The organism is Sphingomonas sp. DC1600-2 (assembly GCF_049897605.1).
Classification (GTDB): Bacteria; Pseudomonadota; Alphaproteobacteria; order Sphingomonadales; family Sphingomonadaceae; genus Sphingomonas.
Genome location: NZ_JAFCWO010000002.1, coordinates 96988 through 153039, shown reverse-complemented (window position 1 = coordinate 153039; position 56052 = coordinate 96988). Strand labels below are relative to the sequence as shown.

54 protein-coding genes and 2 tRNA genes (1 of these 56 only partly in view) are annotated in these 56052 nt (G+C 64.8%); 33 read left to right on the top strand and 23 right to left on the bottom strand.

Annotated features, from left to right (window positions below; all coding sequences use genetic code 11):
* Window positions 1–318: the start of a tRNA pseudouridine(38-40) synthase TruA gene (gene truA, locus ACP7BL_RS04195; RefSeq protein WP_426257701.1), read on the bottom strand. It extends 423 nt beyond the left edge of the window; 318 of the gene's 741 nt are visible here — the first part of the coding sequence; the start codon lies at window positions 316–318; its stop codon lies beyond the left edge, outside the window.
* On the bottom strand, window positions 315–1322 hold the full coding sequence (gene fmt / locus ACP7BL_RS04190; RefSeq protein WP_426257700.1) for a methionyl-tRNA formyltransferase: 1008 nt from the start codon (window positions 1320–1322) through the stop codon (window positions 315–317). Before fmt ends, truA begins: the two co-directional genes overlap by 4 nt.
* 160 nt (window positions 1323–1482) lie before the next feature.
* Here fmt and recR point away from each other — a divergent pair, with 160 nt between their 5' ends.
* Window positions 1483–2079: a recombination mediator RecR gene (gene recR, locus ACP7BL_RS04185; protein ID WP_426257930.1), complete on the top strand. Its 597-nt coding sequence runs from the start codon at window positions 1483–1485 to the stop codon at window positions 2077–2079.
* Window positions 2080–2240: 161 nt separating this feature from the next.
* The gene (def, locus tag ACP7BL_RS04180; RefSeq protein ID WP_209610943.1) at window positions 2241–2771 is read left to right on the top strand and encodes a peptide deformylase; all 531 of its coding nucleotides are present in this window, start codon (window positions 2241–2243) and stop codon (window positions 2769–2771) included.
* A gap of 134 nt (window positions 2772–2905) precedes the next feature.
* Here the strand turns inward: def and ACP7BL_RS04175 are convergent, their stop codons facing one another.
* Window positions 2906–4570, bottom strand: coding sequence for a formate--tetrahydrofolate ligase (locus ACP7BL_RS04175; protein ID WP_426257699.1), 1665 nt, complete (start codon window positions 4568–4570; stop codon window positions 2906–2908).
* A 95-nt stretch (window positions 4571–4665) separates the two neighbouring features.
* On the opposite strand from ACP7BL_RS04175, the gene rmuC reads away from it, so the two are divergent.
* Window positions 4666–6153 (top strand): DNA recombination protein RmuC, encoded by a 1488-nt coding sequence (rmuC, locus tag ACP7BL_RS04170; RefSeq protein WP_426257698.1) that lies wholly within the window; start codon window positions 4666–4668, stop codon window positions 6151–6153.
* Between the two features lie 235 nt (window positions 6154–6388).
* Here the strand turns inward: rmuC and ACP7BL_RS04165 are convergent, their stop codons facing one another.
* Both ACP7BL_RS04165 and ACP7BL_RS04160 read right to left on the bottom strand, forming a co-directional pair.
* Window positions 6389–6670 (bottom strand): SWIB/MDM2 domain-containing protein, encoded by a 282-nt coding sequence (locus ACP7BL_RS04165; RefSeq protein ID WP_010403256.1) that lies wholly within the window; start codon window positions 6668–6670, stop codon window positions 6389–6391.
* A 193-nt stretch (window positions 6671–6863) separates the two neighbouring features.
* Window positions 6864–9497: a TonB-dependent receptor gene (locus tag ACP7BL_RS04160; protein ID WP_033965010.1), complete on the bottom strand. Its 2634-nt coding sequence runs from the start codon at window positions 9495–9497 to the stop codon at window positions 6864–6866.
* Between the two features lie 239 nt (window positions 9498–9736).
* Here ACP7BL_RS04160 and folE point away from each other — a divergent pair, with 239 nt between their 5' ends.
* The 3 genes from folE to ACP7BL_RS04145 are packed head-to-tail and all read left to right on the top strand — an operon-like array spanning window position 9737 to window position 11462.
* The gene (gene folE, locus ACP7BL_RS04155) at window positions 9737–10357 is read left to right on the top strand and encodes a GTP cyclohydrolase I FolE (RefSeq protein WP_033965008.1); all 621 of its coding nucleotides are present in this window, start codon (window positions 9737–9739) and stop codon (window positions 10355–10357) included.
* A complete protein-coding gene (locus ACP7BL_RS04150; RefSeq protein ID WP_426257697.1) occupies window positions 10351–11109 on the top strand; it encodes an SDR family oxidoreductase in 759 nt (252 codons plus the stop codon). The genes folE and ACP7BL_RS04150 overlap by 7 nt, the downstream gene beginning before the upstream one ends.
* Window positions 11106–11462 carry a dihydroneopterin aldolase gene (locus tag ACP7BL_RS04145; protein WP_126845723.1) on the top strand — a complete coding sequence of 119 codons (357 nt, stop codon included), beginning with the start codon at window positions 11106–11108 and terminating at the stop codon, window positions 11460–11462. The genes ACP7BL_RS04150 and ACP7BL_RS04145 overlap by 4 nt, the downstream gene beginning before the upstream one ends.
* Before the next feature lie 128 nt (window positions 11463–11590).
* On the opposite strand, the gene leuA is transcribed toward ACP7BL_RS04145, so the two are convergent.
* The 7 genes from leuA to miaA all read right to left on the bottom strand — a co-directional run bounded on the left by leuA (window position 11591) and on the right by miaA (window position 19292).
* Window positions 11591–13249 carry a 2-isopropylmalate synthase gene (gene leuA, locus ACP7BL_RS04140; RefSeq protein ID WP_426257696.1) on the bottom strand — a complete coding sequence of 553 codons (1659 nt, stop codon included), beginning with the start codon at window positions 13247–13249 and terminating at the stop codon, window positions 11591–11593.
* A gap of 164 nt (window positions 13250–13413) precedes the next feature.
* The gene (locus ACP7BL_RS04135) at window positions 13414–14055 is read right to left on the bottom strand and encodes a TMEM175 family protein (protein ID WP_341203303.1); all 642 of its coding nucleotides are present in this window, start codon (window positions 14053–14055) and stop codon (window positions 13414–13416) included.
* Complete coding sequence (locus ACP7BL_RS04130) at window positions 14052–14681, bottom strand: YceI family protein (protein ID WP_137902578.1); 630 nt, start codon at window positions 14679–14681, stop codon at window positions 14052–14054. Before ACP7BL_RS04130 ends, ACP7BL_RS04135 begins: the two co-directional genes overlap by 4 nt.
* Window positions 14682–14810: 129 nt before the next feature.
* Window positions 14811–15830 carry a ketol-acid reductoisomerase gene (ilvC, locus tag ACP7BL_RS04125; RefSeq protein ID WP_426257695.1) on the bottom strand — a complete coding sequence of 340 codons (1020 nt, stop codon included), beginning with the start codon at window positions 15828–15830 and terminating at the stop codon, window positions 14811–14813.
* 181 nt (window positions 15831–16011) lie between these two features.
* The gene (gene ilvN, locus ACP7BL_RS04120; protein WP_426257694.1) at window positions 16012–16527 is read right to left on the bottom strand and encodes an acetolactate synthase small subunit; all 516 of its coding nucleotides are present in this window, start codon (window positions 16525–16527) and stop codon (window positions 16012–16014) included.
* A complete protein-coding gene (locus ACP7BL_RS04115) occupies window positions 16527–18284 on the bottom strand; it encodes an acetolactate synthase 3 large subunit (RefSeq protein ID WP_137902580.1) in 1758 nt (585 codons plus the stop codon). Before ACP7BL_RS04115 ends, ilvN begins: the two co-directional genes overlap by 1 nt.
* Before the next feature lie 78 nt (window positions 18285–18362).
* Entirely contained in the window at window positions 18363–19292 is a 930-nt protein-coding gene (gene miaA, locus ACP7BL_RS04110) for a tRNA (adenosine(37)-N6)-dimethylallyltransferase MiaA (RefSeq protein ID WP_426257693.1), read from the bottom strand.
* On the opposite strand from miaA, the gene serB reads away from it, so the two are divergent.
* Window positions 19285–20166 carry a phosphoserine phosphatase SerB gene (serB, locus tag ACP7BL_RS04105; RefSeq protein ID WP_426257692.1) on the top strand — a complete coding sequence of 294 codons (882 nt, stop codon included), beginning with the start codon at window positions 19285–19287 and terminating at the stop codon, window positions 20164–20166. The genes miaA and serB overlap by 8 nt on opposite strands.
* 4 nt (window positions 20167–20170) lie before the next feature.
* Here serB and ACP7BL_RS04100 read toward each other — a convergent pair whose 3' ends face one another.
* On the bottom strand, window positions 20171–21175 hold the full coding sequence (locus ACP7BL_RS04100) for an SPOR domain-containing protein (RefSeq protein ID WP_426257691.1): 1005 nt from the start codon (window positions 21173–21175) through the stop codon (window positions 20171–20173).
* Between the two features lie 172 nt (window positions 21176–21347).
* On the opposite strand from ACP7BL_RS04100, the gene ACP7BL_RS04095 reads away from it, so the two are divergent.
* The 3 genes from ACP7BL_RS04095 to ACP7BL_RS04085 are packed head-to-tail and all read left to right on the top strand — an operon-like array spanning window position 21348 to window position 23986.
* Window positions 21348–22064 (top strand): ParA family protein, encoded by a 717-nt coding sequence (locus ACP7BL_RS04095; protein WP_010403240.1) that lies wholly within the window; start codon window positions 21348–21350, stop codon window positions 22062–22064.
* A 1-nt stretch (window position 22065) separates the two neighbouring features.
* Window positions 22066–22617: a hypothetical protein gene (locus ACP7BL_RS04090; protein WP_341203310.1), complete on the top strand. Its 552-nt coding sequence runs from the start codon at window positions 22066–22068 to the stop codon at window positions 22615–22617.
* Between the two features lie 22 nt (window positions 22618–22639).
* Window positions 22640–23986, top strand: coding sequence for an SPOR domain-containing protein (locus ACP7BL_RS04085; RefSeq protein WP_426257690.1), 1347 nt, complete (start codon window positions 22640–22642; stop codon window positions 23984–23986).
* Window positions 23987–23989: 3 nt separating this feature from the next.
* Here the strand turns inward: ACP7BL_RS04085 and ACP7BL_RS04080 are convergent, their stop codons facing one another.
* On the bottom strand, window positions 23990–25225 hold the full coding sequence (locus ACP7BL_RS04080) for a dihydroorotase (protein WP_137902583.1): 1236 nt from the start codon (window positions 25223–25225) through the stop codon (window positions 23990–23992).
* On the bottom strand, window positions 25222–26208 hold the full coding sequence (locus tag ACP7BL_RS04075) for an aspartate carbamoyltransferase catalytic subunit (protein ID WP_209610928.1): 987 nt from the start codon (window positions 26206–26208) through the stop codon (window positions 25222–25224). Before ACP7BL_RS04075 ends, ACP7BL_RS04080 begins: the two co-directional genes overlap by 4 nt.
* 148 nt (window positions 26209–26356) lie before the next feature.
* Here ACP7BL_RS04075 and ACP7BL_RS04070 point away from each other — a divergent pair, with 148 nt between their 5' ends.
* Entirely contained in the window at window positions 26357–26770 is a 414-nt protein-coding gene (locus ACP7BL_RS04070) for a hemerythrin domain-containing protein (protein ID WP_171010478.1), read from the top strand.
* Here the strand turns inward: ACP7BL_RS04070 and ruvX are convergent.
* Window positions 26767–27231 carry a Holliday junction resolvase RuvX gene (ruvX, locus tag ACP7BL_RS04065; protein WP_033964111.1) on the bottom strand — a complete coding sequence of 155 codons (465 nt, stop codon included), beginning with the start codon at window positions 27229–27231 and terminating at the stop codon, window positions 26767–26769. The two genes, ACP7BL_RS04070 and ruvX, sit on opposite strands and share 4 nt — an antisense overlap.
* A gap of 115 nt (window positions 27232–27346) precedes the next feature.
* On the bottom strand, window positions 27347–28450 hold the full coding sequence (locus tag ACP7BL_RS04060) for a DUF3089 domain-containing protein (RefSeq protein WP_426257689.1): 1104 nt from the start codon (window positions 28448–28450) through the stop codon (window positions 27347–27349).
* 126 nt (window positions 28451–28576) lie between these two features.
* Between ACP7BL_RS04060 and ACP7BL_RS04055 the strand changes: the two genes are divergently transcribed.
* The 9 genes from ACP7BL_RS04055 to ACP7BL_RS04015 all read left to right on the top strand — a co-directional run bounded on the left by ACP7BL_RS04055 (window position 28577) and on the right by ACP7BL_RS04015 (window position 37136).
* On the top strand, window positions 28577–30364 hold the full coding sequence (locus tag ACP7BL_RS04055) for a DUF4153 domain-containing protein (protein WP_426257688.1): 1788 nt from the start codon (window positions 28577–28579) through the stop codon (window positions 30362–30364).
* 37 nt (window positions 30365–30401) lie between these two features.
* Complete coding sequence (gene gatC, locus ACP7BL_RS04050) at window positions 30402–30704, top strand: Asp-tRNA(Asn)/Glu-tRNA(Gln) amidotransferase subunit GatC (protein ID WP_426257687.1); 303 nt, start codon at window positions 30402–30404, stop codon at window positions 30702–30704.
* The gene (gene gatA / locus ACP7BL_RS04045; RefSeq protein ID WP_426257686.1) at window positions 30704–32188 is read left to right on the top strand and encodes an Asp-tRNA(Asn)/Glu-tRNA(Gln) amidotransferase subunit GatA; all 1485 of its coding nucleotides are present in this window, start codon (window positions 30704–30706) and stop codon (window positions 32186–32188) included. Before gatC ends, gatA begins: the two co-directional genes overlap by 1 nt.
* Window positions 32189–32277: 89 nt before the next feature.
* Window positions 32278–32565, top strand: a complete 288-nt coding sequence (locus tag ACP7BL_RS04040; protein ID WP_126845706.1) for an AbrB/MazE/SpoVT family DNA-binding domain-containing protein — start codon at window positions 32278–32280, stop codon at window positions 32563–32565.
* Entirely contained in the window at window positions 32562–32978 is a 417-nt protein-coding gene (locus ACP7BL_RS04035) for a type II toxin-antitoxin system VapC family toxin (protein WP_426257685.1), read from the top strand. The genes ACP7BL_RS04040 and ACP7BL_RS04035 overlap by 4 nt, the downstream gene beginning before the upstream one ends.
* Window positions 32975–34447 (top strand): Asp-tRNA(Asn)/Glu-tRNA(Gln) amidotransferase subunit GatB, encoded by a 1473-nt coding sequence (gatB, locus tag ACP7BL_RS04030; RefSeq protein WP_426257684.1) that lies wholly within the window; start codon window positions 32975–32977, stop codon window positions 34445–34447. Before ACP7BL_RS04035 ends, gatB begins: the two co-directional genes overlap by 4 nt.
* Before the next feature lie 126 nt (window positions 34448–34573).
* On the top strand, window positions 34574–35323 hold the full coding sequence (locus tag ACP7BL_RS04025; RefSeq protein WP_033964107.1) for a hypothetical protein: 750 nt from the start codon (window positions 34574–34576) through the stop codon (window positions 35321–35323).
* Window positions 35324–36526 (top strand): M48 family metallopeptidase, encoded by a 1203-nt coding sequence (locus ACP7BL_RS04020; RefSeq protein ID WP_137902586.1) that lies wholly within the window; start codon window positions 35324–35326, stop codon window positions 36524–36526.
* A 10-nt stretch (window positions 36527–36536) separates the two neighbouring features.
* Window positions 36537–37136 (top strand): hypothetical protein, encoded by a 600-nt coding sequence (locus tag ACP7BL_RS04015; protein ID WP_137902587.1) that lies wholly within the window; start codon window positions 36537–36539, stop codon window positions 37134–37136.
* Between the two features lie 12 nt (window positions 37137–37148).
* Here ACP7BL_RS04015 and ACP7BL_RS04010 read toward each other — a convergent pair whose 3' ends face one another.
* Both ACP7BL_RS04010 and ACP7BL_RS04005 read right to left on the bottom strand, forming a co-directional pair.
* On the bottom strand, window positions 37149–37361 hold the full coding sequence (locus ACP7BL_RS04010) for a hypothetical protein (RefSeq protein ID WP_426257683.1): 213 nt from the start codon (window positions 37359–37361) through the stop codon (window positions 37149–37151).
* Window positions 37358–37537 (bottom strand): hypothetical protein, encoded by a 180-nt coding sequence (locus tag ACP7BL_RS04005; protein ID WP_010403216.1) that lies wholly within the window; start codon window positions 37535–37537, stop codon window positions 37358–37360. The genes ACP7BL_RS04010 and ACP7BL_RS04005 overlap by 4 nt, the downstream gene beginning before the upstream one ends.
* Before the next feature lie 131 nt (window positions 37538–37668).
* On the opposite strand from ACP7BL_RS04005, the gene ACP7BL_RS04000 reads away from it, so the two are divergent.
* The 7 genes from ACP7BL_RS04000 (at window position 37669) to ACP7BL_RS03970 (ending at window position 44161) form a co-directional block, all read left to right on the top strand.
* Window positions 37669–37753, top strand: a tRNA-Leu gene (locus ACP7BL_RS04000).
* A 61-nt stretch (window positions 37754–37814) separates the two neighbouring features.
* The gene (gene tig, locus ACP7BL_RS03995) at window positions 37815–39461 is read left to right on the top strand and encodes a trigger factor (protein ID WP_426257929.1); all 1647 of its coding nucleotides are present in this window, start codon (window positions 37815–37817) and stop codon (window positions 39459–39461) included.
* A 180-nt stretch (window positions 39462–39641) separates the two neighbouring features.
* Window positions 39642–40607, top strand: coding sequence for a glycosyltransferase family 2 protein (locus tag ACP7BL_RS03990; protein WP_426257682.1), 966 nt, complete (start codon window positions 39642–39644; stop codon window positions 40605–40607).
* Between the two features lie 76 nt (window positions 40608–40683).
* Complete coding sequence (locus tag ACP7BL_RS03985) at window positions 40684–41358, top strand: ATP-dependent Clp protease proteolytic subunit (RefSeq protein ID WP_010403211.1); 675 nt, start codon at window positions 40684–40686, stop codon at window positions 41356–41358.
* Between the two features lie 145 nt (window positions 41359–41503).
* Entirely contained in the window at window positions 41504–42772 is a 1269-nt protein-coding gene (clpX, locus tag ACP7BL_RS03980; RefSeq protein WP_010403209.1) for an ATP-dependent Clp protease ATP-binding subunit ClpX, read from the top strand.
* Window positions 42769–43371, top strand: coding sequence for a GNAT family N-acetyltransferase (locus tag ACP7BL_RS03975; RefSeq protein WP_137902588.1), 603 nt, complete (start codon window positions 42769–42771; stop codon window positions 43369–43371). The genes clpX and ACP7BL_RS03975 overlap by 4 nt, the downstream gene beginning before the upstream one ends.
* Window positions 43372–43486: 115 nt before the next feature.
* Window positions 43487–44161, top strand: coding sequence for a DUF4893 domain-containing protein (locus tag ACP7BL_RS03970; RefSeq protein WP_126845699.1), 675 nt, complete (start codon window positions 43487–43489; stop codon window positions 44159–44161).
* Between the two features lie 6 nt (window positions 44162–44167).
* On the opposite strand, the gene ACP7BL_RS03965 is transcribed toward ACP7BL_RS03970, so the two are convergent.
* The 3 genes from ACP7BL_RS03965 to ACP7BL_RS03955 are packed head-to-tail and all read right to left on the bottom strand — an operon-like array spanning window position 44168 to window position 47197.
* On the bottom strand, window positions 44168–44764 hold the full coding sequence (locus ACP7BL_RS03965; RefSeq protein ID WP_185867562.1) for a methyltransferase family protein: 597 nt from the start codon (window positions 44762–44764) through the stop codon (window positions 44168–44170).
* Between the two features lie 46 nt (window positions 44765–44810).
* Window positions 44811–46541, bottom strand: a complete 1731-nt coding sequence (locus tag ACP7BL_RS03960) for a M1 family metallopeptidase (RefSeq protein ID WP_426257681.1) — start codon at window positions 46539–46541, stop codon at window positions 44811–44813.
* A complete protein-coding gene (locus ACP7BL_RS03955) occupies window positions 46538–47197 on the bottom strand; it encodes a hypothetical protein (RefSeq protein WP_426257680.1) in 660 nt (219 codons plus the stop codon). The genes ACP7BL_RS03960 and ACP7BL_RS03955 overlap by 4 nt, the downstream gene beginning before the upstream one ends.
* An 82-nt stretch (window positions 47198–47279) precedes the next feature.
* Here ACP7BL_RS03955 and lon point away from each other — a divergent pair, with 82 nt between their 5' ends.
* From lon to ACP7BL_RS03940, 3 genes are all read left to right on the top strand, one after another.
* Entirely contained in the window at window positions 47280–49733 is a 2454-nt protein-coding gene (gene lon / locus ACP7BL_RS03950; protein WP_341203323.1) for an endopeptidase La, read from the top strand.
* A gap of 152 nt (window positions 49734–49885) precedes the next feature.
* Entirely contained in the window at window positions 49886–50158 is a 273-nt protein-coding gene (locus ACP7BL_RS03945; RefSeq protein WP_010186832.1) for an HU family DNA-binding protein, read from the top strand.
* Window positions 50159–50294: 136 nt separating this feature from the next.
* A tRNA-Val gene (locus ACP7BL_RS03940) sits at window positions 50295–50369 on the top strand.
* A 41-nt stretch (window positions 50370–50410) separates the two neighbouring features.
* On the opposite strand, the gene ACP7BL_RS03935 is transcribed toward ACP7BL_RS03940, so the two are convergent.
* Window positions 50411–51067, bottom strand: a complete 657-nt coding sequence (locus ACP7BL_RS03935) for a prolyl hydroxylase family protein (RefSeq protein ID WP_426257679.1) — start codon at window positions 51065–51067, stop codon at window positions 50411–50413.
* A 124-nt stretch (window positions 51068–51191) separates the two neighbouring features.
* Between ACP7BL_RS03935 and ACP7BL_RS03930 the strand changes: the two genes are divergently transcribed.
* The 3 genes from ACP7BL_RS03930 (at window position 51192) to gspE (ending at window position 55896) form a co-directional block, all read left to right on the top strand.
* Entirely contained in the window at window positions 51192–52037 is an 846-nt protein-coding gene (locus ACP7BL_RS03930; RefSeq protein WP_426257678.1) for a type II secretion system protein N, read from the top strand.
* The gene (gene gspD / locus ACP7BL_RS03925; protein ID WP_426257677.1) at window positions 52034–54247 is read left to right on the top strand and encodes a type II secretion system secretin GspD; all 2214 of its coding nucleotides are present in this window, start codon (window positions 52034–52036) and stop codon (window positions 54245–54247) included. The genes ACP7BL_RS03930 and gspD overlap by 4 nt, the downstream gene beginning before the upstream one ends.
* Window positions 54248–54384: 137 nt before the next feature.
* On the top strand, window positions 54385–55896 hold the full coding sequence (gene gspE / locus ACP7BL_RS03920; protein ID WP_033964099.1) for a type II secretion system ATPase GspE: 1512 nt from the start codon (window positions 54385–54387) through the stop codon (window positions 55894–55896).
* Window positions 55897–56052 lie beyond the last annotated feature (156 nt).

Sequence of the window (56052 nt, the reverse complement as noted above, 5' to 3'; positions counted from 1 at the left end):
GCATGAAAAGCGCGCGTGCCAGTCATCGGGGACGATCTCGCAAGCGAGGATCGCAATCGGATCGGGCCGTAACTTGGCGTTGAGCGCCTCCATCAGCCGGAAGGGAGTGAAGATGCGGGTCAGGTCGAGATGCGCGCGCATACCGAGGCCGTGGACGCCAGCATCGGTGCGCCCGGCGGCGTGGACGGTGATCTCCTCCCCGGTGATCGCGTGCGCGGCGCGTTCGATGGCGGCCTGGACGCTCGCCCCGTGGCGCTGGCGTTGCCAGCCCATATAGGGGCGTCCGTCGAACTCGACCGTCAGCGCGAACCGCGTCAAAGCTGTGTGCCTGCAGGGATGGAGAAGCCGCGCAAGAGTTCGTCGGTGGTCATGACGCCACGCCCGGCGCGTTGCAGCAAGGTCGGGCGGATCGCGCCCCTGCCGCAGGCAATGGTGAGCAGCGCGTCGAGCACCACTCCCTCTCCCCGCTGGCGGGGAGAGGGCCGGGGAGAGGGGCTATGCGTATCGTCGGCGTTCTGCTGGACTGCCCCTCTCCCGACCTCGCTACGCTCGGCCACCCTCTCCCCGCTTGCGGGGAGAGCGAGAAGGTCTGCCGCCAGCACTTTGATGCGTTCGCCCTGAAATTCGACGAACGCGCCGGGCACCGGGTTGAAGGCGCGAATGTGCTGCTCGACCGCGTCGGCCGATTGGGTCCAGTCGATGCGCGCCTCAGCCTTGTCGATCTTGGCGGCATAGGTGACGCCGTCTTCGGGCTGCGCCTCGGGCGGATAGGCGTCGAAGTCGCCCAGCACCTGCACCATCAGCCGTGCGCCCATCGCGCTCAATTCGTCGGTCAGCGCGCCCGCGGTCTTGCCGTCGATCGCGGTCGTGTCACGCAGCAGCACCGGGCCGGTGTCGAGCCCGGCCTCCATCTGCATGATGCACACGCCGGTTTCGCCGTCGCCCGCGAGGATCGCGCGCTGGATAGGGGCCGCGCCGCGCCAACGCGGCAGCAGCGAGGCGTGGACGTTGAGGCACCCGCGTGCCGGCGCATCCAACACTGCGCGCGGCAGGATCAATCCATAAGCCGCAACCACCGCGACATCGGCTCCGAAGGCCGCGAACTCCGCCTGCGCCTCGGCGTCGCGCAGCGTGACCGGCGTGCGCACCGCAATGCCGAGCGCTTCGGCGCGGGCCTGCACCGGGGACGGGGTGAGCGCCTTGCCTCGCCCGGCGCGGCGCGGGGGTTGGCTGTACGACGCCACGACATCATGTCCGGCATCGACCAAGGCTTGCAGCACCGGCACCGAGAAGTCCGGGGTTCCCATGAAAATGATCCGCATGGCGGCGCTTTGCGATCGAGGGCCCGCAAACACAAGCCCCGTCACCCCGGCGCAGGCCGGGGCCGCTGGGACGGGTGCGCGGCGGTCGTTTTCAGCGCTACGGGACGGCCCCGGCCTGCGCCGGGGTGACGAACGCGGCGCAACCCCCTATCTGTTCTCCATGGCCTCTCCCGAAATCGAAGCGCTGACACAGGCCCTCGCCAAATTGCCGGGGCTGGGGCCGCGCTCCGCCCGACGTGCGGTGCTGCATTTGTTGAAGAAGCGTGAGGCGGCGCTGGGGCCGTTGCTGAGTGCCTTGATGGCGGTTGAGGAACGGCTCTCAACCTGTTCGATGTGCGGCAATATCGATACCACCAATCCGTGCGGCGTGTGCGCCGATCCGCGCCGCGATGCGCGCGCGCTGTGCGTGGTGGAGGAGGTGGCCGATCTGTGGGCGCTGGATCGATCGCGGCTGTTTCCGGGGCGGTTCCATGTGCTGGGCGGGCGGCTGTCGGCGCTGGAGGGCGTGCGGCCCGAGGATCTCGCGATCGATTCGCTGGTGCGCCGCATCGCCGAGGGCGGGATCGACGAAGTCGTGCTGGCGATGAACGCGACGCTGGAGGGGCAAACCACGGCGCATTACATCATCGAGCGGATCGAACGCTTTCCGGTGCGCATCACCCAATTGGCGCACGGCCTGCCGGTGGGCGGCGAGCTCGATTATCTCGATGAAGGCACGCTGGCCCAGGCACTGCGCGCGCGCCGACCGGTGGGGTAATTTAAGAAGATTGGGTTCGCGCAGAGGCGCAGAGGACGCAGAGATGGCCTTCTCCGCGTCCTCTGCGCCTCTGCGCGAACCACTCTTTCTTTTTCTTGAGCGCTGCCGCGCGGAGAAGAACGAAACTTGACGGACGCCTGTTGCTTTCCTAGCTCGCAGGAATGGCTGTCCTAGAAATTCTTGAAGTTCCGCATCCCGGTCTCCGCGCCGTCGCCAAGCCCGTCGAGACGGTGGACGATAGCGTTCGCAAGATCGTGTCCGACATGTTCGATACGATGTACGCTGCGCGGGGCATCGGCCTTGCCGCAACGCAGGTTGCGATCGAGCAGCGCATTGTCGTGATCGATCTGCAGGAGCCAGAAAGCGACGCGGAAGACGCCAAGCCGGTGCGCAAGCCGCTCGTCTATATCAACCCGGAATTGTTGTCGCTGAGCGAGGAAACCTCCTTCTATAACGAAGGCTGCCTGTCGATCCCCGAGCAATATGCCGAAGTGGAGCGCCCGACCCGGTGCCGCGCGAGCTGGCTCGACGAGCAGGGCGAGCGCCACGAGGCCGATTTTGACGGTTTGCTGGCGACGGCGTTGCAGCATGAGATCGACCATCTGAACGGCGTGCTGTTCATCGACCACATCTCCAAGCTGAAGCGCGATATGCTGCTCAAGAAGCTCGCGAAGCAACGCAAGGCGGCGTGACCTCTTCTCCCTCTCCCCTTCAGGGGAGAGGGTCGGGGAGAGGGGCAGTAACAACCATTGCGGTCAACACTGCCCCTCTCCCGCGCTTCGGCTTCGCCTCGCTTGCCCTCTCCCCTTCAGGGGAGAGGGAGCGGCTAGAACAGCCCCTCAATCTCACCCTCAGCCCCGAACCGGATCCCCTCCGCCGCCGGAACGCGCGGCAGGCCGGGCATCGTCATGATCTCCCCGCAGATCGCCACCACGAAGCCTGCCCCCGCGCTCAATCGCACCTCGCGCACCGGCACGACATGGCCGGTCGGCGCGCCGAGCTTGGCCGGGTCGGTCGAGAAGCTGTACTGCGTCTTCGCCATGCACACCGGCAAATGCCCGAAACCCGCGGCTTCCCACCGCGCGAGTTGCGCGTGGACCGAGGCATCGGCAATCGCTTCTTCCGCGCGGTAGATGCGGGTGGCGACGATGTTGATCTTGTCGAACAGCGATAGTTCGTCCGAATAGAGCGGCGCGAACTGACCGGCATTATGGTCGCACAGCGCCACCACCGCCTCGGCCAGCGCTTCGGCCCCGGCACCGCCCTCGGCCCAATGCGTGCACAGCACGGCTTCACAGCCCTGCTCGGCGGCGATCTGCTCGATCACCGCAAATTCATCGGGGGTATCGCCATTGAAGCGGTTGACCGCGACCACCACCGGCACCCCGAACGCACGGATATTCTCGATATGGCGGGCGAGATTGACGCCACCGCGCCGCACCGCTTCCGCATCGGGCGCGCCGAGATCGGCCTTGGCGACGCCGCCATGCATTTTCAGCGCCCGCACCGTCGCCACGATCACCGCGGCGGCGGGCTTCAAACCGGCCTGTCGGCATTTGATATCGAAGAATTTCTCGGCACCGAGATCGGCACCGAAGCCGGCCTCGGTGACCACATAATCGGCGAGACCCAGCGCGGTGCGCGTGGCGATCACCGAATTGCAGCCATGCGCGATATTGGCGAACGGGCCGCCGTGGATGAGGGCAGGGGTGCCCTCCAGCGTCTGGACGAGGTTGGGCTTGATCGCTTGCGCGAGCAACACCGCCATCGCGCCATCGGCCTTCAGATCGCGCGCGGTGACCGGCCGCCGGTCGCGGGTATAGGCGACGACGATTCGCCCGAGCCGCGCCTCCAGATCGTGCAAGTCACTCGCCAGGCACAGGATCGCCATCACTTCGGAGGCAACGGTAATGTCGAACCCGCTTTCGCGTGGGTAGCCATTGGCCGGGCCGCCGAGCGACTGGGCGATGTCGCGCAAGGCGCGGTCGTTCATGTCGAGCACGCGCCGCCACACGATCCGCCGCACATCGATATCGAGCGCATTGCCCCAATGGACATGGTTGTCGATCATCGCGGCCAGCAAATTGTGCGCGCTGGTGATCGCATGGAAATCGCCGGTGAAATGGAGGTTGATGTCCTCCATCGGCACCACTTGCGCATAACCGCCGCCGGTCGCGCCGCCCTTGGTGCCGAAACAGGGGCCGAGCGACGGTTCGCGCAGCGCCAGCATCGTCTTGCGCCCGGTGCGGTTCAGCGCATCGGCGAGGCCGACCGACGTTGTCGACTTGCCTTCGCCCGCTGGGGTCGGGCTAATGGCGGTGACCAGGATCAGGCGGCCTTGCGCGGTTGACGCGGGGAGGCGCGAAAGGTCGATCTTGGCCTTGAAATGACCATAGGGTTCAACCGCTTCGGACGGGATTCCGCCACGTTGGGCGATCTGCCCGATCGGTTGCAGGGTGGCGGCGCGCGAGATCGCAATGTCAGACAGCATGATACTGCCCTAACAAATCCATTCCCAAAGAGGGAGGATTTACGACACGGGGCCCCCAAGCTACAGGTTCGCAGAATGTTCCAGAGAGATTTCGTATGACCGGTGTGACGATGGCCTTGTTTGGAGTGGCGGCCCTGCTGGTTGGCCTGGCGATCGGTTTCCTGCTCGGGATTCGCGGTACGGCGCAGGCGCGCGCCGAGCGCGATGCCCGTAATGAGGATTTCAAGCGCGCGATCGTCGATTTGGCGAGCGCCGAGGAACGCGCGCGCGAAACCGCGCAATTGCGCACCGAGCTTGCCGCGATCCGCGATGAACGCGACGTCGCGCGGCTGGAAAATACTGCGCTCAAGACGCATAGCGCGGCGTTCGAAAGCCGCCTCGCCGAAATGCGCGAGGCCGATGAAGCGCGGCTCCAGATGGTGCGCGAAACGCATGAGGCGCGCATTGCCGAATTGCTCCACGCCAAAGAATTGCTCGCCACGCAATTTGCCGAGGTGTCGAACAAATTGCTCAACGAGGCGCAGGAGGTTTTCCTCAAGCGCGCCGACGAGCGGTTCCGTCAGTCGGAAGAAACCGCCGGGCAGAACCTCAAATCGATGCTCCAGCCGGTCAGCGAGCGGCTGCTCAAATATGAGGAAGCGGTAACCAAGGTCGAGAGCGAGCGGTTGAGCGCGTTCGACCAACTCAAAGGCCAGCTTGAGGGGCTGCGGATCGGCCAGGAAAAGGTATCGTCGGAAGCGGCCAAGCTGGTCAATTCGCTGCGCAACGCCCCCAAATCGCGCGGGCGCTGGGGTGAGCAGCAATTGAAGAACGTGCTCGAAAGCTGCGGCCTGTCCGAACATACCGATTTTCAGACCGAAGTGTCCGTTTCGGGCGGCGATGAGGGCGGGCGGTTGCGCCCCGATGCGATCGTCACCGTGCCGGGCGGACGCAGCCTGGTGATTGACGCCAAGGTGTCGCTCAACGCCTATCAGGATGCGTTCGGCGCGGTCGATGAGGCGGAGCGCGCGAAGGGCCTGGCGCTGCACGCTGCGGCGATGCGCGCGCACGTCAACGGGCTTGGCAACAAGGCCTATTGGAGCCAGTTCGCCGACGCGCCCGATTATGTCATCATGTTCGTCCCCGGCGAGCATTTCCTGTCGGCGGCGCTTGAACAAGACCCTACGCTGTGGGATTTCGCCTTTGAAAAGCGTGTGCTGCTGGCGACCCCGACCAATCTTATCGCGATCGCGCGCACGGTGGCGGCGGTGTGGCGGCAGGAGCGGTTGGCCAAGGAAGCCGCCGAGATTGGGCGGCTAGGCAAGGAAATGCACGACCGTTTGGCGAAGGTGGCCGACGACTTGCGCAAAGTTGGTGCGGGGTTGAACAGCGCGGTCAACAATTTCAACAGCTTCTCCAACTCGTTCAACGGCCGCCTGATGGTGACGGGGCGCAAGTTCCGCGATCTCAACATCGAAACCGGCGCGCGCGAGCTGGAGGATGTCGCCCCGGTCGAAGCGCTGGCGCGCTATAGTGACAGCGAACCGCTGCAACTGGCGGAGCCGAGTGTGGTGTCGGTGGGGGAGGCTGAGGCCAACACATAGGGGGGTGTACGCCCGCGCTGCGCGCTCTGCCTCCCCTCCCTGGAAGGGAGGGGATTGAGGGGTGGGTTGGCCCGTTATCGAGCGTGACACTCGCCATCAGCCGACCCACCCCCAACCCCTCCCTTCCAGGGAGGGGAGGAAGAAGGGGAGGAGCAAGCCCCCCACACACGCAAAACGCCGACACCCCTGCGGAGGTGCCGGCGTCCGACGTCTTTTAAAAGCGATCCAGGAGGGATCAGGCCTTCATGTGGCCTGCCAGGTGCTTGTTCATTTCGAACATCGTCACCTTGTCCTTGCCGAAAACCTTCTTCAGCTTTTCGTCGGCGACGATCTCGCGCTTGTTCTCCGGGTTCTGGAGATTGTGCGCCTTGATATAGGCCCACACCTTGCTGATGACTTCGCTACGCGGCAGCTTGTCGGTGCCGACGATCGCGCCGAGCTCGGCCGAGGGGGTGATGGGCGCGAAGATGCCGCCGGTCTTGGGCGCATCGCTCTTCGCGGTTGGGGTCTTGGCCATTATGTGTCCTTCCTGAGTGTCGTTACAACCGACATCGGTTTCACGCCTTGAATAGCGCTGCGCTCCTTGTGCGCTGCCTTTTTGCCCTTGTCACGCCTTACAATGCCCTGAAATGCGTCGGTTTCGGGGTTGTAACGCAAAAAGGCCCGCTCTCCGGTTCGGAAAGCGGGCCGTTACGCCACAAAAGCGTCGCTCAGAATTTGAAGCGGATCGTCCCGCCATAGGTAACGGGCTGGTTGGGATAGGCCGAAACGCTGCCCGATTGCGCCACCGACGAGAAGATCGTCGTGATATAGTGGTTGTTGGTGACGTTGCGGCCCCAGGCCGAAACTTCGAGCCCGTTCTCGAACTGCAGCGTCGCGGCAAGGTTGAGTTCCTTGACCTCGCGTTCGAGGGTGATGACGCCCTCGGCGATCTGCACCGGCGTTTGGTAATCAAAGTCGCCGCGCAGCAACAGCTTCATCCCGTGCGACAGCGGTTGGGTATAAGTGGCCCCCATCGATGCCGAGAATTCAGGGATGCCGGCCGGGCGTGTTCCGGACAGGTTGACCGGCCCGACCGTGTAGGTGCCCGCGACGATCGCGCCGCCATTGGGGAAGGAGTCGTATTTCGGGTCGAGATAGGTCACCGCGCCGTTGAGCGTCAGCCGCGGCACCGGGGTCACGCTGCCATCGAACTCGACCCCGAAGGTCGATTGCTTGGGCGCGTTGAGCAATGAGAAGCCAGTGCCGGTGAAGACGTTGCTCTGGAAACCGGTAATCTGCTGCTGGAACACCGCCATGTTGAAGGCGAAGTTGCGATATTGTCCCTTGATGCCGCCTTCGATCACGCGCGACTTTTCAGGGCCTGCAAAACGCGAGCCCGAGCTGAGATTGACGACGGCAAGCCCGGCAGTACGCAGCGCGACGAGATCCGCCGCAGTCGGGCGGCTGTCGCGCGAGAGGTTGACCGAGCTCGCCTTGAAACCCGTCGCATAGGTGACATAGGCGTTCAGGTGGTTGTCGAGCTTGTACGCCGCGCGCAACGTGTAGGAGAAGTTGCTGTCGCTGGTCTTGCCGGGTTCGACCGCGTTGGGCACGTTCTGGAACGGCGGCAGGAATTGCAGCGGGCGCAGCGCCGCGAGCGGGTTGGCCGCAGGGTTGTTCTGATTGGCGTTGGCGTTGGCCTGCGCACCTGCGTTGATCGCACTGAAGGCCGCCGGATTGGCACCTGCGAACGCCCCGATCTCGGCTGCGGTGGCCGAGCGACCAAGACCCAATTGCGTACCGATCAATTGGGCGAGGCCGCCCTGGTAGAGCAACTGGTTGCGGAACGGCGCATATTGCGGCGCATCGAAGTTGATGCCGGAAAATACGTCGGTGCTGACAACGTTGGTCGAGAAGTGCTTGCGGTCGTCGGTATAGTTGAACCCAGCGGTGAGCGTCAGCCGGTCGACCGGCTTGAAATCGGCGGTGCCGAAGATCGAGAAGGATTCGTCCTTCAGCGCATAGGATTCGTTCAGGCCGTCGCCGGTGCGGAAGAAGGTGCCGGTATATTTCGCCGGATTCCCTTCAAGCGCGCCAAAGGTCGTTTCCAGCGTGGCGACGCTCAATGCACCACCGGTCGCGCCCTGGATCAGCGCATTGCCATAGGGGCGGAATTGCGAACCGAACGTGATCTGGTTCTTCTGGTTGATCTTTTCGTTGAAATAAAAGCCGCCGAGCAGGAAGTTGAGCGGCCCCTCGAAATCGGTGGCGAGACGCAGTTCCTGCGTGAACGTATCGATCCCGACATTGGCCGAATTCCGCCCGATCAGATCGGCACCGGTGAAATCCGAATCCTGGTTGGTGGCACTCTTCACTTCGCGATAGGCGGTGATCGAGGTCAGTGCGACCTTTCCGAGGTTGTAATCGGCCTGAACCGATCCGCCGTAATTCTCGATTTTGTTGCTCGACAGGAAGTTGTTGTACACCTTGTACGAGAACACGTTCTGCGGATCGATCCCGTTGCCGCCGGCCAGCGCCTGGACGATCGCTCCGGTGGACCCATTGATGAGGTTGCCGGCCACGCAGCAGTTTTCGTCGATCTTGTCGTAATCGCCGATCACGCGGATCTTGAAATCGGCGCTCGGCTGGAACAGCAATTGCCCGCGAACGCCCCAGCGGTTGCGATCGTTGACGTTGGTCTTCTGCAAGGCGTCATAGGCGTACCCGTCGCGACGGTTGTAATTGCCGCCGATGCTGAAGGCGAGCGTATCGCTGATGGGACCGGTGACGGCCGCCTTCAGGACGACGGCGTTGTAATTGCCATAGGTCGCCTCGGCATTGCCCGCGAATTTGAAGGCGGGCTCGGCGGTGACGATGCTGATGATGCCCGCCGAGGCATTCTTGCCGAACAGCGTCGATTGCGGGCCGCGGAGCACTTCGATGCGCTTCAGGTTGGGCAAATCGGAAATCTGCGCGGCCGACCGCGAGCGGTACACGCCGTCGATGAATACGCCAACCGAAGGCTCGATCCCGGCATTGTTGGCACCGTTGCCAAAGCCGCGGATAATGAAGTTGGTGTTCGCCGAGCTCTGGAGCTGATTGACGCGCAGCGACGGCACGACGCTTTGCAAATCCTTCAGATCGCGAATTTGCGCTTGCTCGATCGTTGCGCCACTGGTTACCGACACTGCAACAGGCGTATCGAGCAACGTCTGCTCGCGCTTGGTTGCGGTGACGACGATGTCATCGCCATCGGGCGTGGTTTGGGGCGCAGGAGCCGGGGGAGGAGTGGTTTGCGACAGGGCGGGCGTGGCAGAAAGCATCGCCAAAGCCGACGCTGCAAGCAATTCGAACTTCTTCATGATGGCATCCCCTTGATGGTCAGCCCCAATCTCATGTCGGGTGCTGGTTTTCGAATGTACGGTTTGTGAAATAGCGTGTCGTTGAATCGCCCGTCAATGACATAATAATAGGGAAACTGCGGCATTCGCCCGCTGTGTTCAAAATAGAACAGTTTCCAGGGCGACTGGAATTCATGTTGCAGTACGGCGAAACGCATTTGCCGTAACGTCAATCGCACGGATCGGGGTAAGGGAAGATAATGAACGATAGTTCCGATGCAGGCGGCGACGGCGATCTGGTGGCCGGACCGGCGAAGATTCCGGTGCCGGAGGAGGTCGCGGCAGCTGTTCGCACGCTGATCCGCTGGGCCGGGGACGACCCCGCGCGCGAGGGTTTGCGGGAGACGCCGCAACGAGTCGCGCGGGCGTGGAAGGAATATTGTTCGGGCTATGCCGACGATCCGGCAGTCCATCTGGCGCGGATCTTCGAGGAAGTGGGCGGCTATGACGAGATTGTGCTGCTGAAGGACATTCCGTTCCAGTCGCATTGCGAACATCACATGGCCCCGATCATCGGCAAGGCGCACATCGCCTATCTTCCGGGCAATTACGTCGTCGGCATCTCGAAGCTGGCGCGCGTACTCCACGCCTTTGCCCGCCGCCTGCAAGTGCAGGAGCGGCTGACGGCGGAGGTCGCGGATTGCATCTGGGACAATCTCAAGCCGCTGGGTGTGGCGGTGGTGATCGAGGCGAGCCATGCCTGCATGACTGCGCGCGGGGTGCGGACGCCAGGCGTTGCGATGGTCACCAGCCGGATGATGGGTGTGTTCCGCGACGACGAACGCAGCCGCAAGGAAATCCTCGCCTTGATGGGATGCTGATCGCAATGCCGCGCACCGTGCTGGTGACTGGGGCGGCGCGTCGCCTTGGGGCGGTGATTGCGCGGCATCTGGCGGGCGAGGGCTGGCGCGTCGCAATCCATCATCTGCATTCGGCGGAAGATGCGGACCGGCTGTCGGCGGCCTTGCCCGGCTCAACGGTGCTGACCGGCGATCTGTCCGACGCGGAAGTGCCGGGGGCGTTGGTCGAGGCCGCGCGGGCGGCGTTTGGCGGGCCGCTCGCGGCGGTGGTGAACAGCGCGTCGCTCTTCGACTATGACACGCCGCCGCGCATCGGCCGGGCGTTGCTGCGCGACCATTATGCCGTCAATCTCGAGGCCCCGGTGCTGCTGGCCAACGCCCTGGCGGAGCAGCAGGATCTGATGGAGGGAGCGGTGGTCAATTTGCTCGACCAGAAGATCGCCAATCTCAACCCCGATTTCTTCTCTTATACCTGCGCCAAGCTCGCCCTTGCGGGCGCGACGACGATGCTGGCGCAGGCATTGGGGCCGCGCATCCGCGTCAATGCGGTGTCGCCCGGCCTGTCCTTGCCCAGCGCCGACCAGAGCGACGCCGAATTTGCCGCAGCGGCGCGCAAGAACCCGTTGCAGCGTCCGGTCGATCCCGTCGATATCGCCCGCGCGGTCGCCTTCCTGCTGGAGGCGCGGGGCGTGCAGGCGCAGACTGTGTACGTCGATTGCGGCCAGCGCTTCCTGCCGCGCGCGCGCGACGTGATGTTCGAGGGGCGGGTATGACGGTTCGGTTCACCACCATCCTCGAGGGTCTCGAAGTGACGATGGGGCTCGGCATCCATCCGCACGAACTGGCGGCGCGGCAGCGCGTGATCGTGTCGGTGCGGATGGAGGTGGTCTATCCCGCGCCGCCCGCCGAAGACCGGATCGATGCGGTGCTCGATTATGATTTCGTGCGCGCAGGCGTGCAGGCGCTGGTCGCCGACCGCCATTTCCATTTGCAGGAAACGCTGTGCGAGGCGATCGCGGCGCTGTGTCTTGCAGACCCGCGCGTCGAGCGCGTGACGGTGCGTACGTCGAAGCCGGACGTGTATCCCGATGCGGCGGTCGGGTGCGAGATTGTGCGCGGGCGGTAGCGCACATCCGGTCTTGTCCGATTGCCCCCGTTCGGGCTGAGCCTGTCGAAGCCCCCCTCGCCTGAAGCGAGGATCTGGGGCCTGCGAAGACGGGCCCTTCGACAGGCTCAGGGCGAACGGGAAGGGCGCTACGCCCTGTTCGCGGCGCTGAGCACCGCGCGCACCGAGGCGGTGGCGATATCGGCATCGATGCCGACGCCGAACACGGTGCGTCCGTCGCCGGTGCGGCATTCGACATAGGCCGCGGCCTGCGCATCGGCACCATGGCCGATGGCATGTTCGCTATAATCGACCACGTCGAGCTGCGGGCCGGTGGTTTCGCCGAGCGCCGCGATGACGCCCGAGATCAAGCCATTGCCGCGCCCGGAGATCGAGCGTTCCTCGCCATCGACCGCGACATGGCCGACGAACAGGCGGTCGCCGACGCTGCCGCTCTCATTATAATCGAGCAGACGGAAGCGATCCTCGCCGCGCGCCAGATAGGTCGCCTCGAACAGGCCCCAAATATCGCTCGCGTTCATTTCGCGGCTGGTCTCGTCGGCGAGGCGTTGGACGTGGCGGCTGAAGTCGGCCTGCAGGCGCTTGGGCAGTTTCAGGCCCTTATCCTGTTCGATCACCCAGGCGACGCCGCCCTTGCCGGACTGCGAATTGACGCGGATCACCGCTTCATAGCTGCGGCCGAGATCGGCCGGGTCGATCGGCAGATAGGGAACTTCCCACAGCGTATCGTTCTTGGCTTCCTGCGCAGCAAAGCCCTTCTTGATCGCGTCCTGATGGCTGCCCGAGAAGGCGGTGAACACCAGATCGCCCGCATAAGGCGTGCGCGGATGCACGGGGAGCTGTGTGCAATAGGTAACGGTGTTGACGATCGCGTCGATGTCCGAAAAGTCCAGTTTCGGATCAAGCCCTTGCGTGTACATATTGAGCGCGACGGTGACGAGGTCGCAATTGCCGGTGCGCTCGCCATTGCCGAGCAGGCAACCCTCGACGCGGTCGGCCCCCGCCATCAGCCCGAGTTCTGCGGCGGCGACGCCGGTGCCGCGATCGTTATGCGGATGCAGGCTGAGCGCGACGCAATCGCGGTTGCGGATGTTGCGGCCGAACCATTCGATCTGATCGGCATAGACGTTGGGCGTCGCGCATTCGACCGTGGCGGGCAGGTTGAGGATGAGCTTGTGGTCGGGCGTCGGGCGCAGCACGTCCATCACCGCCTCGCAAACCTCGAGGCTGAAATCGAGCTCGGCAGTCGAGAAGGTTTCCGGGCTATATTCGAAATACCAGTCGGTATCGGGCTGGGCGGCGGCCTGGTCGCGCAGGATCATCGCACCGTCGATGGCGATCTGTTTTACCTCGGCGCGAGTCATGCCGAACACGATCTTGCGCCAGGCCGGGCTCACCGCATTGTAGAGATGTACGATCGCTGCGCGCGCGCCGCGCAGCGACTGGAAGCTGGTTTCGATCAAATCGCGGCGCGACTGGGTCAGCACCTGGATCATGGTGTCGTCGGGGATGCGGCCGCTTTTGACCAGCCCCGAGATGAAATCGAATTCGGTCGCGCCGGCGGCGGGGAAGCCGACTTCGATTTCCTTGATGCCGACCTTGACGATCAGGTCGAACATCCGGGTCTTCTTCTCGGCATCCATCGGGTCGATCAACGCCTGGTTGCCGTCGCGCAGATCGGTCGAGAGCCAGCGCGGGGCGGTGGCGATCGTCTGCGACGGCCAGCGCCGATCGGGCAAGTCGATGGTGGGGAAGGGGCGGTATTTGGTCGAAGGGTCACGCAGCATGGTTGGTCTCGCTCGGTATCGCGGATCGACGTTTGGGGCGGTCTGTCCCTTAGGCGGGTCGCGGCGCAGCCCGTGGGCGCGCAGCGAGGGGCGCGCCTAAGGGCGCGTAAGTCGAAGCAGCGAAAGAAGCAGAGCCTGCGTCATGGTCGCGGCGCGTTAGCAAGTCACGGGGTAGGCTGTCCAGTCCGGGATTCAAACAGGCGGTCGAAAGGACTGTTGGGCAGGAACCACAGCACCGCCACCAGCATCGCGCAGCCGATGCCGAGCCAGGGCGAGACGAAGCTGAGCGGCATGCCCGCCAGATACAGGATGATCGCAACGATGCCCTTGCGCAGCGTCGCCACGTGATAGCGGCTAGCGCGTGCGCCCTGTACGCCGGTTGCGCGGATCACGCGCTGTAGCCAGGCGTAAGCGATGGCCGGGACGAACATGGTAACGAGATAGACGAGGGTCGCATCGCGGCTGAAATGCTGCTCGCCGAGATAGGCGGTCGAGAACGGCACCAGCGACAGTGCAAACAGCAGCGCCATGTTCGACCAGATCAGACCGTTGCTGACCACGGTTGCATGGCTGAACAGCCGGTGATGGTTCGACCAGTACAGCGCGACGTAGAGATAGCTGAGCGCGTAGGCGAAGAAGACGGGCCATTGCGACCACAGCTTATCGAGCCCCGCCGCGACCGGCGGGTGCAGCTCCAGCACCATGATGGTGACGATGATGGCAATCACCCCGTCCGAAAACGCCTCGACCCGGCCCACGCCGGGGCGGCCTTCGGTGTCCTCGGACGGGGGGATCGTTGGGCTCACTGAAGCTCGAATGCCGCGTTGATGACCAGCACGGTTTCATCCGACACGACGGGCACATATTTGCTGACGCCGAAGTCCGAACGATGGATCACCATGCGGCCGAGGAAGCCGATCGAAGCTTTCTTGCTCATCGGGTTGGTGGCCGCACCGAACAGCTTTGCGCGGAAGGTGACCGGCTTGGTCACGCCGTGCAGTGTGAGCGTGCCATCGACCGCCACGGCATCGGCGCTGAGCGGGGTGACCTTGGTCGAATGGAAGGTCGCGGTCGGGAATTTGGCGGCGTCGAACCAGTCGGCTGCTTTCAGCTCTTCGGTCAGCTTGGCGCTGGTGGTCTGCACGCTGGCGATCGGCAGGGTCACGTCAAGCTGGGTGACGGCGGGCTTCGCTGGATCGACCTTCAGCGTGCCGCTGGCATCGGAAAAGGTGCCGGCATAAGGCGAAATGCCGAAATGGCTGACGCTGAAAGTCACCTGGGTGTGGTGTGGCTCGACCGCATAGGTGCCGGCCTTGATGTCCGCGACAGTGCCTGCACCGTGCAACATCTCGGGCGGTGCCATCTGCGCGATGACGGGTGCACCAAGGAGCAGCACGGCGGCGGTAGCGGCGTAGAGATGGGTAAGACGCATTGCGGTTCTCCTGTTACGTGGCCCCCAAGTGCGGCGCAACAGGTGGCAGCGTCAAACGCTGTTTCGGCAACGATCCGTTTCGTGGAGGGCGCGTGATGCGCCCTCCACCATAGCCGAAGGAAACGCGGCTCAGTTCTTGGTCTGGTCCACCAGCTTGTTGGCACCGATCCACGGCATCATCGCGCGCAGCTCCGTGCCGACCTTCTCGATCGGATGCGCGGCGGCCTGCTTGCGCGCGGCCTTGAGTTCGGGCTGGCCGGCGCGGTTGTCGAGCACGAAGTTCTTGACGAAACGGCCCGACTGGATGTCGGCGAGCACGCGCTTCATCTCGGCCTTGGTCGCATCGGTGATGATGCGCGGGCCGGTGACGATGTCGCCATATTCGGCGGTATTGCTGATCGAATAGCGCATGTTGGCGATGCCGCCTTCATAGAGCAGATCGACGATCAGCTTGGTCTCGTGCAGGCACTCGAAATAGGCCATTTCCGGGGCATAGCCCGCTTCGACCAGTGTTTCGAAGCCGGCCTGGATGAGGTGGGTGATGCCGCCGCACAGTACGGCCTGCTCGCCGAACAGATCGGTTTCGCACTCTTCCTTGAAGTTGGTCTCGATAATGCCCGAGCGACCGCCGCCGACGCCCGATGCGTAAGCGAGGCCGATGTCATGCGCGTTGCCGCTCTTGTCCTGATGGATCGCGATCAGGCAGGGGACGCCGCCGCCGCGCACATATTCGCTGCGCACGGTGTGGCCGGGGCCCTTGGGCGCGATCATGATGACGTCGAGATCGGCGCGCGGCTCGATCAGGCCGAAATGCACGTTGAGGCCGTGCGCGAACGCGATCGTCGCGCCTTGCTTCAGGTTGGCGTGGAGATCGTCGGCATAAATGGCGGCCTGATGCTCGTCGGGCGCGAGGATCATGGTGATGTCGGCCCAGGCGGCGGCCTCGGCATTGGTCATCACCTTGAAGCCCGCATCGGTCGCCTTCTTGGCGGTCGCCGAACCGGCGCGCAGTGCGATGGCGATGTCCTTGACGCCCGAATCGCGCAGGTTCTGGGCATGGGCGTGGCCCTGGCTGCCATAGCCGACGATCGCGATCTTCTTGTCGGTGATCAGGTTCAGGTCGGCATCGGCATCATAATAAACGCGCATTATAGTCCCTTTCTAGCGCTCTCCCGCCGGGAGAGGATACGAAGACGTGGTGGCTTAGCCGCCTCGTCGGAGGTGGTGCGGGTGATGGGCTTGAGCACCGTCGCCCTCACCCTCCCACCGCTTCGCGGCGGGCCCCTCCTTCTCCCGAAGGGAGAGGGGTATTTTCTTCAAATCGCCCGCTTCAAATCGCCTTGTCCCCGCGGGCGATGGCGACGATGCCGGTGCGCGCGACTTCGCACAGCCCGACTTGCCGCATCAGCGCGATGAAGCCATCGATCTTCTCGCGCCCGCCGGTGAGTTCGAACACGAAGCTGTTGATCGTGGTGTCGACCACGCGCGCGCGGAACACATCGGCGACGCGCAACGCCTCGATCCGGTGTTCGCCGTGTCCGGAGACCTTGAGCAGCGCGAGTTCGCGCTCGACATGCGGCCCGAGTGCGGTGAGATCGGTCACCGAATGCACCGGCACCAGCCGGTCGAGCTGCGCCATGATCTGTTCCATGACATGCGCGCTGGCCGAGGTGACGATGGTGATGCGGCTGACGGCCTGGTCGGCGGTGACGTCCGACACGGTCAGGCTCTCGATATTGTAACCGCGCGCGGTGAACAGGCCGGCGATCCGGGCGAGAATGCCCGGCTCGTTATCGACCATCACGGCCAGCGTGTGCCGCTGCGTTTTTTCTTCGGTGATGTGCATTAGACCAGCGCCTTCGCTTCGTCGTCCATTTCGCCCGACACTTCGCTCGATGCGAGCAGCATGTCGGTGTGGGCTGCTCCGCTCGGGATCATCGGGAAGCAGTTGGTGAGCTTGGCCACGCGGCAATCGACCAGCACCGGCCCATCATGATCGAGCATCGCGGCGATGCCGTCGTCGAGCTGACCGATGCCTTCGATGCGGATGCCCTTCCAGCCATAGGCTTCGGCCAGCTTCACGAAATCGGGCAGCGTGTCCGAATAGCTTTCCGCATAGCGGCTCGAATAGGTCAGTTCCTGCCACTGGCGGACCATGCCCATATATTCATTGTTGAGGATGAAGATCTTGACCGGAAGGCGATACTGCACCGCGGTCGCCAGCTCCTGAATGTTCATCTGGATCGAGGCTTCGCCGGCAATGTCGATGACCAGCGCCTTGGGGTTGCCGAGCTGCGCGCCGATCGCGGCGGGCAGGCCATAGCCCATCGTGCCGAGCCCGCCGGAGGTCAGCCACTTGTTGGGGCCCTCGAAGCCGAAATGCTGCGCGGCCCACATCTGATGCTGGCCGACTTCGGTGGTGATGATCGGGCTGCGCTTGTGCGTCGCCTCCCACAACGCGCGGATCGCGCGTTGCGGCATGATTTCGGGGCCGGTCTCGGCGAAATCGAGGCTCTTCACCGCGCGCCAGCCTGCGATCATCCGCCACCATTCGGCGAGATCGGGCTTGGGATGGCGGCGTGCCTTGAACACGCGCACCATGTCTTCCAGTGCATGGCCGACATCCGCCACGATCGGCAAATCGACGCGGACGTTCTTGTTGATCGACGAGCGGTCGATATCGACGTGGATCTTCCGCGAATAGGGGCTGAACGCGTCGAGCCGCCCAGTCACGCGATCGTCGAAACGCGCGCCGAGACACAGGATCAAGTCAGCCTTGTTCATCGCCAGATTGGCTTCGTACGTGCCGTGCATCCCGAGCATCCCGAGCCATTGCGGCCCGCTTGCCGGATAAGCACCCAGGCCCATCAGCGTCGAGGTGACGGGTGCACCCGTGATCCGCGCCAGTTCGCACAGCAATTGGCTGGCCGCGGGCCCGGCGTTGATGATGCCGCCGCCGGTGTAGAGGATCGGGCGCTCGGCCGCGGCGAGCATATCCATCGCTTGCTCGATCGCGCCCTGGTCGGCCTTTACCTGCGGGCGATAGGTCTTGTGGCGGATCGGGCCGGGCTTGGTGTAACGCGCGGTGGCGACCTGCACATCCTTGGGGATATCGATCACGACCGGGCCGGGGCGCCCCGAGGTGGCGATGTAAAACGCCTCGTGGATCGTCGCGCCCAGCGTGGCGGGATCCTTCACCAGATAATTGTGCTTGGTGCAGTGGCGCGTGATGCCGACGGTATCGGCCTCCTGAAAGGCATCGGTGCCGATCAGTGCTGTCGGCACCTGGCCGGTGATGACCACCATCGGGATCGAATCCATCAGCGCATCGGTGATGCCGGTGACGGCATTGGTCGCGCCGGGGCCCGAGGTAACGAGAACGACACCGGGCTTGCCGGTTGAACGGGCATAGCCCTCGGCGGCATGCGTGGCGGCTTGTTCGTGGCGCACCAGAATATGCTTGATCCGACCGCCCGCAGCATTGTGCCGGAACAGCGCGTCGTAAATCGGCAGGACCGCACCACCGGGATAGCCGAAGATGACCTCCACGCCGAGATCGCCCAGCGCCTCGATCAGGATGTCTGCTCCGCTTTTCTCGGTCACGTTTCGTCTCCTTTCGCGCTGCGGCCTTAGCAGCGTTGGAGCGGCGCTGCTAGTTGCACGAAATGTACGTGTCAATCGCTAACTGCGTAATAAAATATCCATTTCATGCATTAGATCGATTGTTTCTAACGCATGACTGCGCCGCCAGCACGCCGGAGGCTGGTTGCGGAACCAGGTATATTGCCGTTTGGCATATTGCCGGGTAGCGACGCACGTTAGATCAAGCGCTTGATCTTCGGTCATTTCTCCGGCCAGCACCGCCGTCAGTTCCGGTACGCCGATGGCACGGCGGATCGGTGCGGCGGGGGCAATGTCGGGGCGATCGCGCAACGCCGCGACTTCCGCGCGGGCACCGTCGGCAAACATCGCCGCCGCGCGGGCATCGCAACGCGCCATCAGCCAGTCGCGATCGGGCAGCAGGACCAGCGCGGCGAGTGCGACGCGGTCGCCGATTCCGCCGCTGCGCGCCGCTTGCCAGTCGGCGAGGGGCTTGCCGGTCGAGCGCACCACTTCCAGCGCTCGCGCTACCCGCGTGGTGTCTGCGGGGGCGAGCCGGGCGGCGGCGGGAGGGTCGAGCAACGCCAGTGCGGCATGGGCCTCGGCCACTGGCAGTGCGCGGACCTCCTCGCGGATTTGCGGATCGATCTCCGGCACGGGCGCGATGCCGTCGAGCAGGGTGCGCAGGTAGAGCCCGGTGCCGCCTACCAGCACCGGCAGCTTGCCTGCGGCGTCCGCCGCGTCGATCTCGCGCGCGGCCGCGTTTGCCCAACGGGCGGCAGAATAGCTGTCCGCGCCATCGACATGGCCGAACAGCCGATGCGGCACGCGCGCTTCGTCCTCTGCGGTGGGGCGTGCGGTGAGGACGCGCAAATCCCGATAGACCTGCGCCGAATCGGCATTGATGACCACGCCGTCGTGCTGTTCGGCGACGGCAATCGCGAGAGCGGACTTGCCGCTGGCGGTCGGCCCTGCGATGAGCGCGAGCCTTGGGAGGTGACGTGTGTTCATTGCGACGCTGATAGCATCGGATCATCTGGCTGCAGGGGAAATTTCGACGGCGATGGACCGGCTCGAAGCGGCTGGCTGTTCGCCTGTCGCGCAGGGCTGGATCGAGCCGGGCAAGGCGGCGGACATTGCGTTCGGCCTGGCCTCAGATGCCGCGCGCACCGCACTCGAGGGCGTGTTTCCCGGTATCGACGTGGTCGTGCAGCAGGCTGAGGGCCGTGAGAAGAAGCTGCTCGTCGCCGATATGGATTCGACCATGATTACCGTCGAGTGCATCGACGAACTCGCCGATTTTGCCGGGATCAAGCCACAGATCGCGGCGATTACCGAAGCGGCGATGCGCGGCGAACTCGATTTCGAAGGTGCCCTCGATGCGCGCGTCGCATTGCTGGCGGGGCTTAACGAGGCGGTGATCGAGCGTTGCCTGGCCGAACGCGTGACGATCATGCCCGGTGCCGTTGCGTTGATCGGCACGATGCGTGCGCGCGGGGCGACCGCCATTCTCGTTTCAGGCGGTTTCACCCGCTTTGCCGAGCCGGTGGCGGCGCAGATCGGGTTTCACCGCGCGATTGCCAATCGGCTGGAGATTGCGGGCGGGGTGCTGTCGGGCACGGTGACCAAACCGATCGTCGGCTCCGACACCAAATTGCAGACGCTGTTGGCGGCGATGGCCGAGCTAAACTTGCCGCCCGAGGCTACGCTGGCGGTGGGGGATGGTGCCAATGATTTGGCGATGATCCGCGCCGCTGGCTTGGGCGTGGCCTATTACGCCAAGCCGGTCGTCGCTGCAGCGGCGGATGCGCGAATCGACCAGGGTGATCTGTCCGCCTTGCTCTATGCGCAGGGCATTCCCCGCGCGGAATGGGTCGGCGCGTAACGCGCTATGGGTTGACCGGCACGCACGGACGCACTGCGCCGCAAGCCGCCGCCGCCGCCGCCGCCGCGCGCGAAGGGTAGGGCCCGACCAGCACGCGCGTCAGCGCGCCGCTCTTGACGTAGCTGACGCTCGCCCCGGCAAACCGCCCGCTGACTTGACCCCACAATTTGCGGGCATTGCCGGGATCGCCGAATGCGCCAAGCTGAACGTGCCAGCCGCCACGCCCGACCGCCGGGGCGGGAGCCGCTTCAGCCACTGCGGCGGCACGGGGCGGTACGCGCGGCTTTGTCGGCTTGGCGGCGGGCGGCGGGGCGAGCGCGACGATCTGGGGCCGGTTGCCGACGCTGGGATCATATTGCGACGGCGGCAAGTCGGTGGCGCGCATCGCGGTGCTGGTGCCCCGCCCGGAAATTTCGGGTGGAAGCTGCGGGCGTTGCGCCTCGGCTTCATATTGGCGGGCCAGCATCAGCCCCTGCTGGCGCTGCTCGGTCGGGATCAGCGTATCCATTTGCGCCTGCACTTCGGAAGCGCCCGGCGTGCTGGCGGCGGCGGAGCGCACCAATAGCGCATAGGCACGCGGCCAGTCCTTCGCGACGCTGTCGCCGTTGAACAGCATCGTCCCCAAAACCAGCTGTGCACGCGGCTCGCCGCGCTTCGCCGCCTTTTCGAGCCACGGCAGCGCCTCGGCGCGCTTTTTCTGGTCGAACAGCACTAGGCCATATTTCGCTTCCGCCTCGGCATGGCCCTGCAGCGCGGCCTTGCGGAACCAGCTTTCGGCCATCGGAATGTCGACCGGAACGCCGCGCCCGAGCGAATAGGCTTGACCCAGGTTGAATTGCGCATCGGCATCGCCCGCAATGGCCGCGGGACGCCATTGGTCGACGGCTTTCTTATACTCGCCGCGGCTCCAGGCATCGACGCCCTCGCGCACATCCGCAACGGCGGGTGCCGCCACAGCACCGCCTGCGAGCAAGAGCCCGGCCATGCCGAGGATTAGCGCGTTGCGCATAACAATGGTCCCGTCCCGTTTCTTCAACCGATCATGCCCTGTAGCCGCATCATGGCAAAGATTTTGTTACCCACGCTCATCCTAAAGGGGGAGCAGGCCCCCCACCGTTAACCGTTCCTTGAGGGATGGCGTGGCAGGCATGGCTCTCGAATAGCGGGAGTGAAAGGGGCACATGCGCGTCCTCGCGATGGCATCTCAAAAAGGCGGATCGGGCAAGACGACCTTGTCCGGGCATCTGGCCGTTCAGGCGCAGCTCTCCGGGGCTGGCCCCGTCGTCCTGATCGACATCGATCCGCAAGGATCGTTGTCGGATTGGTGGAACGAGCGGCAAAGCGAATTTCCGGCCTTCGCCCAGACCACGGTCGCGCGGCTCGCCGCCGATCTGGAGGTGCTGCGCCAGCAGGGTTTCCGCCTGGCGATGATCGACACGCCACCCGCCATCACCATGGCGATCCAGAGCGTGATCGCGGTGGCCGAGCTGATCGTCATCCCCACACGCCCGAGCCCGCACGATCTGCGCGCGGTCGGGGCCACGGTCGATCTGTGCGAACGCGCGGGCAAGCCGCTGCTGTTCGTCGTCAATGGCGCGACGCCCAAGGCGCGGATCACCTCCGAAGCGGCGGTCGCCTTGTCGCAGCACGGCACCGTCGCGCCGATCACGGTCCACCACCGCACCGATTTCGCGGCGTCGATGATCGACGGGCGCACGGTCATGGAGGTCGATGGCAACGGCAAATCGGCGCAGGAAATCCGCGATTTGTGGACCTACATTTCCGATCGCCTCGAAAAGAATTTCCGGCGCACCGTGTTCGCCGCCCCCAATGTCGCCAATGGTTTCGGGGCGCAGCGCCCTGCAGCGGGTGGTTTCGGCCGCCGGGTGGTGAGCTGACATGAACATGTTCGGCCAACAAAAACCGCTCGCCTCGCTGTCCTCGACGCTGCTCGCGCGCAAGGGCCAGGCCAAGCCCGCGATGCGACCGCAGGGCTTTGGCGGGTTCGGCACGATGCCGGGCGCGCAGGATGATCTCGGCTGGAACGACATGGGCGGCGATCATCCGCCGGTGGTGGAGCCCGCGCCGGTCGTCGCGGCAGTGCCGCCGGCCCCGGTCCCCCCGGTTTTGATCCAGCGCGAGGTGCTGCGCGAAGAATTTGCCGCGCCCGAGCCGGTCGAACCCGCACGCCCGATCGCGATGAAGCCGGTATCGGTCGCCACCGCCAGCCGGATCGAGCGCGAAACCAAGAAGAAGCACGGCAAGAGCCGCCCGAAATCGGCCTTCACGCTGCGGCTCGACCAGGATCGCCACCTGCGGCTGCGGCTGGCCAGCGCGCTGCACAATGCGTCGGCGCAAACGCTGGTCACCGAAGCGCTCGACCATTTCCTGCAATCCCTGCCCGAAGTCGAGGATCTGGTGCGCCAGCTCCCGACCCGGGCAAAGCGCTGACAACCCTGAAGGGGGAGATACGATGAAGACTCGGTCCGCCATCACTTTCGGTCCCCTGACATTGGGGGTCGCGCTCTGTCTCGCTGGCGGCACGCTTGCCGCCGTCACCACCGCGACGATCGCCGCAGCCAGCGCGCGCGAGCAATCGCGTGCGGAAAAGCAAGGGCGTGTGGAATTTGCGGCTGCGCAAGCCGCGCTCTCACATGGTAAATTCGACGTTGCGATTCGGCACGCCGAGGCGGCGGTTGGCGATCAGCCGCAGGTCGCGGCCTATCGCCTGTTGCTTGGCCAAAGCTACCTGAAGGGCGGCCGCTTTGCCTCGGCGCGCGACGTCTTCGCCGATGTGCTGTCGCTCGACGACGGCAACGGCAAGGTCGCGCTGAACCTCGCGCTCGCGCAAATCGCCACTGGCGATTGGGCTGGCGCGCGCAAGACGCTCGACACCCATGCAGCGACGATCCCGGTTGCCGATCGCGGCCTCGCAATCGCGCTGGCAGGCGATCCGGCGACGGCGGTCGAAGTGCTGGAGCCCGCCGCCCGCGCGCCCGAGGCCGATGCCAAGATCCGCCAGAACTTCGCGCTGAGCCTGGCCCTTGCCGGGCGCTGGCGCGAGGCGCAGACGGTGGTGGCGATGGATGTCGCCCCCGCCGATGTCGCCAGACGCATCCTCGATTGGTCGAGCTTCTCGCGCCCGACTTCGGCGTCGGATCAGGTCGCGACCTTGCTTGGGGTGCGGCCCGCGGTCGATCCCGGCCTGCCGGTCGCGCTCGCTTTGAACGGCGCTCGTCCTGCGGCGACCGCGATGGCCGCAGCCGAGGCCCCGGTCGATGCCTTCATGCCCGGCAAGGTTGAGGCCGCGTCCGCGCCAGCACCCACGCCCGCACCGGTCGCCGTCGCCGCAGCCGAGCCGGACGCGAAGCCCGTCATTGGGCCGAGCATCGCCGGTGTGGTGTTCGCCGAACGCAAGGAAGTCGTGCAGGCGCTGCCCGTGTCGGTCGCCGAGGCCCGCGCAAAGCGTGGCGCGATTGCACCGCGCGCGGCGGTTGCCGTCGCTTCGGCACCGCGCGCCGTCGCCAAGGGCAGCTTCTATGTCCAGCTTGGTGCCTATGAGACCGCAGGCGTGGCGCATGATGCCTGGGGCCGCGTCTCGCGCCGCTTTGCCGGTTTCGCCGGGCGCACGCCGCAGGGCATGAGCGTCACGACCAAGGGCAAGAGCTTCTATCGTCTGTCGGTCGGCGGCTTCGCGCGCGGCGATGCGGTGGCGCTGTGCCTGGGCTATCGCGCGACGGGCGGAAGCTGCTTCGTGCGCGCAGGCGCTGGCGACCAAGTTGCGATGTGGGCCAAGGGTCGCGAACTGGCGTCGCGCTAAGCCTTATGCGGGCAGGGGGAGCGCGGTGCCGCCCTTGAACACCCGCACCACCTTGCCCTGAACCGGCAACCCGTCGAACGGCGTGTTCCCGGCCTTGGCGTGCAGGCGATTGCCATCGATTTGCCACGGGGCATGCGGATCGAGCACGAGCAGGTCGGCGGGTGCCCCGATGGCGAGCGTGCCGGTGGCCACGCCCAGGACGCGCGCGGGATTGGCGGCGAGCAAGGCGAACAGCCGCTCCATCGTAATGGTCCCGTCGCGCACCAGCCCCAATCCCAAGGCGAGCAGGGTCTCGGCACCCGCCATTCCCGATGCGGAATCCGCGAAGGGAAGGCGTTTTTCCTCGGGGCCATGCGGATCGTGGCCCGAACACAGCACATCGATCGTGCCATCGGCCAGCGCCGTCAGCGCCGCTTGCCGGTCGCTTTCCGACCGCAAGGGCGGCGACAGATGCGCGAAGGTACGGAAATCGGTCATCGCGATGTCGGACAGCATGAAATGCGCGGGTGTGATGCCGCACGTCACCCGCACGCCGCGCCGTTTGGCCGCGCGCACCAGATCGAAACCGGCCGCAGTCGTGACTTGGCGAATGTGCAGTGCAGCCCCGGTTTCCTCGGCCAGCATCACGTCGCGGGCGATGGCCAGCGGCTCGGCAATGGCAGGGGCGGCGGGCAGGCCCATGCGCGTCGCGGTTTCGCCTGCGGTCGCCACCGTGCCCGCCGTCACGCCGCCATCTTCGGCATGGGTGATGACGGTCAGCCCGAGATCGCCAGCATAAGCCAGCACTTTGCGCATCACGCCCGAATCGGCGATCCAGCCTGCACCGGTGCCGACTGCGCGCGCACCCGCGTCGCGGTTGATTGCCATTTCGGCGAGGTCGGTGCCCGCGAGCCCGCGCGTTGCCGCGGCGATCGGGTGAATCCACAGCCCAGGCCGCCCAATCAGCGCGGCGCGCTGCACGATGCCGGGGTCGTCGAGCACGGGCGACTGATCGGGCATCAACCCGACCCGCACGATCCCACCGGCGTGAAAGGCGGGCAGGTCGATTGCGAACACGCCAAGATCGACGATCGCGGGGGCCAGCATCTGGCCACCACAGTCGATCGTCTCTGTCCCATCGGGCACTTCGATCAGGCCGGTGGCGACGATCGTATCGCCGTCGATCAGCACGCCACCCGCAGACACGCCCGCCACCGGGCAGACGAGCGTCGCGTTGAGCAGGGCCAGCGTCCGGCTCATGCCCAACCCGCCACGCCGCGTGACCGCCGCGTCAATACGTCCAGACAGGCCATGCGCACCGCGACCCCCATTTCGACCTGTTCGGTGATCGCCGAACGCGCGTGGTCGGCCACGACCGAGTCGATTTCGACGCCGCGGTTCATCGGGCCGGGATGCATCACCAGCGCGTCCGGCTTGGCGCGTGCGAGCCGCTTTTCGGTGAGGCCATAGCGCAAATGATATTCGCGGTTGGAAGGGACGAAGCCGCCATTCATCCGCTCATTCTGCAAGCGCAGCATCATCACGACATCGGCACCCTCCAGCGCTTCGTCGAAATCGGTAAAGGGGGTGACACCCATCCGCTCGATCGCGGCGGGCATCAGCGTGGTCGGCGCACACACGCGCACTTCGGCGGCCAGCGCAGTGAGTGCGAGGATATTCGAGCGCGCGACGCGGCTGTGCAGCACGTCGCCGCAAATCACCACGCGCTGCCCCGCGATCGACCCGCGCCGCCGCCGGATCGTCAGCGCATCGAGCAGCGCTTGCGTCGGATGTTCGTGCTGCCCGTCGCCGGCATTGAGCACCGGGCAATCGACCTTGCCCGCGATCAGCCGCACCGCGCCCGAGGACATGTGGCGGATGACGATGACGTCGGCGCGCATCGCGTTGAGCGTCATCGCGGTGTCGATCAGCGTCTCGCCCTTTTTTACCGAACTTTGCGCCGCGTGCATGTTGACGACATCGGCCCCCAGGCGCTTGCCGGCGATTTCGAACGACAGCAGCGTGCGGGTCGAATTCTCGAAAAAGGCGTTGATCTGGGTCAGCCCGCCGAGTCGTTTGTCGCTGATCGCGCGCGTACGGTTCGCGGCGACCCAGCCATTGGCTTCGTCGAGCAAAAACACGATCTCATGGGGTTGCAAGCCCTCGATTCCGGTCAAGTGCCGGTGCGGGAACACGGCACGCCCGGGGATGAGCGAGGCGGGGCGGTGATCGGAGGGCTGCATCGAGAGTGCCGGGTAGCCGGGCATGCGTGCGGTGGCAAGGTGGGCCTTTCAATCCGTCGCGCAAATGATAATGTTTGATAATATTTCATTAGGATAGGAACGATACGCAGACGTAACGTCGGTTTGGATGCTGTGGCGGGGGATCGTATTGATTAAGCGTGCGGTTCTGACCGACGAGCATCGCGAACTCGACGCGTTGGCAAAGCGTATCCTGGCCGAGGTCGGGGGCGATGGCCCGAGCGTGGAGTTGTCGTCGCTGCGCTGGCGGCTCAATCGCGTGCTGACAAAGCACCTCGCGATGGAGGACCAACTCCTGTATCCGATTTTGCGCGCGAACCCGGCGACGGCTTCGCTGGCCGAGCAAGTGCTGGCCGAGGTTGGCGGCACCGCAAGCACCTATGCGGCCTATCATGCAGCTTGGCCGATCGAGCGCATCCAGCAGGATTGGGAGGCGTTTCGCGCCGCGACTCGCGATGTCATGACATTGCTGCGGCGGCGCATCCTGCGCGAAGAGCGCGACCTCTTTCCGCGAGCCTCCTGGCCCGGGGCGGATAGCCGCTAAACCGCCACCAGCGCGTCGATCGCGCCTTGCAGGATATACGCCGCCGCCATCTTGTCGACCAGTTCGGCGCGCTTGGCCCGGCTGGCGTCCTGTTCGATCAGCGTGCGCGTTACCGCGACGGTCGACCAGCGTTCGTCCTGCAGGAAGATCGGCAGGCCCAGGTCCGCCATGTTGCGGGCAAACGCGCGGCTCGATTGGCTGCGCGGGCTTTCGCTGCCGTCGGAGAGGTTGAGCGGCAGGCCGATGACGATGCCCTTCACTTGCTGCGCGGCGATCAGCTCGGCGAGGGCGATTTTGTCCTTCTGGAACTTGGTGCGGCGGATCAGCAAGGCGGGCGAGGCGAAACTCCACCCGGCGTCGCAGAGCGCGGTGCCGATCGTCTTGGTGCCGACATCGAGGCCGATCAGGCGGCCACCGGTGGGGAGGGCGGCGCGGAATTCGGTGCGGTCGGTGGTGATCATGCGCACCTTCCGTTCGTGCTGAGCGTCTCGAAACACAGCTCTCCACACGCAACCGGTCCGCTTGCGGAGACGGGCCCTTCGACAGGCTCAGGGCGAACGGGGCGGGGGGGCGGCATCATTTCTTGTCGAACGCCGCCAGCCGCCGTGCCGCATCGGCGCGCACGTTCGCCCAGAACAGGCTGTAGTCATAGACGTGGTAATTGTTGCCCGGCAGGACATAGCCGCCGAGCGCGGGCGGGGCACCGATCAGCAACAGGCCGCGCGCGTCGCAGCGGGCGGGGATGCGCTTCGGCTCGATCGTTGCGCTGGCGAGATCGGGGGCGGGGAACAGCGTGCCGAGATTGGCGTCGGCAGGCGCGGCGGCATCGGGCGTGCCGGTCAACGGGTTGGTGCAGATCATCGGCGTGCCGCGGCGCGGTTTGCCGTCGGTGCCGGTGCTGGCGGCATAGGCATCGAGGATCAGCGCGGGATCGGCGGGTTCGGCGAAGCTCTGCCAGGAGAGCAGGCACCCGGCCTGATCGGCGGTGCGGCATTCGGGCAGGCCGAGCGTCGGCACATCGACGGCGCGCGAGACCGGCCAGCCGATGAGATAGGCGGCGACGATGCGCTTCGCGAGCGGCTTGCCCGCGACCTTCTCGCGCAGCAGCCGCAGCAGGTGGAACGCGCCCTGGCTGTGGCCGGCGAGGATGATTGGTCGATCGCCGGCTTGCGCGAGGAAGGCGTCGAAGGCGGTGGCAACATCGCCATAGGCAAGGTTCAGCGCCTGGTTGGCGGCGGCTTGCGTCGTCAGGAATGCGCCGAAGGTCGCCTGGCGATAGCGCGGTGCCCAGATCTGGCCGCTGGCGTTGAACGCGCTGGCCTGCGCGCGCAGGAACAGTTCGGCGCGGGCATTGGCCTCGGCATCGTCCAGCGGCGCATTCCACTGCGCACGGTTGAGGTAGGAAGTCGGGTGGATGAAGAACACCGCCGCCTTTTGGTCCTTGCCTGGGGTGTAGCCTGCGGGGGTCCACAAAGCGGGATTGCCGGGCTTGTCGGGTCGCGCGAGCCACATGTCGGCGCGGCCATAAGCAGCGGCGGGCTCGGGCGGGAGCGCGACGAAGGCGGCGCGCGGGACCATCGCCAATTTGATGAGATCGACGCCCCAGAGCGCATAGGCAAAGCCGCCCGCGATCACGAGCACGATCAGGACCGCAAAGGCATAAAGGAATTTGCGTGCCACGCGCGGGGTCAGCCTTTCTGGAGGAGCGATGCACTGGTCATGCGATTTCCGTGCAGCAGGACGACGGCGCTTGCAATCGCCTTGGCGCTGGCGTTCGGTCCCACCTGACTGTTGGGGAGCATGGCGATGGACCGATCGGGCGATTTCGAAGCGGATGCGGGATGGCGGTTGCGGCCGCTGATCTTGGCCATCGTGGGCGCGCTGGCCGCGCTGGTGGTGCAGCAATTGCTCGATCGCGGCGAGCCGGTTCGCTATCCCGCGATCGATCCCGAAAACTGGCGAATCGCGCTGGCGACGGCGGTTGGCACGGGCGCTGCGAGCTTCGGCTTCGCGCTGGAGCGGCAACGCGCGCCTTGGGCGGTGCTGTTCGGGCTGGTGGTCGGTGCTGTTGCCGGGCTGGTGTTCTACTGGAATGGCGGCGGCTGGGGGATGTGGCGGGACTGGCATAGCGCCAGCCTGTTCCTGTCGATCGCGATCGCGGTGCCCTTGTTCCAGACCGCGCGGAACGAGGCGGCGTGGCGATTTCCCTATGCCGATGTCCACGGCAATGCCTGGACCAATGTCGTCTTGTGGTGCGCGTGCTGGCTGTTCATCGGCGTCGTGTTCGCGCTCGCGTGGCTATTGTCATCGCTGTTCGATCTGATCGGACTGCATTTCCTGCGCGATCTGTTGCAGCATAGTTGGTTCAATGCGCTGCTGTTCGGCGCGAGTTTCGGGGCGTCGCTCGGGCTGCTGCGCGAACGCGACGGGGTGCTGCGGCTGTTGCAGCGGGTGGTGACCTCGGTGTTTGCGGTGCTGGCACCGGTGCTTGGGCTGGGGCTGCTGGTGTTTCTCGTCGCCTTGCCGTTCACCGGACTGAATGCGCTGTGGGAGGCAACCAAATCGACCACGCCGATCCTGCTGAGCTGCGTCATCGGCGCGCTGATCCTGGCCAATGCGGTGATCGGCAATGGCGAGCAGGAGGAGTTGCGCAATCCGGTGTTGCGTGTCGGCGCGATGGTGCTGGCGCTCGCGGTGCTGCCGCTGGCGGTGATCGCGGCGATAGCGACCGGCCTGCGCATCGATCAATATGGCCTGACGCCCGATCGCTTGTGGGCGGTGGTGTTCGTCGCCTTCGCGACGGCTTATGGCGTTGCCTATCTGGTCGCCTTGGCGCGGGGGCGGATGCACTGGGGTGCGTGGGTGCGGCCGAGCAATTTGCGGCTGGCGTTCGTCGTCGCGGGTGTCGGGCTGGTGCTGGCGACGCCACTGCTGAGCTTCAACGCGCTGTCGACTGCCGATCAGGTCGCGCGGCTCGAATCCGGCAAGACGAGCCCTGACAAATTCGACTGGGCGGCGCTGGCGTTCGATTTCGGCGATCCCGGCAAGGCGGCGCTGAAGCGGCTGGCAGGATCGAAGAACCCCGTAATCGCGGCGCGCGCCAAGGGGGTGTCGACCAAGACCAATCGCTGGGACGTCGCGGCGATCGACCGCACGCAGACCGACGCCGATGTGCTGGTCAAGCGCTTGCGCGTGCTGCCGGTGGCGGTGCCCGTGCCGCTCGCCTTGCGGACCAAGCTCACCGATTGGCAGGGATGCGGGACGGGTCGTAAGGATCGCTGCACCTTGCTGTACACGCCAGGTGCAAGCGAGGCGGTGTCGATACAGGAAAGCTGTATCGACGATTTGGTGCGCGATCCGGGGGCGCAAAACACGTTTGCGGTCCGGGTGCTGCGATCGGGCTGCGGCGGCTCGCGCTACCAACGGACCGGCGATACATGGGAGCGTGTCGATGAAAACACGCGAGCGCCGCTCACGTCCGCCGAGCGCGCCGCCCTGAAAGCGGGGGACGCGGCGGGCAAGGTCGAGATTCGTTCGGTGCCCGCGCGCCGCGTCTTTGTCGGGGGCGTTCCGGTCGGCGATCCGTTCGAATAGGTTGCGCAAGGCTTGGGCGCTCTGCTAGCCGCGATCCATGCCAGTCGACATCGCCACCGTCCGCAAGATCGCGAGTCTTGCCCGTATCGCCATTGCCGAGGAAGACGCCGCGCGCATCGCGCCCGAGCTCGACAACATCATGGGATGGATCGAGCAATTGGGCGAGGTGGATTGCACCGGCGTCCAACCGATGACCGCGGTCATCCCCAACCATCTGCGCCTGCGCGACGATGTCGTGAATGCCGATCCGCTGACCGGCGGCGGCATTCGCGATGCCGTGCTCGCCAATGCGCCCCAGGCCGAACACGGTTTCTTCACCGTGCCCAAGGTGATCGAATAATGACCGACCTTACCAATCTCGGCGTTGCCGCCATCCGCGATGGGGTGCGCGACGGCAGCTTTTCCGCGCGCGAAGTGGCCGAGGGCTTCATCGCCAACGTCTCCGCCGCCACGGCGCTCAACGCCTTCCTCGTCGAAACCCCCGATCATGCGCTGGCCGCGGCCGACGCCGCCGATGCCGCGCGTGCCGCTGGCGAAACGCTCAAGCCGCTGGCGGGCGTGCCGATCGGCATGAAGGACCTGTTCTGCACAAACGGCGTGCCGACCACTGCCGCCAGCCGCATTCTGGAGGGCTTTACGCCTCCCTATGAATCGACGGTTTCGGCCAATTTGTGGAACGCTGGTGCGGGAATGCTGGGCAAGCTGAACCTCGACCAGTTCGCGATGGGATCATCGAACGAGACCAGCGCGTTCGGCAACGTGATCTCGCCGTGGCGACGCAATAACGGTGATACCGCGCCGCTCGCACCCGGTGGGTCTTCGGGCGGGTCGTCCTCGGCGATCGCAGCGCGGCTGTGCCCGGCGGCGACCGGCACCGATACCGGCGGATCGATCCGCCAGCCTGCCGCCTTTACCGGCATTTCGGGCATCAAGCCGACCTATGGCCGCTGCTCGCGCTGGGGGACGATCGCTTTCGCCTCGTCGCTCGACCAGGCAGGACCAATGGCGCGCGACGTGCGCGACTGCGCGATCATGCTCGAGGCGATGGCCGGGTTCGATGCCAAGGACGCGACCTCGCTCGATTTGCCTGTGCCCAACTGGGAAGCCGGATTGTCGGGCGATCTCAAGGGCAAGCGCGTGGGTATTCCCAAGGAATATCGGGTCGACGCCATGCCGCCCGAGATCGAGGCGCTGTGGCAGCAGGGCATCGAATGGCTGAAGGATGCGGGCGCGGAGATCGTCGAAGTCTCGCTGCCGCACACCAAATATGCGCTGCCGGCTTATTACATCATTGCGCCGGCCGAAGCCTCATCCAACCTCGCGCGCTATGACGGCGTGCGCTACGGCTTGCGCGATCTGCCCGAGGGGGCGGGCTTGCAGGACATGTATGCCGCTACCCGCGCCGCCGGTTTCGGCGACGAAGTTAAGCGCCGCATCATGATCGGCACTTATGTCTTGTCAGCAGGGTTTTACGACGCGTACTTCACACAGGCTTCGAAGATCCGCACGCTGATCGCGCGCGATTTCGAGCAGGCCTGGGCCACGTGTGACGTGCTGCTGACGCCGACGGCACCCTCGGCGGCGTTCGCGCTGGGCGAGAAGTCGGCCGATCCGATCGCGATGTATTTGAACGATGTGTTCACCGTGCCGTCGTCGCTCGCTGGGCTCCCGGCGATGAGCGTGCCCGGCGGGCTGGACGGGCAGGGGCTGCCGCTCGGGCTTCAGATCATCGGCAAGGCGCTGGATGAGCAGAGCGTGCTCAACGCCGGGCTCGCGGTCGAGCAGCGCGCAGGCTTTACCGCGCGGGCGGAGCGCTGGTGGTGACCGAGAAGGCATAGGTCGCAAGGAAAGTTCCGGCCTGCGTTTGCGATCCGGCTGTGTAAGTGTTACCTGGGTAACACTGGAGATTTCTCATGAACGCGCCTATCCGCATCGAAACGGGTACGATGACCAGCAAAGGGCAGATCTTGATCCCAAAGGCGATCCGGGATGCTGCTGGGCTGCTTCCGGGCCAGCCTTACAAAGTGGCGCTTGATGCGGAAGGGCGCGTCACGGTGGCGGCGCTTGGCGACGGCCCTGCCGATGTGGAACGGCGGCAACAGGCGCAAGCGAAAGCGATCGACGCATTGGCCGGGCGATTCTCGTTTGGTGGCCCGACCGATCAAGTGATGCGAGATTTGCGGGGCGATTACGTTCCGTGATCTTAGTCGATTCCAATATATTGATCGATGTGCTTGGACGTGATCCGCAATGGTTCGGCTGGTCCCGTCGTCAGATCGGTCGCGCCGCCCTCGGCGCGTATCTTTTCGTGAACCCGGTCATTGCCGCAGAGATCGGCTGGCAATTCCAGGACGCGGAGCATTTTCGCTCGGTCATGAGCGCCCTGCTGATCGGCGTTGAAAGTCTCGATCCATCGGCAGGGATTCTGGCTGGCAAGGCATATCAACGTTATCGTGAACGCAGGGGGGAAGGCGCGCCGCGTTTGCCCTTACCGGATTTTCTGATCGGGGGCGATGCACAGCATAGAGGCGCAAGCATCCTGACGCGGGATCCGCGCTTTTACGCCGCATATTTCCCGGATATTTCCCTTATCACACCCGAGACCGATGTATGACTGAATCCACCTACACCATCCGCGGCGAAACCGGCGACTGGGAGGTCGTGGTCGGCCTCGAAGTCCATGCGCAGATCACCACCAATGCCAAGCTCTTCTCGGGCGCGGCGACCGCGTTTGGCGCGGAGCCCAATACGCAGGTGTCGCTGGTCGATGCCGCGATGCCGGGGATGCTGCCCGTGCCCAACCGCGAGTGCATCCGCCAGGCGGTGCGCACCGGCATGGCGATCGAGGCGCAGATCAACCGCTGGTCGCGGTTCGACCGCAAGAACTATTTCTATGCCGATTTGCCGCAGGGCTATCAGATCAGTCAGCTCTACCACCCGCTGGTGGGCGAGGGCGCGATCGACATCAGCCTGGACGAAAAGAACCCCGACGCGCACGGCAAGCGCATCGGCGTCGAGCGCATCCATGTCGAGCAGGATGCCGGCAAATTGATGCACGATCAGCATCCGACCCGCTCCTATGTCGATCTCAACCGTTCGGGCGTCGCGCTGATGGAAATCGTGTCGAAGCCGGACATGACGTCTCCTGCAGAAGCAGGGGCTTATCTGCGAAAGTTGCGATCGATTCTGCGCTATGTCGGGTCGTGCGACGGCAATATGGAAGAAGGCTCGATGCGCGCGGACGTCAATGTCAGCGTGCGCAAGCCGGGCGATCCGTTCGGCACGCGGACCGAGACCAAGAACGTCAATTCGGTGCGCTTCGTGATGGCGGTGGTCGAGCAGGAAGCGCGCCGCCAGGTCGAGGTGCTCGAGGATGGCGGGCGCATCGTGCAGGAAACGCGGCTGTATGACCCCGATCGCAACGAAACGCGCTCGATGCGCTCGAAGGAAGATGCGCACGATTACCGTTATTTCCCCGATCCTGATCTGTTGCCGCTCGAACTCGACGAGGCGTTCCTCGCCGAATGTCGTGCGTCGCTGCCCGAACTGCCCGACACCAAGCGGCGGCGCTATGAAGCGCTTGGCATTACGCCTTATGCAGCCGCAGTGCTGACGGCGGAGGTCGAGGCGGCGCGCTGGTTCGACGCGCTGCTCGATTGCGGTGCGGCCCCGGTCGCGGCGGCGAACTGGACGACGTCGGAGTTGTTCGGCGCGCTCAACCGCACCGGCAAGGACATCGAAAACGCGCCGGTCAGTCCGACCCAGGCGGCGGAACTGCTCGGCCTGATCGCCGATGGCACGCTGTCGAGCACGCTCGCCAAGCAGGTGTTCGAGATCATGCTCGAAACCGGGCAGGGCGCGGCGGCAGTGGTTGAAGAACATGGGCTCAAGCAGACCAGCGACACCGGCGAAATCGAACGTGTCATCGCCGAAGTGATGGCGGCTAACGAAGACAAGGTTGCCGATTATCGCGGCGGCAAGGACAAATTGTTCGGCTTCTTCGTCGGCCAGACGATGAAGGCGATGGGCGGCAAGGCTAATCCGGGCGTGGTGAATGAAGTGTTGAAGAAGATGCTGGGATAGAATCTCAGGGTTTATTGCATTTTCGTTGCGGTGCGGCATCGAATAGTGGGTTGATCCGGCGCGCTTCCGGCGCTTAAGCTCGTCATATCGGACTCGGGGGCGAGTCCGATATGACGGGGGGAATCCATGTTGCTGCGATTGTGGGTGCCGATTCTGGCGTCCGTTTGCCTTGTCGCGAGTGGTTCGCCTGCGACGGCGCAGGAGAAATCGGGGATCAAGCCAGGCTTCGTCCTCCCGCAGAGGTCGGCGCGAATCCTGCTGATACGCCCGACGATCAAGGTCGGCGCGCAATCGACCGGCGGCATGTTCGAGCCGAACGCAGACTGGACCGCCCAGGCCAAGGAAAATCTAGCGGTGGCGCTCGCGGCCGCGCAGACCAAGCTGGGCAATGAGATCCTGATCGCGGACGAACCCATTGGTCCAGCCGCAACCACCATGGCCGATTATCGGGCCTTGTTCTCGGTGCTCGCGGATTCGGTGATCCGCTACCAGTTTTTCGTTGGTAATCGCCTGCCAACCAAGAAACGCAAAGACGCGTTCGAATGGACTATGGGCCCGGGGGTCGCTGATCTCGCCAAGGGGACGGGGGCCGATTATGCTTTGTTCCTGTTCAACGAAGATCAATATGGGTCGACCGGCCGCAAGATTTTGCAGGCGTTCGCGGCAATGGCCTATGTTTCGGTCAAGTCGGGAGAACATAAGGGTTTTGCCGGGCTGGTGGATCTTCACACCGGCGATTTGGTTTGGCTCAACGCGGATCTTGCCATGGGCGGCGACGTGCGCACGCCGGACGGCGCGCAAAAGCGCGTCTCGCAATTGTTGAAGAATTTTCCCGGAAGTTCACAGTCGGCCGCTCCGGCGTCGGCAGCCAAGTAAATGCGCGCCTTGTGGAAGGTGTTGGCAGCCATGGCGATCGTGGTTGCCGCGCCGCTCGCGGCGAAGGGCGACCCGTTGCCGACGCTTCCGCCCTATGCGGGTGCTTATCAGCCGCAGGGCATGGATGAGCGCGGCCTGTGGATGATGGTTGATGAAGACGAGCGGCTGCTGCGCGATTCGAAGGCGGTCGTGTCCGATCCCAAGCTGCAAAGCTATCTGCATGACGTGGTGTGTCGCGCGGTCGGGGCACCACGCTGCGACAGCGTGCGCATCTATGTCGTGCGCAACGCGGCCTTCAACGCGTCGATGGCTCCAAATGGCATGCTTGTGGTGCAAACCGGCCTGTTGCTGCGTGTCCGCAACGAGGCCGAACTGGCAGCTGTGCTGGGGCACGAATTCGCGCATTTCGAGTTGCGGCACAGCCTGGTGGGCTTCAAGCAAAAGCGCTCGGCCACTGATGTCATGGCGTGGGCCGGGGTCGCGGCAGCCGGAGCGTATACCTACGGTGGAACCGGTGCCTACAATACCGTGCGCACGGCGCAATCGGTACAAAACGCGGCTTTCGGATCGATCTTCGCGTTCAGCCGCGAGCAGGAGCGCCAGGCGGATTTGCTCTCGATGGCGTATTTGAAGGCGTCGTCCTACGATCCGCGCTGTTTCGCCGATCTCTGGGGCCGCGTGATGGACGAGGCCGACGCGACCGCGCGCGGGCGGCGGCAGCGCAGCACCCGGTACGACCGCGTCGCCTTTTTCGCGACGCACCCGGCAACCTTGGAGCGCGCCACTTATTTGCGCGAGCTTGCGATCGCCATGGACAAATCCGGCGAGGACGGTCGCGCACGGCTGGACGCGGCGATGGTCGCGTGGCGGCCGCAGTTGCTGGCGGATCAGATCAAGCTCAACGATTTTGAGGGTACCGATTATCTGTTGGGGGAACTCGCCGGGGCGCAGTGGACGGCCGACCTGCTGTTCGCGCGTGGGGAACTGTATCGGTCGCGCGGAAATCCGCGCGATCTCGTCTCCGCTGCCGGTTTTTACCGTGCCGCGCTGGAGCAGGAGCCGAGCAATGCCGACGCGTATCGCGGGCTCGGCCTGGCGCAAATGCGCAGCCGTGATCCGGCGGCGGCGGACTCGCTGCGGCGGTATCTGGCGATGAAGCCAAACGCTGTCGACAGCGCCATGATTTCCACCTTGATTCAGTGAGATGAAGAGCATGAAGCGCACCTCGTTTTCCATCTTCGCCGCGGCTCTGTTGCTGCACGCGGCCCCGGGCCTTGCATCCAACACGCTGATCCCGAGCGGTGTCCCAGTCGCCGTCGCGAAATCACCGCTGACGGTGACGCCTGACCGCGAATGGAACAAGATGGGTGCTCGACCGGGGCGCAATTCGGAAACCTGGACGATTGACGGGGACGGACTGAACGATGTGACCTTTTACGGCGGCATCGAAACCGGCCGCACGCTGTTCCGCGAAGTCAGCAAGAAGGCCAAGCCGCTGCCGCATTTCTCCGCGACGATGTTGCTGACCGACCTGCCGACGCTGTTTGCCGATAGCTACAGCATCGCGCTCGACACGCAGCTTATGACGATCGACTCGGTCGAACCGACCGCGTTTCTGGGCCAGAAAGGGATTCGCTTTGCCTTTACGTTCAGTCGTTTGAACGAGGAAGTTCGCCGGAAGGGCGAAGCGGTGGCAGCGATCGTCGATGGCAAGCTCTACATGATCACCTTCGAAGCGCCGGACGTGTTCTATTTCCAGCGTGACCAACCGGCCTATCGCGCGATCGTCACCGCGGCGACGATCGCGCGATAGCTGGACCGGGCGTTACTGCCCGTCATCCCCCTGATTCTTCACCACCCCGCCAGTGCCGCCAACGCCATCGGGCATCCCGGCGGAGGTGAACGCATCGGGTTCCTTGCCGCCTTCGCCGCGCTCGACGGCATCCTTGCGGGCTTCGACTTCCTGCTGGAGGTCGCTACGCGGATCGGTGTTGTCGCGGGGATCGTCGAGCGGGCCCTTGTTGATCTCGTCGCTCATGCGAAATCCCCCGTCAGGCCGGTGTCGGTCGGCTGGAACGGTTCGTCGCCCGGCGTTGCGTCGGGGGCCGGAAAGTCCACGTCGGGTGTTGGGCTCGGCAATTCGGTCGGCACCGGGTCGGGCTGGCCGGGCTGGCTCGGGAAGGGGGGCAATTCGGTCGGGGGCGTGCTGGCCATGATGATTCTCCTCTGTCCGGAACAACGCGCGAGCATCGTCGGCGGTTGCGCAATATAAAGCCAGTCTGTTTGCGCGCTTGCCCCCGGCCATAGGGCTGGTATAGACGCGCCCCACACCGGCGGTGTCCCATGCGGGCGTGGCGGAACTGGTAGACGCAGCAGGTTTAGGTCCTGCCATCGCAAGATGTGGGGGTTCGAGTCCCTTCGCCCGCACCAGGCCGCTCGTGGCAAACGGGCGGTAGCCATCAGAAATTCCTGTAAAAGGCACGACTTGAGTATGCAAACTGTCGAGACGTTGAACGAGGGGCTGAAGCGCGCCTACACGCTGAAGATCACCGCGAAGGACATCGATTCGCGCGTGGACGCCGAACTGAAGCGCGTTGCGCCGACGGTGCGCATGCCCGGCTTCCGCCCCGGCAAGGTTCCCGCGAACCTGGTGCGCAAGATGCACGGCGAGGCGCTGATGCAGGACGCGCTCAACACCTCGATCCAGCAGGGCATTCAGGAACTGATCGCCGAGCACAAGCTGCGCCCCGCGCTGCAGCCCTCGGTCAGCCTCGATGACGGCTATGAGCTCGGCAAGGATGCCGATGTGAAGGTCGAGCTCGAAGTGCTCCCCGACGTGCCGACGCCTGCGATCGACAATCTGAAGCTCGAGCGCCTGACCGTTCCCGCAGACGAAGCTGTCGTGCAGGAGCAACTGCAGAAGTTCGCCGACCAGCAGAAGCGCTGGGAAGAGGCCGATGCCGCTTATGAAGCCAAGACCGGCGATCTGGTCGTGCTCGATTTCGTCGGCAAGGTCGACGGCGTAGCGTTCGATGGCGGCACTGGCGAAGACATGTCGGTCGAAATCGGTTCGGGTCGTTTGATCCCCGGCTTCGAAGAGCAGGTCGTCGGCGTGAAGGCCGGTGACGAGCGCCAGATCAATGTGACCTTCCCGGAGGATTATCAGGCCAAGGAATTGGCCGGCAAGGCCGCGACCTTCGATCTGACGGTCAAGACGGTGAAGACTGCGGGCGAGACCAAGATCGACGACGAACTCGCCACCTCGCTCGGCCTGCAGAGCCTCGAGCAGCTCACCGGTCTGCTCAAGGGCCAGATCGAGCAGGAACTGAACGGCCTGACGCGCACCCACATGAAGCGCAAGCTGCTCGACCAGCTCGCCGAGGGCCATGATTTCGAAGTGCCGCCGTCGATGGTCGAAGCCGAATTCGAGCAGATCTGGCAGCAGCTTCAGCATGAAGCGACGCATGAGGAAGATCCGGCGGCCGCACTGGCCGAGATGGAATCGGAGCGTGACGATTACCGCAAGATTGCCGAGCGCCGCGTTCGCCTGGGCCTGTTGCTGAGCGAAATCGGCCAGGCCAATGGCGTCGAAGTCAGCCAGCAGGAAATGAACCGCCTGATCGCGCAGGCTGCGCAGCAATATGGCCCCGAGGATCGCAAGCGCTTCCTGCAGTACATCCAGCAGGAGCCGATGGCAGCCGCACAGCTCCGTGCGCCGCTGTACGAGGACAAGGTCGTCGACTTCCTGTTCGAGAAGGCCGAAGTCAGCGACCGCGAAGTGACCCGCGAAGAGCTGGAAGCCGCGATCGAGAGCGAAGAAGGCTTCTCGACCGGCACGCACAGCCACGACCACGAAAACCACAAGCCCAAGGCCGCCAAGAAGGCCGCGCCGAAGAAGGCCAAGGCTTCGGCGGATGACGCCAAGGAGCTCGAAGCCGCCGACATCGAACCGGCAGCGCCTGGCGATGAGCTGGTCGAAGCCGAGCCGGTGAAGAAGGCTGCGACCAAGAAGGCCCCTGCGAAGAAGGCCGCTGCTGCCGAGCCCACCGCCGAAGCTGCTCCGGCCGAGGAGGCTGCTCCGGCACCGGCCAAGAAGCCGGCCGCCAAGAAGAAGCCCGCCGCCGATACTGCGGAATAAGCCAAAAGCCCCTCCCCCTCGGGGGAGGGGTTGGGGTGGGGACGTAACCGGCGCGAGGTCTCTGCGAGGCTCGGCCCCACCCCCAAACCCCTCCCCTGAAGGGGAGGGGCTTTTTTATGTCCGTTTGGCACGGCGCACAAAACAGTCGAACCGATCGCCATTCACCCCTATGGCAGAGCCATGACCACGCGCATCGCCATCCTGCTGCCCTGTTATAACGAGAGCGCCGCCATCGCGCAGACGGTGGCCGGGTTCCGCGCCGCGCTGCCCGACGCGACGATCTACGTTTACGATAATAACAGCTCCGACGACACCGTGGCGGTGGCGCGCGCTGCTGGCGCGATCGTGCGGACCGAGCGGATGCAGGGGAAGGGCAATGTCGTCCGCCGCATGTTCGCCGATGTCGATGCCGATATCTATGTGATGGCCGATGGTGATGCGACCTATGACGCGACGGTTGCGCCCGCCTTGGTGCAGCGCTTGCTCGACGAACAGCTCGACATGGTCGTTGGCAGCCGCGTGACCGAGGTCACCGCCGCCTATCGTCGCGGGCATGTGCTCGGCAACAAGGCGATGACCGGGCTGCTCGCGCAATTGTTCGGGCGCAGTTTTACCGATATTTTCTCGGGTTACCGCGTGTTTTCGCGGCGGTTCGTGAAGAGTTTTCCGGTGCTTTCGTCGGGCTTCGAGATCGAGACCGAAATCAGCGTCCATGCGCTGGAACTGAAGATGCCGGTCGGCGAAATCGAAACGCCCTATTTCGCGCGGCCTGAGGGCTCCGAATCGAAGCTCAGCACCTATCGCGACGGCTTCCGTATCGCGCGCACGATCGTGACGCTGTACCGGATCGAGCGGCCGCTCCTGTTCTTCGGCGTGATCGCGGGCCTGCTGTTTGCCGCCGCATTGGCGTTCGGCATCCCGCTGGTCATCACCTATATGCACACCCATCTCGTGCCGCGTTTGCCGACGGCGGTGATGGTGACCGGGCTGACGATTCTCGCCGCGCTCAACGGGTTTACCGGGCTGATCCTCGACACCGTGGTGCGCGGTCGACGCGAGGTGCGGCGGCTGGCGTATCTGTCACACCGCGCCCCTGGCGGCGACGATCGCCGCGCCGATCAAGGTGCCATCGCAGGCGGGGCTTGAACTCGTTTCCGCCAGCGCCGATGTATGCGGTTCGAATTTCCGTTCTTCTCGGGGCATAAGGACTAAAAGGCTCATCATGCGCAATCCGTTCGACACCGGCGACTTTCTGGCTCCCATTCAAGACGGCCTCGTGCCGATCGTGGTGGAGCAATCGAACCGCGGCGAGCGTTCGTTCGACATCTATTCGCGGTTGTTGCGCGAGCGGATCATCTTCGTAACGGGCGGCGTCGAGGATCATATGGCGGCGGTCATCACCGCGCAGCTTCTGTTCCTCGAATCGGAAAATCCGAAGAAGGACATCTTCATGTACATCAACTCGCCGGGCGGTGTCGTCACGGCGGGCATGGCGATCCATGACACGATGCAGTACATCCGCCCGCGCGTCGGCACCGTGTGCATCGGCCAGGCCGCATCAATGGGCAGCTTCCTGCTTGCCGCCGGTGAGCCGGGGATGCGCGTCGCGTTGACCAACGCCCGTATCATGATCCATCAGCCTTCGGGCGGTGCGCAGGGCATGGCATCGGATATCCAGATCCAGGCCAAGGAAATCCAGCGCATCAAGAACCGGATGAACTCGCTCTACGCGCAGTACACCGGCAAGCCGATCGAGGAGATCGAGCGCGCGATGGACCGTGACACGTTCCTCGAGGCGCATGAGGCCAAGGACTTCGGTCTGGTCGATCAGGTGTTCGACAAGCGTCCTGCGCTGCCCGACGATTCGAGCACGCCACCGGCTTTGACTTCGGCTTGAGGTAGACTTTAGGTGGCGGGGCCTCGAAAGGTGCCCCGCTACCGTATTCATACGGCAATTTTGGTGATTGTCGGATTGCGCGGGGTCAGTCTAGGATAGGCACCCCGCATATGTGCGCCCATTGGTGGTGCCAAGGATGGTTTGAATGACGAAGCTCAGCGGCGGCGACTCGAAGAGCACGCTTTATTGCTCCTTCTGCGGGAAGTCGCAGCATGAGGTGCGCAAGCTGATTGCGGGCCCAACCGTATTCATCTGCGATGAATGCGTCGAATTGTGCAACGACATCATCCGCGAGGAGACGAAGTCCGCGCTGGTGTCGAAGAAGGACGGCGGCGTCCCCACGCCGCAGGAAATCTGCGACGTGCTCGATGATTATGTGATCGGCCAGAAGCGCGCCAAGCGCGTGCTGTCGGTGGCGGTGCACAACCATTACAAGCGCCTGAACCACGGCCAGAAGGGTGCCGATGTCGAGCTCGCCAAGTCCAACATCCTGCTCGTCGGCCCGACCGGTTGCGGCAAGACGTTGCTGGCGCAGACGCTGGCGCGCATCCTCGACGTGCCCTTCACCATGGCCGATGCGACGACGCTGACCGAGGCGGGTTACGTTGGCGAGGATGTCGAGAACATCATCCTCAAGCTGCTCCAGGCGTCCGACTATAATGTCGAGCGGGCGCAGCGCGGCATCGTGTACATCGACGAAATCGACAAGATCAGCCGCAAGGCCGAGAACCCGTCGATCACGCGCGACGTGTCGGGCGAGGGCGTGCAGCAGGCGTTGCTCAAGCTGATGGAAGGCACCACTGCCAGCGTTCCGCCGCAGGGTGGCCGCAAGCACCCGCAGCAGGAATTCCTGCAGGTCGACACGACCAACATCCTGTTCATCTGCGGCGGTGCGTTCAGCGGCCTCGAGAAGATCATCGGCGACCGTCTGCAGGGCAAGTCGATCGGCTTCGGTGCCTATGTCGCGTCCCCTGAAGAACGCCGCACTGGCGAGACGCTCAAGTCGGTCGAGCCCGAGGATCTGCTGAAGTTCGGCCTGATCCCCGAATTCGTCGGCCGCTTGCCGGTGATCGCGACGCTCGAGGATCTCGACGTGCCAGCCCTCGTCACGATCCTGACCGAGCCGAAGAATGCGCTGGTCAAACAGTATCAGAAGCTGTTCGACATGGAGGCAGTCAAGCTCGGCTTCACCGACGACGCGCTCGTGCAGGTCGCCAAAAAGGCGATCGACCGCAAGACCGGCGCGCGCGGCCTGCGATCGATCCTGGAGGGCATCCTGCTCGATACCATGTTCGACCTGCCCGGCATGGACGGCGTTGACGAAGTGATGATCGACAAGGACGTGATCGACGGCCGCAAGGAACCGATCCGCGTCTATGCCAAGAAAGAAAAGGCCGGGGCGGGGGCTGCTTGACCCTCGCGCCGCGTTCCACCCCGATCGGTGTCGCTGACGACGCCGATCGGGGACGGATCGCGGCGATGCTGGCCCGTGCCTTCGCCGACGATCCGGCGATGGCGTATATTTTCCCCGATCCCGCCGACCGCGCGCTCCGGCTGCCGCGGCTTTTCGCGTTGCTGTTCGATGCGGATGCGCAGGCCGGTCTGCGGCTGGTGGCAGGGGGCGGCGCAGCCGCCACGCTGTGGCGCGCGCCCGGCTTGGGCAAGACGTCGCTGCTCGATTTGCTGTTGCACGTCTGGCCGCTGTGGCGGGCTTTGGGCGGGGCGATCGGTCGGGCGCTGACGGTGTCGAGCGCGATCGATGCGCATCTCCCCTCCGACGATGTCTGGTATCTGCATATCGCCGGGTGCGACCCGGCGGCACAGGGGCGCGGCCTCGGTCGTGCAGTGGTTCAGGCCGGGCTCGATCGGATCGCGGGGGACGGTCGACCAGTTTACCTCGAAACCGCCAACGAGCGGAATTTGGGCTTCTACGCTACCCTCGGCTTCGTTGTGACCGAGGCGTGGCACGTCCCGAAGGGCGGCCCGGCGTTCTGGTCGATGCTCCGCAGCTGATCGGGCGGAACCGCGCGTCCGTCGCGTCGTTTACCATCCGTTAACCTTTGGCGTTTACCGATTGTTAACGCGCTGCAAGGCCCATCACGCATCGACATCCTGGAGAACGACCGCAATGCGTTTCGTATCGACGCCCCTTGTTCTCACGTCGCTGATTGCCCTTGGGGCGAGCGTGTCGAGCTGCACCGCCGGAACAGCACGGCCCCACGCGACATCGCACGTTGCCGCCACGCCGACCGGATGGGCCGGTTCGGTGACAGCCGAAGATCGCAGTCGGCTCGACGCGCTGCCGACGACATGGGTGCGCGCACGCGCTGCGGTGCCGGTCCGCCTCAAGGCCAAGCTCGATGCGGAGGGCCCTTTGGTCCAGCCCGGAGCCGCGCTGGATTTGCCCGCGCTGCCGCCGGGCCCTTATTATTGCCGTCTCGTCCGCCTTGGCGGAGCGCACGGCCTGGACACCTACAAGCCCGATTTCTGCACGGTCGACGGGACGACGCACGCGCTGTCCTTCACCAAGCAGAGCGGCACCAGTCTGCCCGGCGGCTGGCTGTTTCCCGATACCGACAAGCGGCAGGTGTTCCTCGGCACCTTCCGTCCGGCCCATGCCGACAGCGCGCCAGCCTATAGCGTCAATCCAGCGCAGGACGTGGCGGGCGTGGTCGAGCGTGTCGCGCCGTTCCGCTGGCGGCTGGTGCTGACGCGCGCGGGGAAGGGGGCGTTGCTCGATATCTACGAACTGGTGCCGGTAACGCCCGCAGTGCGCGGGGCCGTGCCCGCCGTTCCCGGCTGAGCTGGGTCAGAACAGGCCGGGGACGAAGCGCTTCACCCGTGCGGCATAGGCGTCGTAATCGGCAAAGGTCGCGCGCAGGACGCTTTCCTCGTGCCGCACCCGCATCGCGGTGCCGAGCGCGAACACGGGGACTCCCGCGATCAGGTTGAGCGTGTGGCCGTAAGCGATCGCCATCGCCAGCGTGAACAGCGCCATCGCCACATAGATCGGGTTGCGGACATGCGCGAACGGGCCCGATTGCACCAGATGCCCGTCGCTGCGGGTGCGCGCGACCAGCGCCCAGTTGCGGCCCATCGCGCGCGACGACGAATCGAACAGCCACACCGCCCCGAGGATCAGCACCAGCACGATCGCCCCTTCGAGCAGCGCTGTGGTGGAGGCGGGATCGAGGCTGACCCGGATCGGGCCAAATCCGACCATGCCGATCCCTATCCCCTGCGCCACGATCCCCCAGATCGACGCATTGCTGCGCCGCGCGTCGGAGCTCTTCGGGCTTTTGACGCCGCGCGCGCGGGCGCGGAGCAGCGACACCACAAACACGCCCATGCCAACGCCGAGCGCGATCAAGCCGGGAAGTCCAACAGGATCGGTCGGAAATCGCATCATAGCCTCCAGATCGAGGCTGTGTTATTCAAATAACACGCGCTCGTCAATTGGTGGGGCGCGGCCGCCGCGCCTGCGCATCGCGCCATGCCTGATACTGCTCGATCGCGACCGAGCGCCGCAGCAGCTTGGCCATCGGGTCGATCACGACATGCGCGCGCTTCGGCACGGTCAGGCTGCCCACGCCCCCCGCCATCGACAGCTTCACGATCCGGCCGTCGACCTGCACCTCGACCGGCATCGGGAACACCCGCCCGCCCGGTGCCTGCCAGCGCAGCGCGAGGCGCGTTGCGCTGCGCGTCTCGATCAGATCGGGCAGGGCGGCTTCGCGCAGATAGACGTCGAAAAACCAGCCATAATCCTTGCCGGTCACACGCCGCACGAAGCGTTCATATTCGAGCGTGGAACCGTAGCGCGGGGCGAAATTGCCCGGCCGCGGATCGATCCGCCCGTACACCGCCAGCCGCGTGACGTCGCGAAACGCGCGGTCGCCGATCAGCGTGCGGAGCGTGTGGAGCATCCACGCGCCCTTGTAATAGATGTCCTGGCCCGGGCCGCCTTTGTCGACCTCATACACCTCTTCCTCGGTTCGCACCTTGCCCGAGATGATCGGACGGAGGTTGGCGATCTTGCCGCGTTCGTCCGCCAGCATCGTCGCATAGCGCGCCTCGCCCTCGCGCCAGCGGCCGTAGAGCGGCTGCATGTAGGTGCCATAGCCCTCGTGCAGCCAGTAATCGTCCCAATTGGCCGCAGTCAGCTGATTGCCGAAATATTCATGGGCGAATTCGTGCTGGAACAACCAGTCGAAGCCCTCGGGGGCCTTGGCATAGTCGTTGCCGTAGGCGTTGATCGTCTGGTGCTCCATGCCCTTGTGCGGCGTCTCGACCACGCCGAGCTTCTCGTCACCGAACGGGTAGGGGCCGACCTCGCTTTCGAAAAAATCGAGCGTCGGGGCAAATTCGGCAAACAGCGCGCGCGCCTTTTCCTCCTCGCCCGGCAGGAACCAGTAGAACATCGGGATGCTGTTGCCGTAGCGGCTCTTATAGACGCCGGAAATTTCCTCATACGGCCCGACATTGAGCGCGATGCCATAGGTGTTGGGGTGCTTGATCCGCCAGTTCCACACCGTCCGCCCGTCGGGCAGCGTATCCACCCCCAGCAATTTGCCATTGGACGGGGCCTTCAATCCCTTGGGCACGGTGATGTGGAGCGTGACGACGCCCGGCTCCCCGGTCGGGAAATCGAGGCATGGCCAGAATAGATCGCAGCCATAGCCTTCGGCGGTGGTGGCGAACCACGGCGCGCCGCCGGGTGTGGTCGCCCACACCATGCCGCTATCCCACGGTGCCTTGACCGCGACATGCGGCTGCCCGCCATAGCTGATGCGCGCGGCGACATGGCCACCTTTGGCGACGCGCTGCGGCAGCGTGATGACGAGCCGCCCTTCGGGGTTGCTCCACGCGCCGGGCGCGAGCGCCGCGCCATCGATGGCAATGGCATCGACCGGCAAATTGCGGTCCAGGTCGATCGCAAGGCGGTCGAGCGCGGCCTTTGCGGTGAAACTGAGCGTCGCCACGCCGCGCAGCGTCTCTGTTTCGGGCAACACCTCGAAGGACAGATCGGCGGCATCGAAGCCCAATTTGGCCTGGTCGGGATCGATCACCCCGCCCGAGCGCGCGGTCTGCGCTGTGATTGCGGGCTCGCCTTTCTTGGGCAGGGTGGTGGCACCGGTCAGCGCGAGGCAGCCACAAGCAAAAGCGAGTCTGGAAGCGATCATGAAGGGTCTAGCTCTACGGAAAAATCGGAGATGGTCGTGCGCAGGACGGGGCGACCGTTCTGCAGGATCGTGGTGGTGCGGGGAAAGCGGATCCCCTGCGCTGACACGGTTCCCGCAAACAAGAGGTGCTGATGCACGAGCGGCGGGTTCGGCGGCGGCCCAGCAAGGGTGTAGTCGGCCGAGGCGATCCGCCCGTCCGGGGCGAGCGTCAGTGCGATCGGGGGATACCCGTCGCGGATCGCCGTAATGCCGCGCCGCCCGTTTGGTGACAGCGATGCCGGGGCAAGCAGCAAATAGCTGTATGCCGCCAGCTTCTGCCGCTCGAAATAGGCTTGCGGCTGGGGCAGGCTGGTCTGTGCGCCGTTATGGACCAGAAACGCACTGTCGCGTTCCACCATGATGGTCTGCGTGGCGCTGCGCCCTTCGCTCGTCAGCCAGGTGTCAGAACGAGCGCGCGCAAAGGGTTCGATTCGGGTTTCGACCATCAGGTCGACCGGCGTCCGGCCGATCATCATGCGGGCAGTACCGCTCCACGCGATCACGCGTACACGCGACAAAAGCGCTTGCCCGCCCGCCGCCGCCAGGGCGTGGGCGATGGGGTCGAGCGGGTGTTTCGCGCTGGCCGGGAACGCGGCGATGGCCGCTGCACCACCCAAAATCGTTCGACGATTGATGCAACGGCAACTCCCCCCATATAAGGAACTAAGCCCGCGTCGTTGACGCGACCCCGGAGTATCCATGACCAAAGCTACCTTCACCCCGTCCAAGTCCTCGTCGCCCACCCACGCCTATCCCGTGCTGCCGCTGCGCGACATCGTCGTGTTCCCCAACATGATCGTGCCGCTGTTCGTTGGTCGCGACAAGTCGGTCGCGGCTCTGGAGGCGGCGATGGCCGCCGACAAGGAGATTTTCCTGGTCGCGCAGCTCGACCCGAGCGAAGACGATCCCGATCGCGACGATCTGTACGAAATCGGCGTGACCGCCGTCGTGCTGCAACTGTTGAAATTGCCCGATGGCACGGTGCGCGTGCTGGTCGAGGGCAAGCGCCGCGCCATCCTGACCGGCCTGACGCAGACCGAGGGCTATCTCGCTGCCGACGTCGAGTTGCTTGAAGGCGATGAGGGCGAGGAGGCACTCGAGGCTGTCAGCACCGAAATGGCGGCGCTGATGCGCTCCGTGGTCGAGCAATTCGAAAACTACGCCAAGCTCAACCGCAAGCTGCCCGCCGAAACTGCGGTCCAGCTCGGGGAAATCGAGGATGCGAACAAGCTCGCCGATGCCGTTGCCGCGAACATTCAGGTCAAGGTGTCCGACAAGCAGGCGCTGCTGATCGAACGCGATCCGGCCAAGCGACTCGAGATGGTGTTTGCCTTCATGGAGGGCGAGCTGGGCGTGCTGCAGGTCGAGAAGAAGATCAAAAGCCGCGTCAAGCGCCAGATGGAGAAGACCCAGCGCGAATATTACCTCAACGAGCAGTTGAAGGCGATTCAGCGCGAACTCGGCAATGAGGGCGACGAGGGCGAAGGCGACGAGATCGCCGAGCTGACCAACAAGATCGCGACGCTCAAACTGTCCAAGGAAGCCCGCACCAAGGCGACGGCGGAGCTGAAGAAGCTCAAGACGATGGCACCGATGTCGGCCGAGGCGACCGTCGTGCGCAACTATCTCGACGTGCTGCTGGGCCTGCCGTGGGGCAAGAAGTCCAAGATCCGCAAGGATATTTCGGCGGCGCAAGCGGTGCTCGACGAGGACCATTATGCGCTCGAAAAGGTCAAGGACCGCATCATCGAATATCTCGCGGTACAGGCGCGCACCAACAAGCTGAAGGGGCCGATCCTGTGCCTCGTCGGCCCCCCCGGCGTCGGCAAGACCAGCCTGGGCAAGTCGATCGCCAAGGCCACGGGCCGCGAATTTATCCGCCAATCTTTAGGCGGTGTGCGCGATGAAGCAGAAATTCGGGGCCACCGCCGCACCTATATCGGCTCGCTGCCGGGCAAGATCGTTACCAATCTCAAAAAGGCTGGGACCAGCAACCCGCTGTTCCTGCTCGATGAAATCGACAAGCTCGGCCAGGATTTCCGCGGTGATCCGGCCTCGGCGCTGCTCGAAGTGCTCGATCCCGAGCAGAATGCGAAGTTCAACGATCACTATCTCGAAATCGACGTCGATCTTTCCGACGTGATGTTTGTGACGACCGCGAACACGCTCAACCTGCCGCAGCCGCTGCTCGACCGCATGGAGATCATCCGGCTCGAGGGCTATACCGAGGATGAGAAGGTCGAGATCGCCGAACGGCATCTGATCGCCAAGCAGATCGAGGCACATGGCCTGAAGGACGGCGAGTTCACGCTCACCACCGAGGGGTTGCGCGCGCTCATTCAGTTCTACACGCGCGAAGCCGGTGTGCGCACGCTGGAGCGCGAGATTGCCAAGCTCGCGCGCAAGGCGTTGCGGCGCATTCTTGAGGGCAAGGCCGAGAGCGTCACCGTGACCCCGGACAACCTGTCCGAATTTGCGGGCGTGAAGAAATATCGCCACGGGCTGGGCGAGGAAGAGAATCAGATCGGTGCGGTCACCGGCCTCGCCTGGACTGAAGTCGGCGGCGAATTGCTGACGATCGAAAGCGTCACCGTGCCCGGGCGCGGTGCGGCGAAGATCACCGGCAAGCTCGGCGATGTGATGAAGGAATCGATCGAGACGGCGTTCAGCTTCATCAAGGCACGCTCGCCCTCTTATGGGATCAAGCCGAGCATCTTCGCGCGCAAGGATATCCACATCCATCTGCCCGAAGGGGCGGTGCCCAAGGATGGTCCGTCGGCGGGTATCGGCATCGTGACGGCGATCGTCTCGACGCTCACCGGCGTTCCGGTGCGCCGCGATATCGCCATGACGGGCGAGGTGACGCTGCGCGGCCGCGTGCTACCGATCGGCGGCTTGAAGGAAAAGCTGCTGGCGGCGCTGCGCGGCGGCATCACCACCGTGCTCATCCCGCAGGAGAATGAGAAGGATCTGGCGGAGATTCCGGCCAATATCCTGGATGGTCTGAAGATCATCCCGGTGGCGCATGTCGATGAAGTGTTGCGGCTCGCGCTGACCGGCCCGCTCACCGCGATCGACTGGACCGAGGCCGATGACCTGGCGGCGCAGCCGCCGGCGGGTGTCGCCCCGATTGGCGGCGAAGTGCATCATTGATCGGATCGATTACTCGAAATGCCGCATTTCCGCCGATTTTAGACCGGGGCTGTCGCTTTTTGTTTTGACAGCCCCCGCGCTAGCCGTCTTAGTGCGCAACCGGCTTTTTGCCTGGGTATATTTTTCCATTTTGTATCGGGGGTTTGGTGGCGATGAACAAACAGGAATTGATCGCGACGGTGGCCGACACGTCGGGTCTGACGAAGGGTGATGCAAGCAAGGCGGTCGAGGCGGTGTTCGACGCGGTCTCGGCGGCGCTGAAAAAGGGTGACGAAGTCCGCCTGGTTGGGTTCGGCACGTTCTCGGTCAGCAAGCGCAAGGCCTCGACCGGCCGCAACCCGCGCACCGGCGAACCGATGACAATCAAGGCGTCGTCGCAGCCGAAGTTCAAGGCCGGCAAGGGCCTGAAGGATTCGGTCAATTGATCTAATCTCCCGAAAACATGTTAGGTGCCGCTGGACAAGCGGCACTCGCTCGTTTTAAGGGATTGGTGAAGAGGGCGGCGGTAACGCCGCCCTCATCCGTTTAGCCCTCCCACATACGCATGTGCAGGACGGCAACGGGCGCGTAGCTCAGTGGTAGAGCACACCCTTCACACGGGTGGGGTCGCAGGTTCAATCCCTGCCGCGCCCACCATTCGCGCTTGGCGCTCCCTCGGAGCCAGCCGCGTTCTGGCCTCAGCGCCAGGGCAGTTCCCGGAACCATTTGGTGATGACATATTTGGTGCCCGCGCGGACTTTCATCCCGTGGTGCAACGTGGCGGGATTGAGCCGCCCGTCGGGTAGGCGATTGTTCCACGCCAGCAGCTTCCCGGTTTCGGGCTGGATGATCTTGTCGATCGCCTTGAAGCGGGTCGCACCGCCAGCTTCGGGCTGGTTGAGGTAGATCATCACCGTCCACGTACGGTTGCCCGCAATGCCGCAATACCGCTGATAGTCGATCCCGTTGGGTTCGAAATAATCGGTGTGAGCTTTAAACTCCTGTCCCACCGCATAGCGTTGCCCCTGGATCGGCTCGCCATGTGCCGGATCGAGTCCGGTAAAGGCGGCGATCCGCGCATTGAGATCGATCACCAGCGGATCGAACGGATCGAGATCGCCCGTCTCGCTGGTCCGAAAGGTCGGGTCGCCGTTGAAATCGGACAGGGTCGATGGCCGTCGCGTCGCATCGACTCGCGCGCATAAGGCCGTGGACGTTTCGGGATCGAGAAAGCCGCGGCGAACAAACAGCGTCAGTTTCGTGCTGGGTACGCGCTGCACGCCCGGTTGGGCGAGGATATGCTCGATCATGGCGTCGGCCGGGTTGCCGGATCCGAAATGTGTCTGCGCGGTCATCGGCCTATCCCTGCCAAAGCCGTTGTGGCTTTTCCAGCCCCTGCGACCGTGCGAGGTTCACAGCGTCGTCTGCTACCTGTAACACGCGGATAAGGTTGGACGCGCGATCGAGGAATAATGCCGCATGCGGTTGGTGTTGGATGCGCGAGCGCGGAGTATTTTGCGACGCGTACCCGTGACGAAAGTGTATAGCGCGCTCGAGCTGCTGCTGATCGCTCTGCTCGCGGTGCAAGGTGCGCGGCTGGTATGGACGGTGGTCACGCCGGTCGGCGCGATCGGTGTCTGGCGTCCGGCACACAGCGGGTTCGCCGGAGCGCCGCAAGCGCTCTTGAGCGGCTTCGATCCGTTCTTTCGCATCAGCGGCGGCGATGCGGCGGGACCGGCCGTCGTCACCAGCCTGCAACTGACCTTGTTCGGCACGCGGGTCGATGAAGCGCAGGGCGGCGGCTCGGCGATTATCGCTGGGCCTGACGGGGTGCAGCAAAGCGTCGGCGTCGGGCAGGAGATCATGCCCGGCGTGCGCTTGAAGGCAGTCGCGTTCGACCATGTCACGATTGACCGGAGCGGCGCGTCTGAAGATCTCTTCCTGGTCCAGCCGGAAACCACGCCAGTCGCCACGCCTGCGCCCGCTGCGCCGCCGCTGGTTGGCGGTGGTCCGACGCGGCCGATGCCTTCGGCTCCCTCGGGGATCACCTTCGCCCAGCTTCGTTCGGACGTTGGGTTCATCCCGCGCATCGATAATGGCCGGGTGACTGGGCTGACAGTCCGATCGCAAGGCAGTGGCATGGCCTTTCGCACTGCGGGGTTGCACGAGGGCGACGTCGTGACCCAGATCGCCGGCAAGCCGGTCGGAGGGACGGGCGATATCGAGCGCCTCGCCGCGCAATTTGCCAAGGGCGGTCTGCTCTCCATCGCGGTGGAGCGCGGCAAGGACACGATTCCACTTTCCATCACGATTGCGGGGCAATGAAGACACTAACTCTGGCACCGTTTCTGGCGCTTGCGCTCGCAGGCACTGCCGTCGCGCAGACCACGATGAACGTGCGCGACGCCGACATCCGCGCGTTCATCGCCGATGCGGCGCGCGTGACCGGGCGGACTTTCATCATAGATTCGCGCGTGCAGGGCAAGGTGACGGTTGTGACCGACCACCCGGTCAGCAAATCGCAATATTTCGAGATTTTCCTGTCGACGCTGCGCGCCAATGGCCTGGTCGCGGTGCCGACCAGCAACGGCGCGTTTCGAGTGCAGCCGACCGACAATGCCGCGTCGCAGCCCAGCCGCGTGGGTGCGCGTGGGGCGGCGAGCAACAGTTACGTGACCGAAATCGTTCGTTTGCGCTCGATCGACGCCGCCTCGGCGGTGGATACCGTGCGCGGGTTGATCTCGCCGCAGGGCTCGGTCACCGCCAATCGCGGTGGGAATAGCCTGGTCATCGTCGATTTCGCCGACAATGTCCGCCGCGTGCGCGAGGTGATCCGCCAGATCGACACCGACAATGCCGCAACGCGTATTGTCGCGTTGAAGAATGCCGGTGCCCGTGAAATCGCAACGGCGTTGCAAGCGCTGACCGGGCAGGGCGCAGGCGGCGGTGGACCGTCGACTGGCTCGAGCGCGAGCGTGGTGGCCGTGACCAGTTCCAATTCGGTGGCGATCCGCGGCGATGCAGCGTCGGTCGCGCGTCTGGCGGCGGTGGCCGAGGATTTGGACCGGCGGGCCAAGAACGGCACCGAGATCAAGGTCATTTTCCTCGAAAATGCCGATGCCGAGCAGCTTTTGCCGGTGCTTCAGCAACTGGTCGGCCAGGCCCCGTCGCCCATTTCGAACCAGCAGCTTTCCGCATCGACCTTTGGCAGCAATAACGGCCAGTCGAGCGGTAGCAACGGCAGCGGGTTTCAGACGACCGCACGGCAGACCGCCGCGCCAGCCGCTCAACAAGACATCTCGACCGGTGGCGGTACCTCCACCGGGCAAGCCGCGATCAGTTCGGCCGGGCGCACTGCTGCGGTCGTCACGCGTTTCGTTGGCGCGAACGCGATCGTCATCGCCGCGCCAGCCGAGGTGCAGCGCCAATTGGCCGATGTGGTGCATCAACTCGACACCCGGCGCGAGCAAGTGCTGGTCGAAGCGATCGTCGCCGAAGTTTCGGACCAGACCGCCAGCCAGCTTGGCGCGCAATTCGCCATCGCCAACATCAAGGGCGGCGTGTTTGCCGCCTCCAGTTTTCAGAACACTGCGCCCAGCCTGCTGACCATCGCTGGTGCCATTGGGGCGCGTCAGCTCAACACCACGACCACGGTGGTCAACGGCACGACCGTAACCACCAGCACCAACAGCAGCGCCAGCGACTCGCTCGCGCAATCGGCGATCAGCTCGATTCTGGGGGCAAGCGGCGGCTTTGGCGGCTGGGCAGGCAAGATCGGCGATACGGTGTTCGGGTCGATCATCAACGCCCTGAAGAGCGACACCACCTCCAACCTGTTGCAAGTCCCGCATCTGGTAATGCTCGACAATCAGGAAGCGCACAGCCTGGTCGGGCAGGAAATCCCGATCACCACTGGGCAGGCGTTGTCGAACAATTTCAACAACACCTTCCGCACGACCCAGCGCGAGAATGTCGGGATCGAGTTGACGGTACGGCCGCAAGTCAATTCCTCGGGCACCGTGAAGCTCAATCTGCGGCTGGGGGTGAGTTCGATCGCGGGGCCGGTGTCGAGCGACAATAGCGACCTGATCCTCAACAAGCGCGAAGTCGAGACAGTGCGCACCGTCGACGATGGCGACATCGCCGTCATCAGCGGCCTGCTCGACGATAATGAACGCCGCACGATCCAGAAGATTCCGCTGCTGGGCGATCTGCCGGGGCTGGGCAATCTGTTCCGCTCCAAGGCGAAGTCGCGGACCAAGACCAATTTGATGATCTTCATCCGCCCGACGATCCTGCGCACCGCCGAGGACAGCCGTCGCCTGACCGAGCAACGCTATGGCTATCTGCGCCTGCAGCAGGGCTTGGCCGCGCCGAATGACGAGCCTTCGATCGACCAGTTGGTGCGCGACTATATGGGCGCGGCCCCGCCGATCCCGAGCGCGCCGGTGCCGGGCAACATCGAGGATCCCCGCATCGCGGTGCCGGTGCAGCGCAGTTCGAGCACCGTGATCCACACCAAGCGGGGGCGGTGATGGGGACGGGCGGTGATCCTGGAACTTTCCCCTCCCGCTTGCGGCAGGGGCTAGGGGAGGGCACTCTCGCCACCGTCTTGTCCAGCGACAACCCTCCCCCAACCCCTGCCGCAAGCGGGAGGGGAGATTTTGATGCCTTGCCGCAAATCACCATTCCCTACGCCTTTGCGCGTCGGTTCGGCGTGGTGGTCGCGCCGAACCATGAAGGGCACCTCACCGTCGCGATGCGCGAAGGAGCCGACCCCAAAACCTTGATCGAGCTGCGCCGCCATCTGGCCCGGCCGTTTCAGGTAACACCCGTTACGCCGAGCGATTTCGACCGCTTGCTCTCCGAAGTCTATGCGATGGACGGGCAAGCGGCGGCGATGGCGGCGGGGGCGCTGGGGCTGGGCGATGAACTCGACATGCTGGCCGACCACCTGCCGACAGCCGACGATTTGCTCGACACCGCCGACGATGCGCCCGCGATCCGGCTGATCAACGGCATCATCGCCGATGCCGCGCGCAACGGCGTGTCCGACATCCATGTCGAGCCGTATGAAACCGGGCTGGTGGTGCGGATGCGGATCGATGGCGTGCTGCGCGAGACGCTGCGCATGCCGCCGCATGTCGCGCCGGTCGTCGTCAGCCGCATCAAGGTGATGGCGCGGCTCGACATTGCCGAGCGGCGCGTGCCGCAGGACGGGCGGATCGGGCTGACGCTGGGCGGCAAGTTGCTCGACGTGCGCGTATCGACCTTGCCGAGCCGCGCGGGCGAGCGCGTGGTGCTGCGTATTCTCGACAAGGAAAATGCCGGGATCACGCTGGATGCGCTGGGCATGACGCCCGCTATCCATCAATTGCTGAAGGATGCGGTGACGGAGCCCAACGGCATCATCCTCGTCACCGGGCCGACCGGCTCCGGCAAGACGACGACGCTGTACGCATCGATGCGGCTGCTCAACGATGGTAGCCGCAACATCCTGACGGTCGAGGACCCGGTCGAATATGCGATGGAGGGCGTCGGGCAGACGCAGGTCAACCCCAAGGTCGGGCTGACCTTTGCGGCGGGCCTGCGCGCGATCCTGCGGCAGGACCCCGATGTGGTGATGGTCGGCGAAATCCGCGACCGCGAGACCGCCGAGATTGCGGTGCAGGCCTCGCTCACCGGGCATCTAGTGCTGTCGACCGTTCACACCAATGATGCGGTCGGCGCCATCACGCGGATGCGCGACATGAAGGTCGAGCCGTTCCTGCTGGCGTCCACCTTGCGCGCGGTGATCGCGCAGCGGCTGGTGCGGCGGTTGTGCGAGCATTGCCGCCGGCCGGTCGCGGCGGATGGGCCGGTGGCGGCGTTGCTCGGCTTTGAACCCGGCACGATCGTCTATGAGGCGGTTGGGTGCGAACAGTGCCAGGGCAGCGGCTTCAAGGGGCGCGTGGGCGTGTATGAAGCGGTCCGCGTCGATGAGACGGTACGCCGCCTGATCAACGATGGCGGCGATGAAGCGCTGATAGCGCGCCATGCCTTTCTCCATGCGCCGACGCTGGGCGCAGCGGCGCGGCAGTTGGTGCGCGACGGCGTGACCACGGCGGAGGAAGCGGTGCGCGTGTCGCGGCGCGACATGGCCGATGCGGAAGCGCCGATGGTGGTACCGGAGGATGCGGCGTGAGGGAGTGCGCGCCCTTATCCCTCTCTCTTTGGGAGAGGGAGGGAGCCGCCGCCAGGCGGCGGAAGGGTGAGGGTGGCACCCTTTGGTTTCGGCGGTCGCCCTCACCCACCCCCCCCGCGGGGGGCGGCGGGGGCCCCCCGGGCCCCGCAGGGGGGG

Bases quoted from the DNA above. Each gene is read 5' to 3' on its own strand.
- ACP7BL_RS04005 (WP_010403216.1), bottom strand. From the start codon at position 37,537: ATGGCCAGCACGCCCCCGACCGAATTGCCCCCCTTCCCGAGCCAGCCC.
- ACP7BL_RS04090 (WP_341203310.1), top strand. From the start codon at position 22,066: ATGAACATGTTCGGCCAACAAAAACCGCTCGCCTCGCTGTCCTCGACG.
- gatB (WP_426257684.1), top strand. From the start codon at position 32,975: ATGACTGAATCCACCTACACCATCCGCGGCGAAACCGGCGACTGGGAG.
- fmt (WP_426257700.1), bottom strand. From the start codon at position 1,322: ATGCGGATCATTTTCATGGGAACCCCGGACTTCTCGGTGCCGGTGCTG.
- clpX (WP_010403209.1), top strand. From the start codon at position 41,504: ATGACGAAGCTCAGCGGCGGCGACTCGAAGAGCACGCTTTATTGCTCC.
- ACP7BL_RS04015 (WP_137902587.1), top strand. From the start codon at position 36,537: ATGAAGCGCACCTCGTTTTCCATCTTCGCCGCGGCTCTGTTGCTGCAC.
- ACP7BL_RS03930 (WP_426257678.1), top strand. From the start codon at position 51,192: ATGCGGTTGGTGTTGGATGCGCGAGCGCGGAGTATTTTGCGACGCGTA.
- ACP7BL_RS04085 (WP_426257690.1), top strand. From the start codon at position 22,640: ATGAAGACTCGGTCCGCCATCACTTTCGGTCCCCTGACATTGGGGGTC.
- ACP7BL_RS04165 (WP_010403256.1), bottom strand. From the start codon at position 6,670: ATGGCCAAGACCCCAACCGCGAAGAGCGATGCGCCCAAGACCGGCGGC.
- ACP7BL_RS03960 (WP_426257681.1), bottom strand. From the start codon at position 46,541: ATGATCGCTTCCAGACTCGCTTTTGCTTGTGGCTGCCTCGCGCTGACC.
- ACP7BL_RS04160 (WP_033965010.1), bottom strand. From the start codon at position 9,497: ATGAAGAAGTTCGAATTGCTTGCAGCGTCGGCTTTGGCGATGCTTTCT.
- lon (WP_341203323.1), top strand. From the start codon at position 47,280: ATGACCAAAGCTACCTTCACCCCGTCCAAGTCCTCGTCGCCCACCCAC.
- ruvX (WP_033964111.1), bottom strand. From the start codon at position 27,231: ATGATCACCACCGACCGCACCGAATTCCGCGCCGCCCTCCCCACCGGT.
- ACP7BL_RS03935 (WP_426257679.1), bottom strand. From the start codon at position 51,067: ATGACCGCGCAGACACATTTCGGATCCGGCAACCCGGCCGACGCCATG.
- ilvC (WP_426257695.1), bottom strand. From the start codon at position 15,830: ATGCGCGTTTATTATGATGCCGATGCCGACCTGAACCTGATCACCGAC.
- ACP7BL_RS03945 (WP_010186832.1), top strand. From the start codon at position 49,886: ATGAACAAACAGGAATTGATCGCGACGGTGGCCGACACGTCGGGTCTG.
- ACP7BL_RS04130 (WP_137902578.1), bottom strand. From the start codon at position 14,681: ATGCGTCTTACCCATCTCTACGCCGCTACCGCCGCCGTGCTGCTCCTT.
- tig (WP_426257929.1), top strand. From the start codon at position 37,815: ATGCAAACTGTCGAGACGTTGAACGAGGGGCTGAAGCGCGCCTACACG.
- ilvN (WP_426257694.1), bottom strand. From the start codon at position 16,527: ATGCACATCACCGAAGAAAAAACGCAGCGGCACACGCTGGCCGTGATG.
- ACP7BL_RS04145 (WP_126845723.1), top strand. From the start codon at position 11,106: ATGACGGTTCGGTTCACCACCATCCTCGAGGGTCTCGAAGTGACGATG.
- ACP7BL_RS03985 (WP_010403211.1), top strand. From the start codon at position 40,684: ATGCGCAATCCGTTCGACACCGGCGACTTTCTGGCTCCCATTCAAGAC.
- gspD (WP_426257677.1), top strand. From the start codon at position 52,034: ATGAAGACACTAACTCTGGCACCGTTTCTGGCGCTTGCGCTCGCAGGC.
- ACP7BL_RS04055 (WP_426257688.1), top strand. From the start codon at position 28,577: ATGGACCGATCGGGCGATTTCGAAGCGGATGCGGGATGGCGGTTGCGG.
- ACP7BL_RS04150 (WP_426257697.1), top strand. From the start codon at position 10,351: ATGCTGATCGCAATGCCGCGCACCGTGCTGGTGACTGGGGCGGCGCGT.
- rmuC (WP_426257698.1), top strand. From the start codon at position 4,666: ATGACCGGTGTGACGATGGCCTTGTTTGGAGTGGCGGCCCTGCTGGTT.
- ACP7BL_RS04025 (WP_033964107.1), top strand. From the start codon at position 34,574: ATGTTGCTGCGATTGTGGGTGCCGATTCTGGCGTCCGTTTGCCTTGTC.
- gatA (WP_426257686.1), top strand. From the start codon at position 30,704: ATGACCGACCTTACCAATCTCGGCGTTGCCGCCATCCGCGATGGGGTG.
- gatC (WP_426257687.1), top strand. From the start codon at position 30,402: ATGCCAGTCGACATCGCCACCGTCCGCAAGATCGCGAGTCTTGCCCGT.
- folE (WP_033965008.1), top strand. From the start codon at position 9,737: ATGAACGATAGTTCCGATGCAGGCGGCGACGGCGATCTGGTGGCCGGA.
- ACP7BL_RS03990 (WP_426257682.1), top strand. From the start codon at position 39,642: ATGACCACGCGCATCGCCATCCTGCTGCCCTGTTATAACGAGAGCGCC.
- ACP7BL_RS04075 (WP_209610928.1), bottom strand. From the start codon at position 26,208: ATGCAGCCCTCCGATCACCGCCCCGCCTCGCTCATCCCCGGGCGTGCC.
- ACP7BL_RS03965 (WP_185867562.1), bottom strand. From the start codon at position 44,764: ATGCGATTTCCGACCGATCCTGTTGGACTTCCCGGCTTGATCGCGCTC.
- recR (WP_426257930.1), top strand. From the start codon at position 1,483: ATGGCCTCTCCCGAAATCGAAGCGCTGACACAGGCCCTCGCCAAATTG.
- ACP7BL_RS04095 (WP_010403240.1), top strand. From the start codon at position 21,348: ATGCGCGTCCTCGCGATGGCATCTCAAAAAGGCGGATCGGGCAAGACG.
- ACP7BL_RS04020 (WP_137902586.1), top strand. From the start codon at position 35,324: ATGCGCGCCTTGTGGAAGGTGTTGGCAGCCATGGCGATCGTGGTTGCC.
- ACP7BL_RS04100 (WP_426257691.1), bottom strand. From the start codon at position 21,175: ATGCGCAACGCGCTAATCCTCGGCATGGCCGGGCTCTTGCTCGCAGGC.
- ACP7BL_RS04175 (WP_426257699.1), bottom strand. From the start codon at position 4,570: ATGCTGTCTGACATTGCGATCTCGCGCGCCGCCACCCTGCAACCGATC.
- ACP7BL_RS03970 (WP_126845699.1), top strand. From the start codon at position 43,487: ATGCGTTTCGTATCGACGCCCCTTGTTCTCACGTCGCTGATTGCCCTT.
- ACP7BL_RS04080 (WP_137902583.1), bottom strand. From the start codon at position 25,225: ATGAGCCGGACGCTGGCCCTGCTCAACGCGACGCTCGTCTGCCCGGTG.
- ACP7BL_RS04010 (WP_426257683.1), bottom strand. From the start codon at position 37,361: ATGAGCGACGAGATCAACAAGGGCCCGCTCGACGATCCCCGCGACAAC.
- ACP7BL_RS04040 (WP_126845706.1), top strand. From the start codon at position 32,278: ATGAACGCGCCTATCCGCATCGAAACGGGTACGATGACCAGCAAAGGG.
- def (WP_209610943.1), top strand. From the start codon at position 2,241: ATGGCTGTCCTAGAAATTCTTGAAGTTCCGCATCCCGGTCTCCGCGCC.
- leuA (WP_426257696.1), bottom strand. From the start codon at position 13,249: ATGCTGCGTGACCCTTCGACCAAATACCGCCCCTTCCCCACCATCGAC.
- miaA (WP_426257693.1), bottom strand. From the start codon at position 19,292: ATGAACACACGTCACCTCCCAAGGCTCGCGCTCATCGCAGGGCCGACC.